We start from the raw sequence: 55,612 nt of genomic DNA, 5'->3' as shown, positions 1-55,612 counted from the left end.
AGCAGCGGCATTGAAAAAGTGAGCCAGGTGTTGATGCCGGCTCTGTTTATTCTGTTTATTCTCTTAATGATCCGCTCCGTTACGCTGCATGATGCAGCAAAAGGATTAAAATTCTTTTTTATGCCTGATTTTGGCGCGATGGATGCCAATACTATTTTATATGCGATGGGACAATCATTTTTCTCGTTAAGCGTCGGAGTGTCCGTAATGGTTACATACAGCGCATATTTAGAAAAAGAAGAAAATATTGTTCAATCCGCCGTATCGGTGACGGTATTAAATGTCCTTGTTGCTGTGATGGCGGGAGTGGCGATTTTTCCGGCGGTGTTTGCATTCGGCCTCAAGCCGGATCAAGGCCCGCAGCTTTTATTTAACGTGCTGCCGACCGTCTTTAATCAAATGCCGTTGGGCATCGTGTTTTTACTCGCCTTTTTGCTGCTGTTTTTATTTGCGACGCTGACATCGGCTTTTTCAATGCTTGAAATTTTAGTTGCTGTTTTGTCAAAAGGCGATTCGGCAAAACGGAAGCGGTATGCATGGATCGGGGGACTTGCTATATTTATTGTCGGGGTCCCTTCGGCGCTGTCGTACGGAATCTTGAGTGATGTTTCTATTTTTCACCGCAGTATTTTTGACGCTGCGGATTTTCTGGTCAGCAATGTCTTAATGCCGCTGGGCGCGCTTTTAATTGCCGTTTTCGTACCGTTGAAAATCCCGAAACAGATGCTGTTTGACGAACTGAAAAGCGGTTCCGGTATAAAACGAAAATGGTTTGCAGTCTGGCTCCTATTAATCCGTTATGTGGCTCCTGTAGCCATTATTATCGTTTTTCTGCACGTCCTTGGTATTTTTTAAACCAAAAGAAGCAGGCCCCCGTTCAAGACGGGGGCTTTTTTAATAAAGCGGCCATATTACGCGGTGCGCTTGCTCGAACCGTTTCTCCGCCTCCCGCCAATCAACGACATTCCACCATTGATCCACGTAAGCCGCTCGGTCGTTTTTATATTGTAAGTAATAAGCGTGTTCCCACACATCCAGCGGAAGCAAAGGAATGACGTCCCACTGGCTGTAGAGCTGATGCTTCTCAGCGGCCAAAATCTCCAGCCGCCCGGCGCGCGGCGCCCAGACTAGGATAGCCCAGCCGACTCCTTCGACTTTTTTCGCCGCTTGAGAAAATTGCTCTTTAAAAGCGGAATAGCTTCCGAATGACGCATCAATCATTTGAAAGAGCGCCCCCGTCGGCCGTCTTTTTCCGTTTGGATTCATCGAAAACCAGAAAATACTGTGCAAATAATGGCCCGCGCCGTGAAACGCCAATTGCCGCTCCCAATGCGCCACTAAGTCGTACTGTTTCGTCTGTCTCGCTTTTTTGAGCTCCAGTTCTGCTTTATTCAGACCGTCAACATAGCTCTGATGGTGTTTTGTATGGTGAAGTTTCATAATCTCTCTTGAAATATACGGTTCCAGTGCGGAATAACTGTAAGGCAGTTTAGGGAGGACATGCTTGCCGATCGGCACATAAGCTCTGCGCTCATCCGGCTCTTCGGGTTCAGTAATGTCCCGGTAAAGTGCCGATGCCTGTTCGTACCATTCCGCCTCCGTAAATCCATCATCCTGAAGGGTGTGAAAAATCCGGTCGATTTGTGCCGCGAAGCGATCGAACCGACCTTGCTGAATAACTTGTTCCTTCAAGGTTTCACACCAATTCAGCATCTCGGTTTGATAAGCGTGCCGTTTCATTTTTCTTCCTCCTTTTCACTCATTTTCATAAAAGTGCTGAGCGCAAGCAAAGAAAACACATACGGGTAGCTGTGATACCTGATGTAAAACTGCTTCGGCAGGCCGATTCCGGTCGGATAGCTGAAAGCGGCTCCTTCGTAATGCCGGTTTTCAATAAGAAAAGATATGCCTTTTGTGACGGCTTGATGATGAGTTTTTTCGTATTGCAGCAAAGCTTCGGCCGCCCAAGCCGTCTGTACAAGCGTCCCGTAAGAAAGCGGAACATAGGTTTTCTCTTCTGCGCTTTTACAGGATTCCCCCCAGCTTCCGTCCTCGTTTTGAATGGACTTCAGCCAGCGGATCGCTTTTTTCACGGCCGGGTGGTTTTGGCTCACGCCGCAAGCCTTCATCCCTGTCAGCGCTGCCCATGTGCCGTAAATATAGCAGACACCCCATCTGCCGTACCACGATCCGTCCTCTTCTTGATGGCGGATCAGCCATTGGACGGCCTTTTCAATCTGAGGGTGATCAGAAGAAAGCCCCGCTTCTCCTAAACAGTGCAGCACCCGTCCGGTTAAGTCGCTTGTTGAGGGATCGATGGCAGCTTCCTCAGCCGATTCCAGCGGCAGCAGGCGGACCAGCGGATGATTGACATTTTTCTCAAAAGCAGAGAAGCCGCCGTCACTGTTTTGCATGGACAAAAGCCAGCTCAGTCCGCGTTCCCATGAGGCGGGATAAAGTTTTCGCGGAATGGCTTTGAGTACTGCGGCTGTGTCATCACAATCAGGATTATTTGTATTGATGTTTGAAAAACCCCATCCTCCCGGTTCAGCATGCGGGTTGTGAACGGCCCAATCAGCGACTTTCTTCTGCTGCCGTTCACGCAGAAACCGGGCGGCGCTGGTTATCATCTGATCGTTATCTGAGATGCCGCTTTTCATAAGCGCATAGTTGAGAAGCGCCGTATCCCAAACGGTCGACGTTGAATTTTCCAGGTACGGTATATTGCCGCAAGACGTGAGCAAAGCTTTCGTGCCGGCAAGTGCTTTTCTGAGAACGGGGGAGTGGCGCGATACACCGAGAGCGAGCAGGCCGTACACCATAAAAATAGTGGCGCTCGCATAGCTGTATAATGTGCCGTCTTCTTCAATCCGGTCAAGCATATACGTTTTGGCCGTACGCAGACCGAGCTGGTGAAAAGCGGCAGGAATCTGCAAAAGCCGCTTCCAGTGCGCGAAAAGAGAAGAGAGGTCTCTGTTCTCATCCTGATCGGAACGAAGCCATGTAAACGGATTTTTAGTCATATGCCGATCTAAATGCGCGAGAGACGAAACATTGGGATTTTTCAGCGAAAATCTTTTGTTAAGCGTCACGGCCATCGGTACAAAATGAATACGGGCGTATGTACTGAACTGGTAAAAATGCAGCGGGAAGGTTGGGGGAATGACTAAGAAAGATAATGGCAGATGCAGCGCGGGCCATGGATAAAGGCCGTTTGCCGCAAGCATCCACTTTGTCATAAAGTGTACGTTGCGCAAGCCGCCATTTGAGATGATAAAGCGTTCGGCCTGAATCATATGCGCCTCAGAACGGCTATATAAACCGGAAGCCAGCAAGCCGGCATAGCCCTGTACAGTAGCGGTCACATTTCCTTTCCGGTCATCAGGATAGTTGGCAAAAGTTCCGTCCGGGCGCTGTTTAGCGCGAATGCCTTCTGCAAGCTCAGCGATCAGTTCTTTATCATTGTCTCCAAGAGAAGTGAGAAGGAGGATCAGAAAGGCGTTTGTCAAAATCGGTCCTTCAAAACAAAATGACCATGAGCCGTCCGCATTTTGCGTTTCTCTTAATAGGGAGATGGTTTTCTTTTGGCGGCTTCTGACATTTTCATGAATTGTGCTCACACTCGCTCAACTCCTTCAGAAGCATATATATTCATATGTAAAAGGCGGCATGACAAAAGAAAGAAACTGCTGACAGGCAGCAGTTTCTTGTTTGATTTAATCTTCCAGATTGATCCAGACGCTTTTCACTTCTGTATAATTATTCAGCGCGTAAGAGCCCATTTCCCGCCCGAGGCCGGATTGCTTATAGCCGCCGAAAGGAGATGCCGCATCGAAAACATTGTAGCAGTTGACCCAAACGGTGCCGGCTTGGAGACGGTCAGCAATGTAATGGGCGTTTTTCACATTCTCAGTCCAAAGTCCGGCTGCAAGGCCGTATTCCGAGCGGTTCGCCCGCTCAATGACTTCATCTACCGTATCATACGGAATGGCGGCTAAAACAGGGCCGAAAATTTCTTCTTTTGCGATGGTCATGCTGTCATCCACATCCGCAAATACAGTCGGGGAGACAAAATACCCTTCTTCAAACGGGCAGCTGCCGCCCGCGACAGCTTTGGCTCCTTCCGCTTTTCCTTTTTCAATATATGAAAGCACGCGCTCATGCTGTTCCTGACTGACGAGCGGGCCGATTTGTGTATCTTGGTGAAGGCCGGCGCCTTGCTGAAGCGATTTCGCATATGAAACCATTTCGCTGACGACCTCATCATATTTGTCTTTGTGAATGAAGACACGGGAGCCTGCGCAGCATACCTGCCCCTGATTAAACATGACCCCGTTTAAAGCGCCGGGAATGGCTTTCTTCAAATTGGCGTCAGGCAAAATGATGTTAGGTGACTTTCCGCCAAGCTCCAGTGTCACGCGTTTAATTTTTTTTGCGGCTTTTTCCATGATTTTTTTGCCGATTTCTGTAGAACCGGTAAAAGCGAGTTTATCGACATCGTCATGGTTGGTCAGCGCTTCCCCGGCCGTCTCGCCGAACCCTGGGACAATATTGATGACGCCGTCAGGGAAGCCCGCCTGATCTATTAACTCCGCTAAATAGAGGGCGGTCAGCGGTGTCTGTTCCGCCGGTTTCAAAACGATTGTGCAGCCTGTGGCAAGGGCGGCGCCCATTTTCCACATCGCCATAAGGAGCGGGAAGTTCCAAGGGATGATCTGCCCCACGACGCCGACAGGCTCATGGCGGGTGTAATTAAAATATGAGCCGGCGACCGGAATCGTTTGTCCGGTTATCTTTGTAGACCACCCGGCATAATAACGCATATGCTCAATTGCGAGCGGGATATCCCCATTTGTTGTTTCATTAATCGGTTTTCCGTTATCAAGTGTTTCAAGCTGCGCGAGTTCCGTTTTGTGCTCTTCCATTAAATCGGCAAGCTTATACATCAGCCTGCTTCTGGAAGCGGCCGGCATAGTGCGCCATTCGCCGTGATCAAAGGCTTTGCGTGCCGCTTTCACTGCACTGTCAATGTCTTCTGACTGTGCCTCGTAAAGCGTCATCAGCGTTTCTCCGGTTGCCGGATTCGGTGTGACAAATGTTGATCCTGAAGTGCTCGGAACAAATTTTCCGTCAATATAAAGTTTCTTCGTACCCTGTAAAAATGTTTCCAGCCTTTTTGTGATCTGCATCGTTAAAGAACTCATTCGTAACAAACCTCCCGAAATTTTTTTATGGTCTGTTTTGAGCATCTTGATGTCCGCGCGAAGTAAGCGCATACAGTCATTTTATAATAACACCTCCGGTAAAATCAATCGATAACCGTTATTGCAATTCACAAGAAAAAACGGCTACAATAAGCTTATCGATTAAGAAAAGGAGTTTTATAAATGATTCATAATAATTGGCAGACAAAAGAAAGCGTCAAAAAGGTCAAATGCGTACATACAGATGCGAAAAAATACATTGTCAAAAATGTGCTGACGCCGGGTAAAGAGTATGAAGTCAAAAATGAAACAGAAGAATTCATTTTTGTTGTAGACAATACAAACAAAGTCGGAGGCTTCTACAAAGAGTATTTTGAAGAAGTTTAAAGCTGAATGAATTCATTTTGCCTGAGCCATACTAAAAAAGACTACATATAAAAGGTGGCTGCAAAATGAAAAAAACAGAGCAAGACAAACAAAATAAAACATCAGATCAGCTTCAGCAAGTGCAACCTGAAGAAGGCACCGACACGACGATGGAACAAATTTCAGATACCTATAAAGAAGGAACGATTGAAGATACGGATCGTTGATGTTTTGTTGAAACCGCGGCATTGGAGAAGCCGCGGTTTTTTATGGTGAAAATAAAAAACTGACTTTTCGAAAAAAATACCGTTTTCTTGAAACCTTTTCTTCTGTTGAACCGTATTACTTCATAACAGCGGCACCTTTCGCGAAGGGCTTTTTTGATGAACGTTCTAAAAATGTAATCTGTTCGTAATGGTTTAAATGCCGTCTATGTCGTATTCTTATATAGGGATAAAGAACTTATTTTTTTATGATTGTAATAAAACAATAGTATAGAAGCAGAAAGTGGGGTTCTTCATTGGGAATTTTTTCTGTCAGCAGATCAACCGACACAAAAAAGCTGGAGGCTTTGCTCGTTGAGGGAGAACGGATCGAAACGATTTATAAACTGCGGGTTGACCAAATATGCTTTACGAATAAACGAGTGATTTTCTTTGATAATAAAATGTTCTCCAAAAAGAAAGTGCGCGTATTTCTTCCATATAAAACAATTGAAAGCTTCGCCATTCAAGAAGCGGGGATGTTTGATCCCGATACCGGGCTTGTATTAATGACAAGGGGAAAAACTTTCGAATTGGAATTTGCAAAAGAAACGGACTTGACTGAGGTTCAAGCCATCTTAACAAAATACTTATGCAGTTAAATATCACATAAAAGCCATCCGAATGCATGCGGATGGCCTTTTTATTATATAATGCTTGTTTTTCCGGAGTTCGAATCAATGAGATCCGGATCAGCAATAGAACTGATGGGGATATAAATCGGCGCCAAATCACCATTTTCTTCACCGAATCCGTAGTTGATCTTATTGGATAAAAAATAATCGATTTGCTGATACGGGCCGATCGTAATGGAAGAACCCCGGTCGACTGCATTTACTTTAAAGCCTCCTACATTTACCAAAACCGGCGAAAACATCATAATGGGCCTCCTTTTCCGGCAGGGATTTTATCGCATGCAGACTCAAAGGTAGATGGAGAATCAATTTGATCCCGATCATCCACTTTGCCGTTCGTGCCGATGAAGCCGCTTGCATCTCCGAAGTTCTGTCCGTATCCCTGATTCTTTTTATCAGAATTCTGCCATTCCGCCAGTAAATTTTGTCCGACATTCACCGCTGAAGCATTTTCAAAGGAATTAATTTTCAACATGAAAATATTAATATTGATATATGGAGTTGGTTGAACCACAGGCAAACCTCCTTTAATACAGGTGTATGCCGGCTGTTATGACCGTATGCTTAGACAGGGGGCGATAAAAATGGATTTCGATAAGATGAAGCAGTGGATGGAAATGGCGCAAAACATGTCCGGCGGCGACTTTTGGAAAAACGTTTTTGATGATGAACAACTGAAATCATTTCAAAACGGCCATTCTCATTTTCCCTTTCAACAGGGAGATGGGCAAATGAGAAGAAATGAGGATGCTTTTCCTCTTATAGATATTGTGGAAACCCATGATGAGCTCCAATTTTTACTGTATCTGCCCGGCTACCGGAAACAAGATGTTCAGCTGCTGTCCTACGGAGAATATATCGTCGTAAAAGGCACGAGAAAATCCTTTTTTAATGAACAGGATTTTAAACAGAAGACCGGAAAATACGGCGATTTTGAAAAAAAACTCGACCTTCCGCATTCCGCTCAGGGAACGAAGGGAATGCAGGCGGTATTCAAAGACGGGATTTTATATATATCGATTGCTAAACATCTGGGGGATGCAAGCCAGATCATTATCGAAGGCTGATCTTGTTTGCTGTGCCATCTATCAGATCTGAATCATCGATACTCATGATAGGGATGACGACAACAGTGCAATCACCGTTTTGTTCACCGTACCCTTCATTTCTTTTATTGGCTGCTGTGTTTCTCACCATAACGGAAGAGCCGGTGTTAAAAGTTGCTCCGCCGCTGATTCCGTTCATTTTTATATACTCAAAGTTGATAACGGATGGAAAAAACATCATGATTCGCCTCCTTTTTGTATATCATGTTTATATATTCGCAATGCGAGACGCATAGAACTTTCCAAGAGTGACGGGGAAAGAAGTGATTTTCTTTGAAAAAAATAATGAAAGAGATTTTCAAAAAAGTGTGTGAAGAAGAATTAGACCGGCTTAAGAAAGTGGAACAACAGCTTGATGAGCTTCAGGATAAGTGTCATTTTGAGCCGCAAACGGTGGAAGGGGAAAAAACATATGTCCATATTGAGCACGTCAAAGTGGACAAGGTTGAGTACAATATTGATTTTGAAAAGCTGAGTATAGAAGAGCTGAGCGGTATGCTGAATATCGGCGCCACTTACCATACACCGGCGCACAGGCTCAAACAAGCCTGCGCTGAAGAATTTCGGGACAACCGGCAAAATGATGCTGCGAAAGAAAAAAGACAGACAAAGCAGCAGACACCCAATGTCACCATCAGGGGGAGAAAGCATTGACCCCGTTGTTTCAGCCTCCTTTTTCGAGGGTATGTATTAACAGATGCAGCGAAGAATACAGACGAAAAAGGAGATGATGAATATGTCATTATCAAAAGTACAGCAGGACAGCCTTTATCATAAATTAATCGATTTAAAGGAAAGTCTTCAGGGAGAATCAAAAGAAAATCATTCAATGAGTGAAGACACAGGAGAACTGTCGAACGGAGTAGATAATCACTTAGCTGATCACGGAAGCATTTATTTGGACAGGGTCACGAATCAGACGCTGGACGGTGTCGATCAGAATCTTTTAGATGAGGTGAACGCCGCGCTTAAACGAATGGAAAAAGGAACATACGGGATTTGCGAGAAAACGGGAAAAGAAATTCCTTATGAAAGACTTGAAGCCGTGCCGTACGCCAGAATGACCGTCGAAGCGCAGCGAGAAACAGAAGGGGATGTGAAAACAGACGCTCCGTCATATGAAAGGGAATTTCACGAGCAGGTGAAAGACCTCTCAAATAAAGAAACCGTTGATCAAAAAAGCTCACAAACATACGAAATCCTGGATCGTGAGCAGGATTCACAATAATAGCAGCAGGTACATTCATATGTACCTGTTTTTTTATTCCATAAAAAATCTCAAAATCGAAATAAAATCATTGACTTTATATAAAAAAGAAAGTAACATACTATTTGTAAGTAAATATTAAAAGATTACCGGGAGGAATTTAGAATGTCTCAAGTATTATTTGTGAAATCAAGTGACCGTACGGCTGAAGAAGGCGTATCCGTAAAATTATACGAAGCGTTTCTGGCTGCTTATAAAGAAAACAATCCGAATGATGAAGTGATCGAACTTGATCTTCATAAAGAAAACCTTCCTTACCTCGGAAGAGATATGATTAACGGAACATTCAAAGCTTCAAAAGGAATTGAAATGACAGACGAAGAGAAAAAACAAGCGTCAACTGCTGACATTTACTTAAATCAATTTGTCAAAGCTGACAAAGTCGTGTTTGCATTCCCGCTTTGGAACTTCACAGTGCCTGCTGTGCTTCATACTTATGTTGATTACCTGTCTCGTGCAGGAGTTACTTTCACATACACGCCTGAAGGCCCTAAAGGTCTGATGGGAGATAAAAAAGTAGCGCTCTTAAACGCACGCGGCGGCGTATATTCTGAAGGACCGATGGCATCTCTTGAAATGTCATTAAACTTCATGAAAACCGTTCTCGGTTTCTGGGGTGTCCAAGATCTTCACACTGTTGTCGTTGAAGGCCATAATGCTGCACCGGATAACGCTCAAGCGATCATTGAAAAAGGACTGCAAGAAGCGAAAGATCTGGCTGCAAAATTCTAATTTTCATTAACTCTTGCGCCCATACAGGGTGTGAGAGTTTTTTCTATTATAGAAGAAACTGGCGGCAGCTTTCGATCTGATCTTATATTGATATATTGATATTTTGTCGAAAAAACAATTTTTATGTAGAATAAAGCATTTTTCACAAAGAAAAAAGGTTTTCTGTAAAAGAATTAACCCTCTTGCCAAAATACGACTGATGGTGTAGGATATAAGAGAAGCTACATTGTTCGTATTGTTAATTAAGTTTTAACCTTTAAGCTGTAATAGGGAGTTTTATATCGAAGCCGGAATGTCATGCCTCCATTGCAGAGGACGACAGGAAAGCTTCTGCAAACACCCACTTTGAGGAGTGGTGGTTTAAAACTTTCTTACTTGCGTACGGCATACGTAGCGAAAGCCATTTCCCTTGCGGAGATGGCTTTTTATTTTGAATTGCCATTGAGCAGCGTACTTTATCAGTATGATAAAATGAAAGAATCAAAGACAAAGTGAGGTTTTACAACATATGCTGGAGAAAGCCCAATCCCTTCTGGCGCATTATTTTGGCTACGACAGTCTTCGCGCGGGCCAAAAGCAGGCGATACAATCAGTTGCAGAGAAAAGAAAAAACACGGTCTGCATTATGCCGACAGGGGGCGGAAAATCAATCTGCTATCAGATTCCCGCACTGCTGTTTGAAGGAACCACAATCGTTATTTCCCCTCTTATTTCCTTAATGAAAGATCAAGTCGACGCGCTTGAAGAAGCGGGTATCGCGGCAGCTTATATTAACAGCACCCAGACAAGCCGTGACATTCATGAGCGCCTGACCGGTTTGAAACAAGGGGCTTACCGGCTCTTTTACATCACACCGGAGCGTTTGACTTCTTCTGAATTCATTCACATCCTGCAGAATATTACGGTTCCTCTTGTCGCCATTGACGAAGCTCACTGTATATCGCAATGGGGACATGATTTCAGGCCGAGTTACCGGAATATCGAAATCCTTTTTAATGAATTAAAAGAACCGCCCGTCATCATCGCATTAACGGCGACGGCTACGCCTGAGGTTCATGATGACATCTGCAAACAGCTTCATATTAAGAAAGAACAAACTGTATATACCGGTTTTGCCAGAGAGAATTTAACGTTTAAAGTAGTAAAGGGCGAAAACAAAGACCGGTTTATCGAGCGGTACCTGGAAAAAAATAAACACGAAGCCGGCATTATATATACAGCGACAAGAAAAGAAACCGACCGTTTATATGATAAATTAAAACGCAGCGGCATCAATGCCGGCCGTTATCACGGCGGATTGGCGGATGATGACAGAAAAGACCAGCAGGAGCGGTTTCTTAACGATCAGATACAAGTGATGGTAGCTACGTCCGCTTTCGGAATGGGAATCGATAAGAGCAACATCAGATTCGTTTTGCACGCGCAGATTCCGAAAGATATGGAGAGCTATTACCAAGAAGCCGGACGGGCCGGGCGCGATGGTCTTAACAGCGAGTGTGTGCTCTTGTTTTCGCCGCAGGATATTATGGTGCAGCGTTTTTTAATAGACCAATCGGCCGCCGGAGAAGAAAAACAAAAGCAGGATCTCAAAAAACTGAGACAGATGGTGGATTACTGTCATACGGAAGATTGCCTGCAGCGGTTTATTCTGAAGTATTTCGGCGAGAATGAGGCGGAAGCTTGCGGAGCATGCGGCAATTGCACTGATACAAGGACCGCCCATGACGTCACAAAAGAAGCGCAGATGGTATTGTCATGCATCATCAGAATGAATGAGCGCTTCGGAAAAACGATGGTGGCGCAGGTGCTTAGCGGGTCAAAAAATAAAAAAGTGCTGGAAAACGGCTTCAGCAGCCTGTCCACTTACGGCATTATGAAGCATCAATCCGCAGCGGAAATCAGTGATTTTATCGAATTCCTTATTTCAGATGAATATATCAGAATGGCGGACGGCACATTTCCGACGCTTATGGTCACCCAAAAAGGCAGGGATGTTTTGCTTGGAAAAAGCGCAGTCGCGAGAAAAGAAGCCTTACAGGCCGCCGCCGTTACCGAAAATGATGAATTATTTGAGCTTCTCCGGCGTCTCCGCAAAGAGATTGCAGCTGAACAGGGCGTGCCTCCATTTGTCGTGTTCTCAGATCAGACGTTAAAAGAAATGTCGGCGAAACTTCCGAAAACAGATCAGGATCTTCTTTCCGTAAAAGGGGTCGGGGAACAAAAAAGATTGAAATACGGAGCGGTTTTTTTAGAAGAAATCCGAAATTATGTAAGAGAAACAGAGTGAAAAAAAGTTTTTTTAGAAATTTGCACATTGTGTTTTTCATTCGCGCCGGAAAAATCAGAAGCTTGAAAACCCTTGCTGTATCAAGGTTTCAGCAAGACTTACCAAGCGAGAGAAATGTTTCATGTAAAGGAACTGTAATCTAATTCAAATCGTTTTGTTATTGAACTGACATTTTCATATGTTACGATATCACCTGTTAGCCGCCAATAAAAAGCTAACAAGGGAGGATTTACTTATGAAGAAGACGATTATGTCCTTTGTCGCAGTTGCAGCAATTTCAACAACTGCATTTGGAGCTCACGCTTCTGCTAAAGAAATCACGGTGCAAAAGGGTGACACGCTCTGGGGGATCTCGCAAAAAAACGGAGTGAACCTAAAGGACTTAAAAGAATGGAATCAGTTATCTTCTGATTTAATCATTGAAGGAGAGAAACTGACTATTTCTTCAGTAGAAACAACCACATCTGGGCAGTACACAGTGAAGCAGGGCGACAGCCTCTGGAAAATTGCTCAGAAATTCGGAACATCAGTCGGCAATCTGAAAAGCTTGAATAACTTGCAATCAGATATAATTTACGCAGGCACAACGTTAAATGTGAAAGGTCAGGCTCAGGCTGCACAGCCGGCTCAAGAAGCCAGCCATCCGCAAACTGAACAAAAACCAGCTGCCGAGACAGAACAGCCGAAACAAGAAGCTGTCAAAAACGAGCAGCCTAAACAAGAACCTGTTCAAGAACAACAACCTAAACAAGAAGCGAAGGCTGTCGAAGCAAAACAGCAGCCTGTTCAATCAAATACAAACCAACAAGAGCCTAAAAAGCAGCTGACAATGACTGCAACTGCTTACTCTGCTAACGACGGCGGCATTTCCGGTGTAACGGCAACCGGTGTTGACTTAAACAAAAACCCTGATGCAAAAGTCATCGCGGTAGACCCTAGTGTCATTCCGCTTGGCTCTAAGGTTTATGTTGAAGGTTACGGAGTGGCAACAGCAGCAGATACAGGCGGCGCAATTAAAGGAAATAAAATTGACGTATTTGTTGCAAAGAAAAGTGACGCTAACAACTGGGGCGTCAGAACAGTAAATGTTAAAGTATTAGACTAGTTTCATATAGAGATGAAGAACACAAGGCGAAATGCTTTGTGTTCTTTTTTTCTTCCCTTTTTTGACTGTATATAATCGTTATATGCGGAAAAAGAAAAAGCGTTTCTCTAATATAATAAGGAATGGATGTGAAAACGGAATCTGAAGGGGTGTATGAAACTGATGGAGCCGGAATTTATATGTTTATGGAATGCCTTCACAGAATCACCGGTGTTTCAAGCAGGTATATGCACTGCTTTCGCCATTGTGCTCGTTATCGGACTGTCTATGCCTGCTGTCAGGCTGTTTCAGGCGCTTGACAGAGGGAGAGGAAGGCCAGCCGTTATTGAAAAGGTGAGACGTACTGGCGTGATGAAGAATGGCAGGCACGAGCTTGTGCTTATTTTAAACGTAAAAAACCAAGACGGAACGCATGATAAACGTGAACTGACACACGCCGTATATAATGAAGAGATCAGCCATTTTTATGAAGGAGCTTCCGTATGGGTAACGGCAGCGGCTGGCGGACAAATTATGATCGCTTTGCGCACGCCGCGGCATAAGGCGTCAAAATAAAAAGACGGGGCGGTTTTCCCGTCTTTATGTATTAATGCCGATCGATCCATATCCGTCCGCCTTCTGAGCCGGCTTCTATCCTGCATGTTCCTCCGATCGGGAATGTCATCAAAGGGGAGGTGTGGCCGAAATCAGCATTTGCGATAACAGGCATGGATGACAGTTCTTCTTTTGTACGGATGACGGCACGCAGAGCCTCCTCAGACACATTTGAAGCATGCTGGAAACGTCCGATGACAATTCCCTTCACGGCTGAAAAAGCGGGAAGATGGATGAGTGACTGCAAATCCCGGTCAAACATATGAATGTCCGACATATGATCATCTTCTATAAACAGAATCACTTGTTCCATCTCCGGAAAGTATTCGGTGCCCTGCAGAAGATTCAGCGTGCATAGATTTCCTCCGATCAGTGTTCCTTCCGCATATCCGGGTTGAATAACGAGCGGTCCCGGATTCCGATAAAAACGTCTGTCCTCCTGGTTCAAATACCATTTATCATCACTCCACTCGGATGAAGGCTTTACCTCATACGGGCTGTCAGAAGCACAGCAGGCCAAGAAAGAGTTAATGGTATAGTCCAGCCCTTTTTTCATGGCAAATGAAGAAAAATGGGGACCGGAATATGTAATAAGGCCGGTTTTTTGATATATGGCATGGCCGAGAGCGGTAATATCTGAATAGCCGCAAAGGATTTTCGGATGCCGCTTGATGTTTTCATAATCAAGATAGCGGAGCAGCTGATTTGATTGGAACCCGCCGAGTGTCGTCAAAATCGCTTTGATGTCAGGGTCAGCGAAAGCCTCGTGCAGATCCCGTACACGCGATTCAATGGATGATGAATCAAATTCATTTATTTCTTTCGCATTCTCTGAAAAAGAGACACAAAAGCCCAGCTCCTCCAATTTTGTCTTCGCGGCATTTATATTTTCATCTGACATAACGGACATGCTTGTGGCCGGAGACACAATACGAATGCCGTCACCTTTTTTCAATTTTTCCGGATACAAAAAAAACCCTCCTTAAATGGTTTAATCTATTACACCATATTAACGAGGGTTTATCTATATTTTTTACAGGTCGACCCATTTAATGCCGCCTGATTGCGTATCATTGTCAATCCAAACATCAAAGTGATGCTTTTCATAAAAATGAACGAGTCTGTCGACATGATCCCAATCACGCTTAGCGATGTCGCCCGTCACTTTCGGGATATTCTGCTCTCTGGCGATATGTTTTAAAAATTTCATGCAGATCGAGCCGTAGCCGTGGTTCGGCGGGCCTTTAATGTCCCCGATATGAATGGCATTGTCATAATAAGAGGCGATCAGTGAAAAACAGCCTCTTCCCCGGTAGGCTGACTCACAATCAGTCAGCATAATCTTACATGTTTGGCCATCATCAATCGAGGAAACAATGATCCAATCGTCATTGTTCGATTGATCAATACCAAGCACTCGCGCGTCTTTTGATACATCTATCAGATTTTCCCGCATTCTGAAAATCTGAAATTCAAGTTTATGAAGCTCTTTTTCCAGCTCTTTCTGATCTCTTTCTTCTGCAGTAAACAAAATCATACTCCTTTCACAGCGTAAAAGTCTTAGTTAAACACAAGTATCCATTGTAGTAAATGATGTCTTGGTTTGTAAATGGGTTTTGCAAAAACTTTTTTAGAAAAGTCTGCCGTTTATATGTGGATTGACGTTTTTAAGGCGGTGCGGATAGGGAAAGGAACAGTGAGCAGCGGAAAAAGGAGGAATCTATAATGGCAATTGACTCACTCATCGGCAAATTGAAGTACGTAATGACGGAATCTCCTGATAAAATGCTTTCCTTATATGTAAATACGGATATGAGAAATCCGGATCAGCAGGGGGGAGAGTGGAAAATCGCCTTGAAAACCGGTTTTCGGAGATTAAAAGAGTATCTGTCTGCCAGTGATCCGGAAGAAAAAAAATCTCTCGTCCGCATCATGGAACGTGTCTATCAATATATCGAGGGGCTTGGTAAAGAGATGCCGCGAAGTCTTGTATTTTTTGCATCGGGAGAAGGCGGTATTTGGGAGACGATTCAATTGCAGGTGCCTGTCGAAACACGATTTTATTGGGAGGAAGCGGCTGTCCTTGATCAATTAGAACTTCTTCGTGAACAATTTCCGAGCACGGCTTTTATTCTCACCCAGCAGAATGAAGTGAAGATCATAGAAACCGTACTCGGAAAAATTGAAGGGGTGGAGCATTATCATTACGACGTCATCAATGAATCGTGGAAACCGCAGGATGTAAGCGGAAGCTCCTCCGCGTCGATGGACGAAGACGCTGCCAAAGCCCACGTCGAAGAAAACCAAAACAGGCTGTATAAACGATTGGCTTCAAACCTTGATCAAAAGGCCGCTTCACACCAATGGGAGCGTCTCGTAATCGCAGGGGACAAAGAAACAGCCGATATTCTCGATCAGCATATGAATAAACCGATAGATCGGATCATTCCAAAAAATCTGTTGAATGAAAACGAACATAAGGTGATAGAAGAACTGTTGAAGGAAGCATAATATGACGAAAGGCCGGGTCTCAAACACCCGGTCTTTTTAGGGCTTAAGTTTGTCTAATTTCTGACGAAGCGGGCGAAACCGTTGACATCAAAGCTGAATTCTCATACCATTTGGATAGTCAGTAAAATTGAGAGAGGTCATAAGATGAATCAGACAGAAAACAAACCTAAAAGTTATACCGGTATCGTGCTGACATTGACCGTTCTGATCAACGGGTTAATTGCGGTGCTGTTTTTTATGCCGAAATCGGGACAGGTCAGCATTGCCAATATTCATATTCTGCCGATGTTAAATGCCATTTTTAACAGCTTTACTTTTATCTTTTTGCTGGCAGCGCTCTTTATGATTAAGCAAAAAAATATTCAAGCGCATAAACGTTTTATTTTGGCGGCGTTTACGACGACTTTGCTGTTTTTGATCTGCTATGTCGTATACCACTCTGTGGCTGAAAATACTTTATTCGGCGGCCACGGTATCATTCGGGGGATTTATTTCTTTATTTTAATTACGCACATCTGTCTTTCCGCCGTTATCGTGCCGCTTGCGCTGTTTACGCTGATCAGAGGATTCAGCATGCAAGTGGAGCGCCACAAAAAAATCGCGAGATGGACGATGCCGCTCTGGCTGTATGTCAGTCTGACGGGTGTCATTGTATACTTAATGATCTCACCGTATTATTAAAAAAAGCCGTGCTCTGCGCGGCTTTTTTCTATTGATTGAAAAAGGCGCCTCATCAGGGCGCCTTTTACTCTTCAAGCGTTTCAAGTGTTGTTACATTTAAGGATTGTTCAACGGTTTTTGTTTTTGCTTTTACTTTTTCTGCGTACGTGTAATCACCATAGCAGTAGGGATAACGGAAATTGTCTTTGTTCCCTCCGCAAGTGTAAAGTTTCGGATTCTTTTTGACCTGCTGCTCGGAGTATTGTTTTGCCAGTTCCTCAGTATGCGATCCTCCATGTTCAGCCACAAAATCAATATAGCCGGCTCCCATGTTGTAGCTTTGTATAATCGTATCCAAGTCTACGCCTTTTTTCTTGCCTGTTTGGTACATGAGAGTGAATTGTTTGATTCCCTGTTTGATACTGGTTTGAGGGTTTTTAATCTCATTTCGCTTTAAACCCAGAGATTCTGAAGACTGCATGGGATCATTTCCTCTTCCTTTTGACTCCTGATATATCATGCCGAGTACAAGCGATGTATATTTGGTGAGTCCTTTTTCATCCAGTTCGTCTTCAACAAGCGGTTTGTAATCTGTCAGCCGTTCAAGGACGATCGGCTTGACATCAAACGGAAGACTTTTGAGCCATTCATTATTTGAAAATAGCAGAATGAGGAAGAAGGAAACCATGACAAAAACACATATCATCATAAGACCCGCGGCAGCGAAACAGCCTTTTTTCTTTTTCTCCACTGTGTTTCACCCTCAATTTCAGGAGCATTATGACTTTTTCATTATGACACAGATGAATGCGCGAAACCAAGCGGAAACCCGTATTTGAAACATAAATTTAAAATAACGGTTCTTTTGTCAGGCGCAGGATGTATCTGCATCAATTGACATTTGGTATAATTGGGCTACTTGAGAAAAGAAGGGTGAGGTATATGACTGAATTTCACGAATCCGGAAACAAAAATGACCCCGCTGTCGATTTAGATGAGGAAACTTTATTTTTGGTTGCCCAGACTTTTAAGGCGTTGTCTGATCCGACCAGAATCAGAATTCTCCATTTGCTGTCACAGGGTGAGCACGCGGTAAATGATATCGCAGAAAAGCTGAATTTGCTGCAGTCTACCGTTTCTCATCAGCTGCGTTTTCTTAAAAATCTGCGCCTCGTCAAATCACGCAGAGAAGGAACATCCATCTATTATTCTCCTGAGGATGAACATGTGTTAGATGTGCTTCAGCAAATGATTCACCATACGCGGCACGATTAAAAAACATCCCTGCTTTTTAGACAGGGATGTCAGCCGTACTGACTGTTATTGGTTTGGTCTCTGCTCGTTTTTAAAACATAAAAAGAGAAGCCGCTGTAATACACTGCGATGAAATAAAAGATACTGATGGTCAGCGGATCGGCGCCGACCGTTTGGCTGTATGCCTCCGGATGGGTAAAGTCCGCTGTGACCCGGTAAATTTCAATAACGCGATAAACAAATCTCGATAGGAATAACGTTAATAGAATAAGTTCAATCCACAGGTGAGTGCGAAAATACATTTTTCCGCGGCGTTCTTCAAATGAAATGTTCCGTTTAGCAAACAGGACCAGAAGCCAGCCGCAAAAAGTGCCGAATATAAGATGGCCGTATAAAGCCGGGTGTGTGATGCTGAAAAACGCCAGAGCTGCGGCCAGCAATGAAAACAAAATCATTCTTGTATAAAGCCAGCGGGGTTTCAAAGGCTGGAAGCCGACGGACCGTTTCACCTTTTTATACAAAAAAAAGGCAATCATTAAGACAGGGCAGATGCTTTGAAGTGTGATATGCATGGTGTGGAACTCTCCCTCCGTTGAGTAGTGTATGCTTATCCGGCTGGTTTTAGTAGTCTGATTTATTCGCAGGCTGAAAGCATCTTTTATCACATTATGCACGTTTCTTTTTTTTGCATAAGAGAAGCGCCCGCGCCTTTTTCAGGATTTAAACATAAAACTCTTGAAAAACTAACGGTATTAGTTATAATAAAACTAATGATATTAGTTTTAGGGGGATGTTGATGAGAATCTTACAATACGGAAGTGTTTGGCAGCTGACTTTTTTTCCAGCGCTTTTCCCGGTGAATTGTTATTTGGTTGAAGAAGAAGAAGGAGTAACCCTGATTGACGCCGGACTGCCTAACAGTCATAAAGGAATCAAACAAGCATTGCGGCAGCTTGGGAAGCCGCTGAATGACATATTACTCACCCACGCGCACGGGGATCACATCGGTTCGCTTGACTCATTAGCTGCGGAATTTCCGGATGCTTCCGTCTGTATTTCTGAGCGGGATTCTTTCTTGCTGAAAGGTGACACTTCATTATTTGAGCATGAAGCACAAACGCCGATAAAGGGGGGAGTGCCGAAAAATGTTCAGACCGAACCTGATCGCCTGCTGAAAGGCGGCGAGCGGATCGGATCTTTACTTGTCATTCCCGCTCCCGGTCATACGCCGGGAAGCCTCGCTTTTAAAGATATGAGAAATGATATGCTGATCGTCGGAGATGCCTTTCAAGTACGGGGCGGCCTTGCTGTTTCTGGGAAGCTGAAATGGAAATTTCCGTTTCCGGCTTTTGCTACGTGGAATAAAGAAGAAGCTGTAAAAACAGCAAGAACACTTATCGCTCATCAACCAAGCAGTCTGGCCGCCGGACATGGAAATGTTCTCTGCAATCCCGTTGAAATGATGGCTGAGGCTGTTGAGGAAGCCGAACGAAGCCTGCCGGGAGGCCGATCATAATGTCACCGAGAGTCGGAATGAGCCTTGACATGATATTGAGAGCTGCAGCAGGCATCGCTGACGAAAAAGGGCTGAACGAAGTGACGCTTGCGGCTGTTGCAAAGTCCTTAAACGTAAAACCGCCTTCCCTTTACAATTTTGTCAATGGCCTTCAAGGAATTAAAACAGAGCTGGCTGTCTCCGGTTTAACTATGTTATATGAAAAAATGGCGGCCTCTGCAGAAGGACTGACGGGCGAAACGGCTTTGCTTGCTCTCGCCGATGCCTATATCAATTTCGCCGAAGCCAATCCCGGATTATATGACGCAACATTTCAAAAGATAAAAGATGGCCGGATTGAGAATCTGTCAAGCCTGCTTGTAGAGCTTGTTGTCAGGCAGCTGACAGCTAACGGATATGCACAGTCTGACACTGCGATTCATGCTGCGAGAGGACTGAGGAGCCTTCTTCACGGATTTGCCGTGTTGAGAAAACAGAGTGCATTTGAATTAACCGAATCAATTAAGGAAAGCCGGAAGTTTGCAGTTGTTGCTTTTCTAAGAGGTTTGCAGGAGAGGGAACAATAATATTATTATGTAAACTAAATAAAAAGACGTATCATGTAAAAGGAGGGACAAATGGATTCATTACAACATATCATTTGTGAGCGGCGCACCTATTCACATATTTTTGATTCTCATGCACACACATACTGTCAAATGCTCTTTCCGCTCGAAGGACAGCTGGACCTGGAGACAGAAAGACGTAAAATCAGATTAAAACCTGATCAAATGTTGTATATTCCGCCTGGGCATGAACATCGGTTCCGTTCTTTGGAGCGAAATGAATGTCTCGTTCTCGACATACCGGCATATTTTTTCAAAGGTTCATTTGCCCCCGGCGTTCTGAATAAGCTTGATCCTTTTTGGACATCGATTCGGTTTCTGCTGACAGAAGAGACAAAGCAGCAATCGGCTCATTCATTGAGTCTGCTTGCAGAATATATTGCTGAAAAGATACAAGAAAACCGTACAAATGATTCAATTGCGTATATCCGCCGAAATCTCTCAAAGACTTTTACAATTAAAGAGCTTGCCGCAATGGAACATTACCACCCGGCGTATTATTCCGACTGGTTTAAAAAGCAGACGGGGAAAAGCCCGCAAGCTTATATTGCTGAGCTCCGTATGAAGAAAGCGGAACAAATGCTTATTGAAACAAAATGCCGGCTGACAGACATCAGTCAGGAGGTCGGCTTTCAAAATTTGTCTTCCTTTACCAGATGGTTTGTCAGACATAAGGGAATAACGCCGCGTGTCTTCCGAAACACCTTTCAATCTGATAAATAATCCTGAAAATCGGTTAAATAAACTGCTTCTTTTTTTGGTAACATGATTGTAAAAAAGGAGTTTTTGATATGGCAGTCATTGAAGATTTTATCAAGCTTGATCTCAGAATAGGAACGGTCGTAAAAGCGGAAGTATTTCCGGAAGCAAAGGTGCCGGCCATTAAGATGACAATAGATTTCGGCGAAGAGATCGGCATGAAACAATCAAGCGCCCAGATTACAAAACGGTACGAACCGGGTGATCTGACGGGCAGACAGGTGACAGCTATTGTCAACTTTCCGCCGCGGCGGATCGCCGGATTTAAGTCAGAAGTTCTCGTTCTCGGCGGCATCCCGGAAAAAGGAGACGTTGTCCTGCTTACGCCAGAGCAGACAGTACCGAACGGAACGAAAATCGGATAATAAAAAAAGACGTTTGCAGAAGCAAACGTCTTTTGCGTATTGAGGCGATACACCACACGCCACATTCGTGTGTGCCGCAAGGGCATGTGCATCGGCTTACACAATTCAGCTCATCGCTATATCAATATAGCATGGCGGGTGTAGAAATGCAAGAGATTTTTTAATATATGTTATATCTGGCTTTGTTTTGCCGATCCCAGATTCCTTCGTGTAAGGTTTTCTTTGAAATTTTATGATCTTGAATAAAGCAGTTCGACAAATGCAAGAGATTCATCTAATCTTATATCCTATGGTAAAATTTAGACGGAAAGAAGCAGAAAGGAGCCGTAAATGAAGGTATTTGAAGCAGCCTCGTTCATTTCAGCCGCAGAAAAGCGGGCAAAACAATACGATCAGATTAGAGAACAATTTATCAATCTCAGAAAAGCATTTCAGGGAATGGCTGATTTAGATGACAGTGAGTTTTCAGGCAAAGGCGCCGACAACATTAAAGCATTCTTTCAAGATCACGCCGGTGTCACAGACAGCTGGCTTAATCTGATCGATATGAAAATCGCGTTTCTTAACAGTATTTCTGGAAAAGTATCTGATGCCGGATTGGCCGATTCGTTTGTGGAAGAGTCATTTTTAGAACACGAGCTGACTCATGCGAAGAATACATCACAAGCCATCATGCAGGAGCAGCGCAATGAAATGAAAGGTATCCTTGATGAAATCAGCGATATCATTCATCTTGATGTTTTCTCGACAGAAGATGTCGATCAAAAGCTTGAGTCAGCAGATAAAAAAAGGAACGATACCATACATAAACTCGGAAAGCTTGATCACGATCTAACGAAAGAATACGCAGAAACCGAGGCAAATGAACATTTCATTCAGGCAGATTTTCAACAGCTCCAAAACGCTACGGGAAAAGGGAAAAACGCCACTCCGCTTCACTATAACGCCAAGGCATACCGAGAAAGCGACATCCATAAGAAAAAAGACGAGATTGCAAGACACTCAGACACATATTTAACGTTTAAAAAGGAAGAAGCGAAAGAGCGGGAAATCAAGGATCTGAAGAAAAAACTCGCCGACGGTGTGACCGATCCAGATGAATATTTAGAAATTGCGAAGAAGATCGGCTATGAAAACCTTGAACCTTCCCAGCAGCAATATGTCATTCAGCTTGAACAAGCAAAACAGCTGGAAGAAGCCGGAGAAGTGACTTGGGATATATTAAAAGGAGCCGGCGTTGGTTTATATGATGTCGGGAAAGACACGGTTAGCGGGTTATGGCAACTAATCACTAAACCTGATGAAGTTGTTGAAGGTATCATAGGGGCAGTTGCTCATCCAATTAACACGTATAATGCCATTTCAACAGCTATTGAGGAATCGTATCAAAAAGATATGGTAAATGGAGATGCGTATTCCAGATCAAGATGGGTGACATATGCGGTCGGTTCAGCAGCTGTGGCTGTCGTCGGAACGAAAGGCGCAGGAGCCGTTAACAAAGCTGATGCGGCGGGGAAAGTCATAAACAAGGCAGGGCAGGCAGGGAAGAAAATTAAGGACGTTAAACTTCCAGAACTCCTTCCTTATAACTCTAAATATGATCTTGCTCTGTCGGGTGACGTACCATACAATGTGGTTGACAGCCAAAACCTTAAAAATGAACTTTTGACCAATGCAAAGAAAATCCCGGATGGAACGAGAAAGCCGTTTACTGGTCAAGAAATAAACCTTCCTTGGTTAAATAAAGAAAAGTATGGTGCTGTTGAAATAGACGGCAAAGTAAAAGTTAAAGGACAAATTAGAGATGTAAGCCGTAGAGTCTATACCTTAAAGGACATTGATATTAATCAAAAAACTCCAAAAGGAAAAACCAACCTGGAATTAATGAAAGATGGTAAGTCTCCTTATGCTAAAGACGGAACACAGATTAACTTACATCACCTCATACAAGAAGAAAGTGGACCGTTGCTTGAGATACCTAATAGTTTACATACAAAGTATAGCGACGTAATACATGGCCTTAAAGGTAATGGAGAAAGCTTCCGGAATGATGTTTACCTGGAGAAACAGTACGATAACTTTAAGACAAGGTATTGGAAGTGGAGAGCAAAACAATATGAGAAAGAATAAGGGGTTATAAACCATGGATTTTTATTTAAAAGTAAAAGAATTCATAGCTGATAATGCAAAAGAAAAAGATTTTACGGGTGGGATTGGAGAAGATAAAATTTTAAAAATTGAGCAAGATCTTCAAGTCACGTTGCCAGATAGCTACAAATGGTTTCTTAGAAAATATGGTTCTGGCGGGGTTTATGGAATCGATTTATTAGGCTATGATTTTGGCGGTGCTTCAGTTGTAGAAACAACCAGGGAATATCATGAATATAGGGGATTGCCAAGTGGCTTAGTAGTCATAGAACATGTTGATTTTTTTGGGTATTGTTTAGATACCAATAAAATCAACAGTGAAGGAGAATGTCCAGTTGTTATTTGGAGTGAATTCGGTGGCTATAAAGAACTTAATTCTGCCCATTTTATAAAGTTCTTTTATGAAAGACTTCATGAGATGAAAGAAAACTGGGAAGAAGATGCAGACTGGGACGATTAATAAAAGAAAGCTCTCTATTAGAGAGCCTTTTTTAGATTTTCAATTTTTAACAGGCTTTATAATGAGCAAACAGGCATTACTCAAAATACTCGCCGCGCCTATCCAAAGCAGCCATTGTGTTGCGGTCAGCCATGAGGCAGTTAGGATAAAGAGTCCAATGGCAATTGATATATAATTGCCGGCTCGGTCCAGTTTATGTTTGCAATGAATTTTATATTTGGCATGAGAAATAAATTGATCAATTTTATCTTTCAGCTCATAGCATTTTTCCTTCATTTTATCCTCTGTTTCTTTTACTTTTCGATAAAGCATATTATTCATCGTCTGCACTCCCATATCGCCGTTTTGAAAATTCAGCCATGATTTTTTCTTCATAGTCATCTGAGATGAATTGTGCCTGATCTTCAACTTTCAAATGTGCTTTTTCTTCAAAACCATCCTGTTCTTCACCATCAAAACGATAAAGTTTTTGCAATAGCCTCCAGAATGTTTCAATTTCATCAGTTGTGAAGTCATGAAACATATCCGCTAAAAAATAGGTGGATTTTTCTGAACAGGAAATTAACGCTTTTTTTCCTTCAGGGGTAATCTCAATATTGATTGCACGTTTATCCAGTTTGCTTGGCACAGTGTGAACATATCCTTTTTTCGCGAGGCTTGAAATTAATTTGTTAGCGGTTTGTTTTGTTGTGCCCAGCTTTTTAGCGATATTCATAAGTGTGGTATCTTCCGTCGGTAAATGGGCAATAGCAATAAGAGTCATGTGCTGTCGGGAAGTCAACATTTCTAAGTATTCGTCCCCCCGAGCCTGCACTTTATTGACAACCGAAAATAATGATGCGTAACTTTGTTGCATAACATGCAGTTCCTTCATTAATAAATTAATATCCATAATATCTCCCATCTAAATTGTCACCATGTTGACAATTACAATATACAACGAAATGGGAAACAAGTCAACATGGTGACTAATGGGAGGGGTTACGGCTGTTTTCAAAAATGTCACAGGTAATCGGAATGTTTACAGAAGGGGTAATAAGTAAAAGAATGCGAAAAGGGCATTAATCCAAAGTGAGAAGGTGTTTGACATGCAGAAAGTGAACTGGTCAGAACAGTATGAATGGTTCAATAAACAAGATGAAAAAGACGGGCGTTTAATGGCGCTCCTTCGTCATGAGCTTACATATGAGGAAGTCATACGGTTATATATGAAAGGGTTTTATTTGAAATCAAAAGAAGGGGATGTTTCGTTACGTAAGAACGATATCCATCGTATGTTTGGGGTTGAAGAGAGGCAGGGCGGCGAATCTTGATGAACGGGAAGAGAAAAACCCTTCCCGCTTTTCATGGCAGCTGTTATTCTTTTTCCAGCATGGAAGTCAGCCATTCTCTTAATGCAGTTTTCTGTACATACCGCTTTCCGTTTCTCGTGATATGCGGAATGTCAGAGGTGTCGGGCACGATTTGTTTCGCTTCTTCCTTGGTAACTCCTAAATAATAACCGATATAGAAGTGCAGATCTTTTTCTTTAATGAGAATGTGGTCAGTGTGTTCATGAGGATCAGGTGATTTAAAGTTTTTCAATCCGTCTCCGATGAAATATCGTAATGATATCCATACAGCAAACCTCCAATAAACGTTATCACTTTTTATACGGTGAAGCCGGCCGAAAGGATTCAGCCTTCATCAAAACCGCTCGGCGTTTATTGCGGACGGTTTTAATTGCTGAGCTTTTCCACCTGCACCTTTCCGGAGAAGAAAACAGCGCCTCCGCCCATATCCGCCAGCCGATCGGGCGTGAGCGAATTGACGAGCTGTTTTTTATCATCCATATCGGCCCAAAGACCTTGGCTGACTGCAACGCCGGGAAGCACCTGTTCGCCGACCGAAGCTGTTAATTCACACTCGCCGCGGTGATTCCAAACTCTAACGGTTTCCCCGTCTTCTATGTTCCGGCGTACAGCATCTTCTGTATGAATAAAAAGCTTTGGCGCTTTTTCCAGTTTTACGTGTTTTTCATTATTCGAAAATGTCGAATTTAAAAAATTATGATTCGGTCCCGGGACAAATAAAAGCGGAAAATCGCCATCGCTCTCAAGAGGGATGTGTGTCGGCAGCGCCGGATAACCGTCTTGTTTCATCTTTTCCGAATATAATTCAATTTTTCCGCTCGGTGTCTTGAGCTGTCCCGGAAAAAGCGGTTTTTTCCGTTTGGCTTTCATGAAGGAATGGCGTGAGAGCGCTTCGTAATCAATATCCTCGATATACGGATTGTCGGGAAAGTCCAGCGCCTGTCTGATCAATTCTTCATCGGAATCCTGAAGCTCCTGCTCGGTAAATCCCATTGCTCCGGCAAGCAAACGGAACAATTCCGTATTCGATTTGCTGTCCCCGTAGGGTTCGATCACCGGTTTTTGCAGCTGAATAAAATGATGCCAGTAAGACGTGTAAAAATCCGTGTTTTCAAAAGCGGATGCAGCAGGGAGCACGATATCCGCATATTTGGCGGTTTCCGTTAAAAACAGATCGTGAACGACTGTAAATAAATCCTCCCGCATCAGGCCTTTTCTGACTTTATTCGCTTCCGGCGCAACCACTGCGGGATTCGTACCGTAAATAAACAGGGAGCGCACGGGCGGTTTTGTTTCTAAAAGAACGCTTCCGAGCCTGTTCATATTAAATGATCGCGGCTTCCTGCCGTAAAGCAGATCAGGCCGCTGGAGCGCTTGTCTGTTATAGTTTAATACCGCGCTGTTGTGCTTGATTGCGCCTCCTCCGGTGTTGAGCCACTGTCCTGTAACAGCCGGAAGGCAGGCAACGGTGCGGACGATCATTCCGCCATTGTCATGGTGCTGAATGCCGTTTCCGATCCTGATAAGGGAAGGGGAGGTTTCTCCGTACATTCTCGCAAGGCGTCTGATATCGTCGGCTTTAACGCCTGTAATAGCAGAAACCGTTTCCGGATCATAGTGTTTGACATGCGCTTTTAATTCGTCACTGCCTTCGGTGTATTCTGTGAGAAATGCTTCATCGTGAAGGTTTTCGTCGAATAAGACATGCATGATACCGAGGGCGAGTGCGGCATCTGTGCCGGGGCGAATGGGAATAAACCAATCGGCAAGCCGGCCGGTTTGGTTCTTATGTACATCGATAACGACAATTTTAGCCCCTTTTTTCCGGGCTTTTTGAGCAATCATGACTTGGTGCATATTCGTGCTGACGGCATTGATTCCCCAAAAAATAAAGAGCTTTGCATGTATGGTCTCCTCCGGATCAGTACCCGCTCCTTCACCCATTGTATAGTTATAGCCTTCAGATCCGGCTTTGCTGCAGATCGTCCGTTCGAGATGACTCGCTCCGAGACGATGGAAAAAACGGCGGTCCATTCCCTCTGCCGCCAGTTTTCCCATATTGCCGTAAAAGCTGTACGGAAGAATGCTTTCCGCTCCTTCTTCGGCAATAAGCTCTTTCCAGCGCGCACTGATCGTATTGATCGCTTCCTCCCAGGAAATAGGCGCAAACGCGGCTTCACCTTTTTTACCGATCCGTTTTAACGGAACGGTTACGCGCTTTTCATCATAAATGCGCTCAGCCATGTGTCTGACTTTGTTGCAAATATTCCCTGATGTGACCGGGTGATCGGGGTCTCCCTGAATGTTAACGATTTTTCCGTCTTTTTTTGTCACAAGCAAGCCGCATTGATCGGGACAGTCTAGTGAGCATACCGACTTAAAGACCCCGTTCGGCTGTTTTGCAGCAGAATTCATAGCCCATTTCTCCTCTTTGTTTATATTGTAAGCATTATAACATTTCAAAATCGAACGTCAATTCAGAAAAAAAGTGTTGACATCACGGAAAGACTTTTCTATGATGAGTTTATTCTTTTAAACAGCCTGACAATTTCATCATTTTATTTTCTATCCAGAGAGGTGGAGGGACTGGCCCTACGAAACCTCGGCAACATTTATTGTGCCAATTCCAGCAAGCGTATGCTTGAAAGATAGGAAAGAATGATCTATACATATTTGTGCGCTTCAAGTGCATAAAGACGGTATATGAATCTCTTTCCTTCTTTGGGGAAAGAGATTTTTTTATGAAAAAATTTATGTGAAAAGGATGTTTTGCACCATGACGGTTTTAATTACCGCACCATATCACGACGAGGGGCTGAAGGAGCTGACGGAGCTGTTCGGCCGGACTGTGCACCGGCCGTGGAAGAAGCACGGCCGGGCCTATCGGGAAGATGAATTAATCCGAATGATTCAAGAGACAAACGCGTCGGGGCTTATTACTGAACTTGATGAGGTGTCTGAGCGTGTTATTGACATATTGCCCGATTCCGCTTTTATCGGTGTCTGCAGAGGAATGCCGTCTAACGTGGATATTGCGGCGGCGACTAAAAGAAAAATCCCCGTTTTCTTTACACCGGCCCGCAATGCCCAGGCTGTTGCTGAAATGTTTATCGGAAATGTGATTTCATTTTTGCGTCATACGTATTCTTCCCATCAGTGGCTGAAGGACGGGAAGTGGAATGGTGATTATTTGCAGGCTTACGTCAAATTCAGAGGAAATGAGCTGACAGGGAAAACAGTCGGCCTTATCGGTTTCGGAGCTGTCGGACAGAGAATCGCCCGGCTATTGGCCGCCTTTGACTGCAAGGTGCTTTACTATGACCCATTTGTCCGTCATGAAAACCGGGAGTATGAAAAAACGACGATTGAACGGGTATTTTCTGAAAGTGATATTGTTTCCGTTCACTTGCCGCGCACAGAAGAAACCATCGGCCTTATCGGCGCCCGGCACTTTCAATTGATGAAACAGGAAGCTGTTTTTGTCAATACGTCAAGAGCGGCGGTTACAGACAGGGAAGAGCTGCTGCGGGTGCTGAAAGAACGGCGGATTAAGGGAGCGATCCTTGACGTGTTTTATCACGAACCGCCTGAATCTTCTGATTATGAATTGATCTCTTTGCCGAATGTGTTAGCGACTCCCCATTTAGCGGGCGCAACATTTGAAGTGGAAGATCATCATGTGAAGATTTTAAATGAAGCGCTTTTCAAATGGAAACAAGATCAAACCTGCTCAATACGTGAACTTTATAACAAAAGAGAACTTGAAACGGAAGGAGGAGGCTGTAATGGCTGAACAAAAAGGCTACCTTGTATTTGACATCGGGACGGGGAATGCGCGAGTCGCGGTCGTGACTGCCGGCGGCGAAGTGACCGCGCTTGAAAGGGAAGACATTGAATATGTGACGGATCCGCTTTATCCGGACGGACGATATTTCTCACCGGAAGGGTTATGGAAGCAAATCAGCGCTATGGCAAGGAAAGTTATTGGCAAAAGCCCTCATATTACATTAATCGGAATCACCTCAACAAGCCAGAGGCAGGGAATTGTTCTGATCAATAAAGATAAAAAGGCATTTCTCGGTCTGCCCAACATTGATAACAGAGGCCGTGAATGGGAAGACGGGATTGAGACAAAAGAAGAAGTGCATCAGCAAACCGGACGTCTTCCGAGCGCTTTATTTTCCGCCATGAAACTTGTCGGATTAAAAGCTAGACAGCCGTCTTTATGGAAAGAAGTGAAGTACATCACAAGCATCAGTGACTGGGTGACATTTGAGCTGAGCGGTATTTTAAGCTATGAACCGTCACAGGCTGCTGAAACACTGCTGTTTGACGTAAGGAAAAAGGCGTGGTCAGAGAAATTATGCAACATCTTCGGTGTGCCTTCTGCCATTCTTCCTTCACTCGTCCGATCTGGGACGGTTGTCGGAATGTTAACGTTTAAGAAAGCGGCGGTTCTCGGTCTATCTGAAAGAGTGCCTGTGATTGCAGGCGGGGGAGACACACAGCTTGCCATCAAAAGTGCAGATGCAAAGCCGGGAGATATCGTCATCGTATCCGGCACGACGACGCCGATTACAAAGATAACAGCGGAGACCGGAACCGAAAGTTTAGAGAATGCATGGCTGAATTGCCATACAGAAGAAGGTCAATGGCTTCTTGAAACGAATCCGGGTGTAACAGGACTCAATTATCAAAAATTAAAATCCATTTTTTATCCGAATGAATCCTACGGCGTTATGGAACGGGAAATCGCAAGTCTGCAGAAACATGATCATGCTTGTATTTCTGCGTTAGGCTCCTATTTATCGCCTGAGAAAAACGCACTGGCAAAAGGCGGATTTATTTTTGACGCTCCGCTGTCCCAAAACTTAAGCAGAGCCCATTTTGTCAAAGCCGCACTGCTGGAAATCGCTTTTTCAATCAAATGGAACTATGAGGCGTTAACAGAGGTGTCTTCCTTTTCACAAGATGATGTGAAGGTGTGCGGCGGCGGTTTCCAAAGTGATGCTTTGACGCAGTTTCTTGCTAACCTTCTCCAAAAGAAAATCTATAAGAGAGAGGGGTTCAGCCAGGCATCCGCAATGGGAGCGGCGATGATTTGCAACGAAGCTCTCGGTGTGACAGCAGAGCTTTCGAGCCGCACAAAGGTAATTGAGCCGGAAGCGGATCAGACGGATCTCTTCCTATATGAAGAATGGAAATATACGCAAAAATTATTTACTCATTTTCAGCCGGCGGTGAAAGCCTGACTTGGGGATGAGATGACAACATGAAAGATTGCTGAGGAGGAACAAAAATGCTTAATAAAATAGGAATTCCGAAACAGCTCGCATGGGGATTTTTGGGAGTCGTGCTGTTTATGATGGGGGACGGCCTTGAACAAGGCTGGCTCAGCCCGTTTTTAGTTGAAAACGGCTTGACGGTACAGCAATCAGCATCCCTGTTTACGGTTTACGGTATTTCTCTCGCTGTGGCGTCTTGGTTTTCAGGGGTCTGCCTCGAAGCCTTCGGCGCAAAGCGGACGATGTTTATGGGGCTGTTGTTTTACGTTATCGGAACAGCCGCGTTTATCGCATACGGATTTGAAAATCTTAATTTGTCGGTGATGTATGTCACGTATTTTATTAAAGGGCTGGGTTATCCGCTGTTTGCCTATTCTTTTTTGACATGGGTGATTTACCGGTCGCCGAAAAACAGGCTCAGTACGGCGGTCGGCTGGTTCTGGATTGCATATTGCTGCGGGATGTTTGTATTCGGTGCTTGGTATTCAAGCTGGGCCATCAAATCCTTCGGCTATTTGAATACACTGTGGAGTTCAATTTTCTGGGTCTGCCTCGGCGCGTTTTTTGCTTTGATTTTAAATAGGGACCGCTTTGAAAAGAAAAAGGCAGATAAGCGGGAAAAGGCGCAGGAATTAATGAAGGGAATCACCATCCTTGCTGAAAATCCGCGCGTGCTCTCTGGGGGGATCATTCGGATCATTAACAGCATTGGTACATACGGATTTCCGGTATTTCTTCCGATGCATATGGCGCAGCACGGCATTTCTACAAATGTATGGCTTCAAATTTGGGGAACGATCTTTCTCGGAAATATCGTCTTTAACTTAATCTTCGGCGCAGTCGGCGATGCATTCGGCTGGAAGAAGACTGTCATGTGGTTCGGGGGAGTGGGCTGCGGCATTTTTACTCTTTTATTATATTATGCTCCTGTTGTATCACATGGGAACTTGCTTTTCGTCAGCATTGTCGGTTTTATATGGGGAGGGCTCCTCGCCGGATTCGTTCCGATCGGGGCTATCGTGCCGACGGCGGCCGGCAGCGATAAAGGTGCTGCCATGTCTGTGTTAAATCTGGCTGCGGGCCTGTCGGCATTTGTCGGCCCCGCGCTTGCCTGGGCGTTCATCGGGCTTGTCGGCGCACAAGGCGTTGTATGGATTTTCGCAGCGCTCTATTTCGTAAGTGCAATCTTGACAAATCAAATCAAAATACCTGAAGAGAAAACGGCAAAACACAATAAAGCATTGCCTGAATACGCTTCTTAACAGCACCGCCCCGAAAATTCGGGGCGTTTTTTTACAGCTGCTGAAGAAACCCGGCAAAGCGCTGAATTTGTTCACGTAACGATTGTTTGTTTTCGTGAAATTGTTTGAAACGATGTCCGTTTGCTCCGGACGGATGCGGGAAGCCTTCCAGAATGACCGCATGACCCATTCTGCCGTTCTTCTTCAGCATGCGGCAGGCTGATTCTGCTGCTTTGCCGAGAGGGATAAGCAGAATGTCCTTTTTCATCATTTCTATTTCATCCGGAAAACATGTCAGCGCGTAACGGCTGAGAAGAGCTGACCTGCTGATTGCCGGCCGATGTCCCGTATAGTTTTTCTGTTTATAAAAAACAGGGTGTTTGATAACGGACGTTGTATGAAGAAGCTCCCGTTTTGAATCAAATAACCGGGATGAATCCTCAACGTGAAGCGCGGCCGGCAGACCGCATTCATTAAGCATTTCGATGATGTTCTGCCTCATTGAACCGGAAAGTCCGGCCGCTTTTTTTGTTTCATAGGCTATCGTTTCAAGAGTTTCGCCATCTTTTAAAAGCTGTGCCGCTTTTTTGTAAGCCAGCTGCATTTGAAAAAAACCGGGTGTGATTCCGGAAATGGCAACGACTGCATAAGGGTTAATATATTCATTATGAGGCGAATAATACAAATCCAGATCTCCGTCCTTAGCTAAATGGAAAGCCGGAGTCAGCAAATCCGATTTTGTAAACCCTACCGAAGAAGATAGTGCTTTAAGCTGCTGCAAAAAATGCGCAAGCCGCTCACGATCGCAAATCATGTTATGCCTCCTTGAATCCGTCGGTTTCTCTTAGTGTCATCAAAAACGTCGGATGACATGCAGGCTCATACATCACTTTTACCGGCGTTCCAGAGCATCTTCAGGACGTGAGGCGTTCCTTTAACTTCGGCCGCCGTCGTTTGCACGGCTGTTTTTTTAGTGAGAAAATCTTCTTTCAGCTCTTTCTGCTTTTGCGATAACAGATCGGTTTCTGTTTTGATTTCATCAACGGCCGTCTGCATGGACGCTGTCGCGGCGTTAATCTTCTTTATATCAGGCGCTGTGTTTCTTTTAAAATGCACGGCGGATACGGCTGCATAAATTAATGCGGCAGCCGCAACGGCAGCACTGATATACAAAATGATGATCATCTGCTTTTCACTCCTTTTTTTCAGTTGATACCCTTTACGGATCGTGTTGAATCATTTTATTTGCTAATTGTTTTTTTTCTGCTTATAATGTGAAATCGTACATAAGGACATTCAGAAAGGGTGAAAGACGTGGAAAGTTTACAAAACAAAACGGCTCTTATCACGGGTGCGGGCAGAGGAATCGGCCGCGCCGCCGCTATCGCTTTAGCCAAAGAAGGAGTCAATATCGGTTTAATCGGCCGCACAGAAGCAAATGTCGAAAAGGTTGCGGAAGAAGTGAAAGCCCTTGGTGTAAAGGCATCATTCGCTGCTGCCGATGTAAAAAACCAAAAAGAGGTAGAGCAAGCCGTCTCCTCTATTAAAGAAGAACTCGGTGAGATTGACATCTTGATTAATAATGCCGGAATCAGCAAATTCGGCGGATTTTTGGATCTTACGCCTGAAGAGTGGGAAGACATCATTCAAGTGAATGTAATGGGTGTATACCACGTGACACGCGCCGTTCTACCTGAAATGATTGAGAGAAAATCAGGAGATATCATTAATATTTCTTCTACGGCGGGCCAAAGAGGCGCCGCGGCGACAAGTGCGTACAGCGCTTCTAAATTTGCCGTTCTCGGTCTGACTGAATCTCTCATGCAGGAAGTCAGAAAACACAATATCCGTGTCAGCGCAATGACTCCGAGCACGGTTGCCAGCGACATGTCTATTGAATTAAATCTGACAGACGGCAATCCGGAAAAAGTCATGCAACCTGAGGATCTTGCAGAATATATGGTTGCTCAATTGAAATTACATCCGCGCATTTTCATCAAAACTGCCGGTTTGTGGTCAACTAATCCTTAAACAAAAGGGGACCTGTCTTCATGACGGGTCTTTTTTATTCCATTCGAAACGGTCCATCGGCTCTTCTGATTATCTTTTGAAGGGGATGTTAATAGATCAAAAGATTCATCTTCTGAATTTCCGTGAACGGGGGAGTACCAGCGAAGCTGTCACAACCCGAAATAAGGAAATATCAAGATTAAAATAAGTTATAATTGGGGTAGCGTCAGAAAAATGCGGATTTACAACGTTAAGCAAATAAAGTTCCCAAAAGACGCTATATAGGGAAGGTCTCTCATCAATCCAGGGACATCTTTATTTTTAATTCAAAAATGAAGGCGCTTTATAAATTTGATATATCAGGAGTGGCAAAATGAAAAACAACTTAGAATATATCTCTCAATTGATTTATGACGCATACAATATCCCTCTTTTTATTTCCAATGAAAAATGTCATTCCCTAACTAGCAGTGGCGAACAGCTGAAACATCCTCTTTTTGATTCAGTAGAAACATCTATAAACAGGCTCATTCAACCAGACGATCAATATAACGTTCCTTTGATTAGAATAACAAACTATTTAGAAATATTTATCGTATTCCATCTATCTTCCATAGAAACAGTAATAATCGGACCTTTCACTTCCTTTGAAATGACCGAAAACAGCGTAAATGGTATTATGCATGACTATCATATTCCCTCTAGTTATCAGCAAGAGTTATACCATTATTACAGTCAATTAGAGCTGTTAAACCAAAAACAAATTGTATCGCTTTGCTCGCTCACGTATTTTTTAATCTGCCAAGAGCCTCTTGAAGAAGAATTAGTGAGATCCCAATTAATGAATTTTGACGAAATTGAACCGGCTCATACTGAGCAACTAATACGGCATCATCGTCTTGAGGCTTCTTTTCATATGGATCACCGAATTGAACAGAAAATATGGCAATATGTAAGTGAAGGGAAGAAAGAAAAGCTGTTGCAGCATTTGGAAAGCATTAAAATGGAGGGCATGAGTCAACTTTCGAAAAAAAGCCACCTTCGTAACATTAAAAATCAAGTAATTATTTATATTGCACTTGGTACGAGAGCAGCTATTGAAGGCGGTCTTTATCCTGAAATTGCCTATACAATGAGCCATATTAGCATTCAAAAAGTAGAAGAAACTTTCGACTTACAAAAAATTTTATTAATTGGTGATGACTTATTATTTTCATTAGTTGACCGTATGAATGAAAACAGGGAAAACACGCATTCTAAAGCTGTGAATGTTTGTAAAAACTATATATTCAATCATATTTTTGAGCAAATTTCGATAAAGGATTTAGCAGACCTAGTCCATTTAAATCCTGTTTACTTGTCTCAGCTCTTTAAAAAAGAAACAAACAAACCCCTTGGAAAATATATTCAAGAAGAAAAAATAAAAGAGGCACAAAAATTACTTATCCAAACTGACTATTCTGTAGCCGACATTTGTATGCTGCTTCACTTTAATAACCAAAGCCACTTTTCAAGCATATTTAAAGACTATACTGGCATAACACCAAATCAATACCGAAAAAATCCACTCATTCATTAATTTATTCTTCACGAAAAACACTGCTAATCCATTACGTATTAGCAGTTTTTTCTTATTAGACATATTTAATTGTTCAACAGATTCAATTAACATTTTCCTACATAGATTGCAATATGTATAATCTACTTCATTTATGGCATTAAGCGTTAATAATGACACCGCCATCTACATTTAATGTTTGCCCAGTAATATGTCTAGAATCATCACTCGCTAAAAACAGTACGGCAGGTGCAATATCTTCATATGGCGTGCCAAATCGTCTTAACGAAGTTTGCTTAAAGCCTAAGTATAATGGGTCACGCTGACCTTCAGGCAAATGGTTGATGTACGCTTGTATAGCATCTGTAATTGCTCCTGGATTTACTACATTTACATTAATATTGTCAGGACCCCATTCACGAGCAGCTACTCTAGAAAGACCGCGAATCGCTTCTTTGATCGCTGCATAAGCTGCATAGCCCTCCTGTCCTTCAATACCACTTCCAGAGCCAAAGTTAATGATTTTACCACCATTTTCTTTAAGGTATGGATAGCACAGTTTCATAAAATCCCATGTTGTAACGAGACCAGTCTGGTAACTTCTATCAAGTGTCTCTCTTGTATGATCCAAAAATGAATGAGGTGGCTCAATCGCCATCGCTAAATTTACTAAAATATCTACGGTTTGATATTGTACAACCGTATCCGAAATAAATTCTGTTGACTGCTTAATATCAGTAGCATCAAATGCTTTTGCAAATACATCTGCACCTATGCTTTTACATAATTCAGCTGTTTCGTTAAGCCCTTCTGCATTGATATCACATAATGCTAGTTTAGCACCTTCTTCTGCGAAGCGAAGTGCAATATATTTACCTAATCCGCCGCCAGCTCCTGTAATAACGGCTACTTTCCCAACTAATTTTTCCATTCTATCTTCTCCTTCTTTGCTAACAAATACTTTAAAATCGATTAAGCAGCATGTTAGTCAATAACAAAGATTTATAATACGGTTTCATTTTAAGCAGCTTTCTTTGTGTGAAATATGCATTTTTAAAGATTTTTATAAGAATTTATAGGATATTTGTTTTTTATTATTTCAAAATCTTTAATTTATTTTACCCAGGTTACGTAAGAAATAACCTATATAGGTCAGTAGGTACCATACAGCTTTAAAAGCTGTGTATGTGTAGACAGTCACGGTCAAGGGAAGTAGCTTTTGCCAAGATTAAAAGCTATCAATTCACAAAAACCAGCACCTGGATAAACGCTTGAAAAGGAATTAGGTAGTTGAAATGCAGTTGAATCTAGAATACGAATACGTTTGAAAACAGAAGTATAGGGAGAAGAAAACGATACAGATGAAGCTAATTTTTGGTTTAGTAGTTTGGCTATATCTGTTGCAAAAAATGAACAGCTTCCTGATTAAATCGTTGATTCAGTCCCTCAGGACTGATAAGCACATCAGTTGATGCTTCTAAACAGCTAGATAGCTGAGTTAAAGAAGTCGTAGCAACTTTTTGGCTCATCCACACACATAAAGCGATTAAATCCTTTGCTTGGTACTTACTCAATTGCTGAACAAACCCAACATCCCTAGCAAGATTCTGTAAGGCGTTTGGAGATAAAAACCTTTGAATTTCTTGAGCAAATAATTGTAATTCATCAGATATAGAAATAGACATACAAAAACGCCATCCTTTCCTATGATTCTACGAAAAGAATAGCGTATTTGTTAAGTGGCAATAAAGTTGTTTAATTCTTATTGGACTAACGCGCAGTTTAGTGCAAAAATCAAAGGTAAGGGAGGATTTTCACCTTTACCTTATTTTAACTTTAGCTCTAGTATAGGGTATGGACGTCCAGAAGAATCTGTTTCCGTTTCACTTACTATAAAAAAGCCATTATTAATATAGAATTTAGTTGCACTCTTATTGTCTTTATTTACATCAACTGTTGTAATATCAAAGTCTTTAATTAAAGAATTAATAATAGCTTTACCGTATCCTTTACCTATTTTATTAGGTTTTAAGAATAACATTTCTAAGTGTTGTTTATTTATAGCAGAAAAGCCAATTAAATCTTCTTTCTCATACCATAACTGGATATTAAGATGTGGGAAATATGAGGGTATTTCTTTTTTAAACTCTTCTCTATCGGTATCTCTTAAAAAATGATGAGTAGCTAAAATCGACTCTTCCCATATATTCAAAATTGTATCATAATCTTTCTGATTTGCTTTTCTATATATCATTAATATCTCTCCTTTAGTTTTAAATTATCAACTCCTTCCCAATAAGTATTTTATGATTTTCATGTTATATAACCACGAACTTAAAATGTTCATTAATAAAACCTCCAAATAAACATTTCGATAATTTGATTATAATATCAAATCTTTATTATTACTTTACAGTATTTTTTCATTTTAGGGGGTATTTTGTTTTTTAACTTGATAGTGATGTGGTACTACCCCTGAACGGAAGAATGAAATATCGGCACAAACATGTTATAGTTATACTAAATAAACTATGTACCAAATGTTCATTTATTCAATTTTTCCCTCTATCCATAAAAACAACAAGATACAAATAAAACTGATACAGCATATAAAAAGGGAAAAGGGCATCTATAGAGAATATTTAGTACATGGAATTATTTGTTAGAGGAAAGGGTGTGCACATATTGAAAGAAGAAAAAAGAAGTTCAACCGGTTTTTTAGTGAAACAAAGAGCTTTTTTAAAGCTTTACATGATTACAATGACAGAGCAGGAACGGCTTTACGGACTGAAGCTTCTCGAGGTGCTGCGTTCGGAATTTAAACCCATCGGTTTTAAGCCGAATCATACCGAGGTGTACCGTTCACTTCACGAACTATTGGATGACGGGATTTTAAAGCAAGTAAAAGTGAAAAAAGAGGGAGCCAAACTCCAGGAAGTCGTTCTCTATCAATTTAAAGACTATGAAGCTGCGAAGCTTTACAAAAAACAGCTGAAGACAGAGCTTGACCGCTGCAAAAAGCTGATAGAAAAAGCCATTTCAGATAACTTTTAAATCCGGCCGGAACGCACCCGGCCTCCCGGGCTCAAAAGGTTTGTAAGGTATGTTCTGTGATTCATTATACATAATAGCAGGCTCGGAACAATACATATCAATAAAACCTTCAAACTTGACATCGACTCTTGAAGTGGTAACATAAAAAACGTGTGAAAAATACGAACAAAATACGAACAAGGGAGATGTTACCGATCTTAGATCAAAAGAAAGTTGCTTTTATCGGAGCAGGATCAATGGCTGAAGGAATGATATCAGGCATGGTCCGCGCAAAAAAAATTCCCAACCAAAACATCTGCGTGACAAACCGCCGCAATACAGAGCGACTCGCTGAATTGGAACATCAATACGGTATTCAGGGCATTGCTTTTGACAGCATGAAAACCGAAGACATTGATGTCTTTATTTTAGCCATGAAACCGAAGGATGCTGAAATCGCTCTGGCTGCGCTGAAACGGCGTATTCAACCTCATCAAATCATCCTGTCTGTTCTGGCAGGCATAACAACCTCATTTATACAACAATCATTACATGATAATCAGCCGGTTGTAAGAGTGATGCCGAACACATCCAGCATGATCGGCGAATCGGCAACAGCTGCGGCTTTCGGAGACCATGTCTCTTACGGTTCAGCAAAAACCGCGGTATCCCTTTTGGAATGCCTCGGGGAAGTGTACGTGATCAAGGAAGATCAGATGGACATTTTCACCGGCATCGCAGGCAGCGGACCGGCGTACTTTTATTATTTAATGGAGTTTATTGAAAAAGCAGGTGAAGAAGCCGGCTTAGACAAACGGCTGTCCCGCAAAATCGGTGCGCAAACGTTATTGGGCGCCGCTAAAATGCTGATGGAAACGGGTGAAAAACCGGATGTGCTTCGGGAAAACATCACCTCTCCAAACGGCACGACGGAAGCCGGCCTCGATGCGCTCAGGTCAGAAGGCGGCGGAGAAGCCATTGCCAAAGCCATTAAACACGCGACCGAACGTTCTATTGAGATCAGCAAAACAATTGAAAAAACGGCAGCACTATAATCGTTAAAAAACAGGAGTGATACAGTGACGTCTCGGACGAAGATCAAAAGAGTCGCCGTGAAAATCGGCAGCAGCTCACTGACGAGCCTGCACGGGGAAATCAGCAGAAGAAAGCTGGAAGCATTGGTGGATCAAATCGCACAGCTGAAAGACAGCGGCTATGAAGTGATTTTAGTATCTTCCGGCGCAGTGGCGGCAGGTTATCGGAAGCTCGGATTTATTCAGAAACCGGAAAGCCTCCCTGAAAAACAGGCTTCTGCTTCCATCGGGCAGGGATTATTAATGGAGGCTTATTCAAAGCTGTTTTTAGCGCACGGTTATGTCGCATCACAAATTTTAATTACAAGAAGCGACTTTTCCGATGAATACCGCTACCATAATGTGCGCAATACGATGAACGTCCTTTTGGAACGGGGCATTATTCCGATTATTAATGAAAATGACACGGTCACAGTCAACCGGCTGAGATTCGGAGATAACGATACACTCGCAGCGAAGGTGGCAGGTTTAATTGATGCCGACATGCTTGTGATTTTATCAGACATTGACGGTTTATATGATGATAATCCGCGCAGCAACCCGAAAGCGAAAAGAATCAGACATGTAAGTGACATCACTCCGGAAATAGAAGCAAGCGCGGGAGATGCCGGGAGTGAAATGGGAACCGGCGGAATGCGTTCGAAACTGGATGCTTTTAAAATTGTGATGGCCTCCGGTATTAAAGGCTTTCTCGGGCAGGCTAACATTCCGGACATTCTGCTTCAAGCGGTAGATGAGGCGGCTGAAGGAACTTATTTTGAAGCGGAAGGAACCCTGCCGTTAAACCACAAAGAACAATGGCTTGCATTTAATTCCGGCCCCGAAGGCGAAATTGTGATGGAAAAAGAAAGCAGCCGCGATGTCGCGAACGGAAATATGGAGCTGTCACCGCAGGACATCGAGCAGATTAAGGGCAGATTCAGCAGCGGAGCGGTTGTCAGGCTGCTTGATCAGCAGGGAGAAGAGCTCGGACTCGGCATCGTCAACTATTCCTCAGCCCAGCTGAAGACTTTTAAAGAAACGCCGCCCAAACAGACCGATCAATCAGTCATTGATCCGGAAGCGTTTGTCTGCCACGTTGAACTATCCATTCCGATCGGCTGAGAAAGATCTATAAAAATATGAAAAAGCCCGAGGCTTCGTTTTGAAGCTCGGGTTTGTTTTTTATTGATATTGTTCAAGTTTGGAGAAAAATTGAATGACAAAATGATAGAAATCATTTGCAGACGGAGCAAGTTCCCTTCCTTTTGGTTTAATAATGCCTACAGTGCGCTTCACTTGAGGAAATTCAATCGGAATTTTGACCGTGAACCGGGGTGTGGTTTCTGCAAAGGTGCTTTCAGGTAATAAAGTAACTCCCATCCCCGCGGAGACTAATCCTTTAATGGCATCTAAATCCTCGCCTTCCGTCGATACAAGCGGCGCAAAGCCGGCCTGTCTGCAAGCGTCAATCGCCATGTTACGGAGAATAAACCCTTCAGGAAATAAAACAAATTGGTCGCCGCGCAGATCAATTAAATGAATATTTTTCTGTTTGGCAAGCGGATGATGAAGCGGAACAAGCGCGTAAATCTTTTCTGTGAATAAGATATTGCCTGTTATGTCGGGGAATTCCGTCGGAACGGGGCCGAGCAGCGCAGCATCTATATCCCTGTTTCTTACGGCTTCAATTAAAAACTTATAAGAACCTTGGCGGAGCAAAAACTCAACGTTCGGGTATTCCTCTTTAAATGCCGAAATCACCGTCGGCAAAAGCTGGCTTGCAAGGCTCGTCGGAAATCCTATTTTGACGGTTCCGCGATTCGGATCAAGATATTCATCAATTTGTTCCTTCGCGTAATCAATTGCTTTCATCGCCGTTTTAACATGTTCTAAAAATTGTTTGCCGATCGGCGTTAATTTAATATTTCTGCCTTCCCGTTCAAATAAAGTGACTTTCAGCTCTTCTTCAAGATTTGCAATCTGCCGGCTGATGGCGGATTGTGCGACATGCAGATGATCAGCCGCTTCTGACACATGTTCCCGTTCTGCTACCTCCATAAAATACCGAAGCTGGCGTAATTCCATTGCGTTCACACCTATCTATCTCATTTTGAGATGTATTTGATCTAAATTATATATTGTTTATATTGTTTTGAAAACTTACAATTAATTTAAAGTTGTCAGATTTTATGACCGATAATTAACGGAAACTGATCGGGGGAGAGGAATTATGACTTACAATCAAATGCCGAAAGCACAAGGTCTCTACCGTCCGGAATTTGAGCACGATGCATGCGGAATCGGCTTGTATGCCCATTTAAAAGGGAAACCTTCACATGACATTGTCAAAAAAGGACTGCAGATGCTTTGCCAGCTGGATCACAGAGGAGGACAGGGCAGTGATCCGAATACGGGTGACGGCGCCGGCCTGATGGTTCAGATCCCTGATGCTTTTTTTAAGAAAGAGTGCGGAGAAATGAGACTGCCGGAAAAAGGCCGTTACGGGGTAGGAATGGTCTTTTTCTCGCAAAATGAAGAGGAAAGAAAAAAGATCGAAAAACAGGTGAATGCATTCATTGAGCAGGAAGGACAGATCGTTCTCGGCTGGAGAACCGTCCCTGTAAATGTCGGAAAAATCGGAACAGTGGCACAAGGCACTTGCCCATATGTGCGTCAAGTATTCATCGGCGCCGCAAACGATTTGAAAGACAGCCTTGCTTTTGAACGCAAACTGTATGTCATCCGGAAGCAGGCGGAAAATTGGGGCGTTCAAGAACAGCTTGATTTTTACTTCGCAAGCCTGTCAAGCCAGACTATTGTTTATAAAGGTTTGTTAACGCCTGAGCAGGTTGACGCTTTTTATTTGGATTTGCAGGATGAAACCTTCGTATCTGCATTTTCACTCGTGCATTCAAGGTTCAGCACAAATACCTTTCCTACTTGGGAACGTGCCCATCCGAACCGCTATCTGATTCATAACGGAGAAATCAATACGCTCCGGGGCAATATCAATTGGATGAGAGCGAGGGAGCAGCAGTTCGTTTCAGAAAGCTTCGGAGACGATCTTCACAAAGTGCTGCCGATTCTAAATGCTGAGGGCAGTGACTCATCCATTCTTGATAATGCGTTTGAATTTTTCGTGATGGCAGGGCGGAAACCGGCACATACGGCAATGATGCTGATTCCGGAACCATGGACGGAAAACACTCACATGTCTAAAGCGAAACGGGCTTTTTATGAATATCACAGCTCTTTAATGGAGCCGTGGGACGGGCCGACCGCCATTTCGTTTACGGACGGAAAACAGATCGGCGCCATCCTTGACCGTAACGGCCTGCGTCCGGCACGTTACTATGTGACAAAAGATGACCATATTATTTTCTCATCTGAGGTCGGCGTTATTGAAGTAGAGCAGGAGAACATTCTTCATAAAAAACGTCTGGAGCCCGGAAAAATGCTGCTCATTGACTTAGAAGAAGGCCGGATTATTTCAGATGAAGAAGTGAAAACAGAAATTGCCAATGAATTCCCTTATCAAAAATGGCTTGAAGAAGAATTGGTTCAAGTGAATCCTGACCCGGAAATCCGGGAAGAGGAACAATTCGATGATCTTCTCGTCCGTCAAAAAGCGTTTGGCTATACGTATGAAGATATTCAGAAGTATTTAATTCCTGTTATTAAAGAAGGCAAGGACCCGCTCGGCTCTATGGGAAATGATTCGCCGCTCGCCGTTTTATCCGATCGCGCCCAATCACTGTTTCATTACTTTAAACAGCTGTTCGCGCAAGTCACAAACCCGCCGATTGATGCGATCCGCGAGCAGCTTGTGACCTCTACGGTGACCTGGCTTGGAGCTGAAGGCGATCTGCTGCATCCGAGTGAAAGAAATGCACGCCGCATAAAATTGTATACTCCTGTATTATCAAACGAACAGTTTTATGCGCTGAAAACACTTGTGCATCCTGACATTAAGAGCCAGAACATCCGCACGCTGTTTTCCGATGACCTAGAAAAAGGCCTGAAGGATTTGTTTCAGCAGGCGGAAAAAGCGATCAAGGAAGGCGTATCTCTGTTAATTTTATCTGACAGGGCAATGAGTAAGGAATTGACGCCGATTCCGCCGCTTTTGGCCGTCAGTGCGCTGCATCAGCATTTGATCCGTCAAGGCCTGCGAACAAAAGCAAGCATTATCGTTGAATCCGGGGAAGCGCGTGAAGTTCATCACTTTGCGGCTCTCATCGGGTATGGTGCAGATGCTGTCAATCCGTATTTGACTTACGCTACGTATAAGCAGGAAATCGATGAAGGCCGGCTTGATATTCCGTATGAAGAAGCTGTCAGCAAATACGGAAAGAGCGTAACAGAAGGCGTCGTGAAAGTGATGTCAAAAATGGGGATTTCAACTGTGCAAAGTTACAGGGGCGCCCAAATTTTTGAAGCGGTCGGCATCGGTGAAGACGTTATTGCTAAATACTTTACCGGTACTGCATCTCAGCTTGGCGGAATCGATATCGAGACGATTGCGCAAGAAGCGAAACAGCGCCATCAAGCGGCGTACAAGGATGATTACAGCCAAACCCTTGATCCGGGAAGTGAATTCCAATGGCGGAACGGAGGAGAGCACCACGCTTTCAACCCGAAAACCATCCATACGCTGCAATGGGCCTGCCGCAAAAATGATTACAGCCTGTTTAAGCAGTATTCTCATGCAGCGGATGAAGAACGAATCGGATTTTTACGCAATCTGTTCGCCTTCAAAGAAGACCGCAAGCCTTTAAAATTAGAGGAAGTTGAATCAGCTGCTTCCATCGTGAAACGTTTTAAAACAGGAGCGATGTCATTCGGTTCATTAAGCAAGGAAGCCCATGAGGCTTTAGCGATAGCGATGAACAGGCTTGGCGGAAAAAGCAACAGCGGAGAAGGCGGCGAGGACCCGAAACGTTTCGTTCCGGATGAAAATGGCGACGACAGAAGAAGTGCGATTAAACAGATTGCTTCCGGCCGTTTCGGCGTAAAGAGCCATTATCTCGTCAATGCGGATGAATTGCAGATCAAAATGGCGCAAGGGGCGAAGCCGGGAGAAGGCGGTCAGCTTCCGGGCAACAAGGTATATCCTTGGGTCGCGGATGTCCGCGGTTCTACACCAGGTGTAGGGCTGATCTCACCGCCTCCTCACCATGATATTTATTCAATTGAAGATTTGGCGCAGCTGATTCATGATTTGAAAAATGCTAATCGAAGCGCGCGAATCAGCGTCAAGCTCGTGTCAAAAGCCGGCGTCGGCACGATTGCGGCCGGTGTGGCAAAAGGCACTGCGGATGTCATCGTCATCAGCGGCTACGACGGCGGAACGGGCGCGTCGCCGAAAACAAGTATTAAACATACGGGTCTTCCGTGGGAGCTTGGTCTTGCAGAAGCTCACCAAACGCTGATGCTGAACGGTTTACGGGATCGCGTGGTATTGGAAACGGACGGTAAGCTGATGACAGGCCGGGATGTCGTAATGGCCGCCTTGCTCGGTGCGGAGGAATTCGGCTTTGCTACAGCGCCGCTTGTCGTTCTCGGCTGCGTCATGATGCGCGCCTGCCATTTAGATACATGTCCTGTTGGTGTCGCGACGCAAAACCCGGAGCTTCGCAAAAAATTCATGGGCGATCCTGACCATATCGTAAATTACATGCTGTTTGTCGCAGAAGAAGTGCGTGAATATATGGCGCAGTTAGGCTTTAAGACGCTTGATGAAATGATCGGACGCACGGACGTTCTTCATGTCAGTGAACGTGCAAAAGCGCATTGGAAAGCGGGCCAGCTTGATTTATCCACACTGCTGTATCAGCCTGAAGGCGTCCGCACTTTCCGTACGGCGCAAAACCATAAAATCGACCAGTCGCTTGATATGACGGTTATTCTTCCGGCGGTGCAGGCTGCAATTGAAGCCGGACAGGAAGCGGAAGCTGAAATCAAGATCAATAATACAAATCGCGTAGCCGGAACCGTGACGGGAAGTGAAATTTCTAAACGCTACGGAGCGGAAGGCCTGCCGGATGATACGATCAGACTTCATTTTACCGGATCAGCCGGACAGAGTTTCGGAGCATTTGTCCCTAAGGGGATGACGCTTCATTTGAACGGGGATTCAAATGACTACGTAGGCAAAGGGCTTTCAGGCGGAAAAATCATCGTGAAAGCGCCTGATGCCTTCAATTGTGAAACACACGATAACGTTATTATCGGGAACGTCGCATTTTACGGAGCAACAAGCGGGGAAGCGTACATTAACGGGCGCGCAGGTGAACGTTTTGCAGTCCGTAACAGCGGAGTCAATGTCGTTGTAGAAGGTATCGGAGACCACGGCTGTGAATACATGACAGGCGGCCGGGTTGTTGTCCTCGGCGAAGTCGGCAAAAACTTCGGGGCGGGAATGTCAGGCGGTATCGCATACGTCCTGAGTGATGATGCCAAAGCATTTAAACGCAAATGCAACATGGAAATGATTTCATTTGAAAAGCTGACGGATGAGGCGGAGATCAAAGAAGTGCAAGAAATGGTCAAACGGCATGCGGCGCTGACAAACAGCAAAAAAGCCGCAGATCTCCTGGACAATTGGGAAAAAGCCGCAGAAACCTTTATCAAAGTCATTCCGAAAAACTATAAACAAATGCTCCTCAGCATCGAAGAACAAAAAGCGGCGGGTTTATCAGAAGAAGACGCAATTATGTATGCTTTTGAAGCCAATACAAAGGTTCACCAAACGTCTGCCAAAGACCATAAACAAGCGGTAGTACAGTAAGAAAGGGGAGAGGAACATGGGGAAACCAACTGGATTCATGGAAGAAAAACGAGAAAAACCGGCTGAGCGGGACCCTCTCACTCGCTTAAAGGATTGGAAAGAGTATTCGGCTCCGTTTTCAGATGAAGCGTCAAAGCGGCAGGGGGCGCGGTGTATGGATTGCGGCACACCGTTTTGCCAAATCGGCGCTGATATCAACGGTTTTACCTCCGGATGCCCGATTTATAATCTGATACCGGAGTGGAATGACCTCGTCTATCGGGGGCGCTGGAAAGAAGCCTTGGAGCGCCTTCTGAAAACGAATAACTTTCCTGAATTCACAGGGCGGGTCTGTCCCGCTCCTTGTGAAGGATCTTGTACGCTGGCTATTTCAGATCCGGCTGTTTCAATTAAAAACATCGAGCGGACGATCATTGACAAAGGTTTTGAGAACGGATGGATTCAGCCGAGAATTCCAGCGAAACGCACAGGTAAAAAAGTCGCTGTCGTCGGTTCAGGCCCGGCAGGTCTGGCAAGCGCTGATCAGCTGAACCAAGCCGGTCATTCCGTAACGGTCTATGAGCGTGCTGACAGAGCCGGCGGTCTGCTGATGTACGGCATTCCGAGCATGAAGCTTGAGAAAAGTGTCGTCGAACGCCGTATTAAACTTTTGACGCAGGAAGGTATAGATTTTGTAACAAATACCGAAATCGGCGTTGACATAACGGCAGATGAGCTGAAAGATCAATTTGATGCCGTCATTTTGTGCACAGGCGCCCAAAAGCAGCGCAATCTGCTGATTGAAGGCCGGGAAGCAAAAGGCGTCCATTATGCGATGGACTATTTAACACTGGCGACGAAAAGCTATTTAGATTCCAACTTCAAAGACAAACAATATATAGACGCTAAAGGGAAAGACGTCATCGTAATCGGCGGAGGAGACACAGGAGCTGACTGCGTGGCAACCGCGCTGCGCCAAAAAGCGCGCAGCGTGCACCAGTTCGGGAAACATCCTAAACTTCCGCAAACGCGCACGAACGACAATATGTGGCCTGAACAGCCGCACGTCTTTACCCTTGAATACGCCTATGAAGAAGCGCAGGCAAAGTTCGGCAAAGACCCGAGAGAATATTCAATTCAGACGACAAAAATGGTGGCCGATAAGCAGGGCCGCTTACAAGAGATTCACACCATTCAAATGGAAAAAGTCAGAAACGAATTCGGAAAGTATGAATTTCATGAACTGCCCGGAACAGAAAAAGTCTGGCCTGCTCAGCTGGTGTTCATCGCCATCGGTTTTGAAGGGACGGAACAGCCATTATTGAAACAGTTCGGTGTCGATTCGGCAAATCATAAAATTCAGGCGGCATATGGGGATTATAAAACGAATGTTGACGGTGTTTTCGCCGCAGGGGATGCGAGAAGGGGCCAAAGCCTGATTGTATGGGCGATTAATGAAGGCCGGGAAGCAGCGCGCGAAGTCGACAGTTATTTAATGGGGAGCACTGTTTTACCGTAAATAAAGGGGTTTATTTATAAAACCGGCTGGGATCAGCCGGTTTTTCGTATTGAAATGAAACCTCCTTCTTCCTTTATTGGTCATATAAGGGTAACGTGGAAGATAACATATGGAATTTTGTTTTACAGAGTGGAGAGATTGTTTTCTTCCGCAGACTGAGACGATTTGCAAGCCTTGAGCAGTCGATCACGGTGCTGCTGACGGGCTCTGTGTGTCTGCAGTCGATTTGGGGGCAGATTTTAATTGATGAAGAAAAACATATTGAATTTCAAGCGGAAACGCTTATAAACAAATAAGGAACGGACGCGTCCGCTCCTCTTTTTTAGACATCCAAACGAAAGCCGATATTGCCGAACTGCCGTCCTTCCCGCATTCTGTTAAAAGCGGCAGCTGCTTCACTGAGAGGGTACATGCGGTCGATAATGGGACGGATGCCGCAGCGGTTTACCAATTCCAGCATATCCGCAAATTCCTCATTGCTTCCCATTGATGTACCGAGAATATGAATCTGCGGAAAAAACAGCGAGCGAATAGGAAATCCGAGCTGATCGCCTGAACTGGCGCCGAATGTTACGATCCGGCCATTCGGTTTCATAATGTCAAGATAGTGTTGAAATAAGGCGGGGCCTACACCGTCAAGTATGATATCTGCTTTTTCGCCATTCAGCGCCTCATTCCAGTCACCGTAGCTGTCAATCGCCCGGTCTGCACCGTATGACAGTGCGGTTTGTTTTTTGTTTTCACTGCGGGAGGTGACGCTGACTGTCGCTCCGATAGCTTTTGCCATTAATAAGGCGTATGTTGCCACGCCGCTTCCGATGCCCGGAAGGATAAGATGTTCGCCTTTTTTTAATTGTCCTTTTGTAAATAAGGCGCGATAAGCGGTTAATGCTGATAACGGCAGCACGCCCGCTTCCTCCCAAGTCAGGTGTTCGGGTTTTAAAACGGCATTTTCCTCAGGAACGATGACATAAGGTGAAAATGTTCCGTCGCTCGGACCGCCTAAAATGTCAGGGACGGCCGGTACGTCCTCAACAGTCTTCCAATTCAGCACCGGGTTGATGATGACTTCTGCATGCAGTAAATGAGACCGGACGCCGTGTCCTATTTCGGTTACGATTCCCGCGCCGTCTGAACCGAGAGTAAATTCATGGTTTCCGGTTTCGTGGTTTTTCATTAAAAACAAATCACGATGGTTTAATCCGGCTGTTTTCAGCTTTATTTTTACTTCGCCGTTTCCCGGCCTTTTGTCAGGTGCCTGCCTGAAATCAAAGCCATTTTCGTGTATGATAAGGGCATTCATCATTCTTCTCTCCTTTATGATTGATGAGAAAGATTTTACAGGCTGTATCAGCTGCAGTAAATAAATGAAAATTGATAGCCGGCTATCAATAAAAATCATAGCAAGAAGGTGCCCTTACATGGAAAGCGGAGACTTAAAGATTTTTCAGGCTGTCGCCCGCAAAGGAAGTATTTCAAAGGCGGCAGAAAGCCTGCATTATGTTCAATCAAATGTGACAAACAGGATTCAGCAGCTGGAACGGCAATTGCAAACACAGCTTTTTTACCGCACAAATCGGGGGATGACGCTGACGCCTGCAGGTGAAAACTTATTGAAAGACGCAGACAGAATCCTTCAATTGCTGCATGAGGCGCAAAAAACGGCGCAAGAGGCAGGCGATCCGAACGGCCCGCTTCGAATCGGTTCTCTTGAAACGGCGGCAGCCGTCCATCTCCCTCAATTTTTCACAGAGTATTGCAGCCGCTACCCGAAAGTACAGCTGTCTCTGTCAACCGGTGATACACATACCTTAGTGCAGCACATCTTACACTATGAGCTGGACGGCGCTTTTGTTTATGGTCCGGTCGAATACGAAGATCTTGAGCAAGTCGCTGTATTTCAAGAAGAATTGGTCTTGGCTTCAAATAAGCGGGAAGGCAGTTTGCAAGACTTGTTGCGAGAGCCGATTCTGTATTTTGCCGCGGGCTGTTCGCACCGCCGCAAAATAAAAAACATACTGAAAGAAGAAGCAGTACCCGCACATAAAATCATTGAATTCGGTACGTTGGAAGCCATTATTGGGGCGGTGCAGGCGGGGATGGGGGTTTCCTTTCTGCCTGCATCAGCCGTCCGTTATTTTCAAAACAGGAAAAATCTTTTTCTTCATGAGCTTCCTGAACAGTTTCGGGATATGAATATATCATTCATCTACCAGAGTGATTTATTTTTGACATCGGCGTTTGAAGAACTGCTGAATGGATTAAAAGCATTACCGAACGGAAGATGAGAAAACAGGACAGCTGTGTACGCCAATTTTTTCGTTCCGGTTTTCTCAAAAGAAAGCGGGTATCCGGGCTGAGCTTGATCAGCGCGATGAAAAACTCGGCTATAAAATCAGAGAAGCACAAATGAAAAAAATACCGTATATTGCTGTTGTGGGAGATCGAGAGTGCTGCCATCAATCTGTACATGTACGGCAATACGGGCGGGAAAACACATTTGAAGAGAATGTGAGTGATTTTATTTCCCGGATCATAAGAGAGGCAAAACAAAAAATAGAGATTCAAGAAAAACAATATTGACATATCGTAAAATCACGATATAATAAAGCGTATGAAACCTATTGATGTTTTTAAAGCGTTGTCTAATGAGTCACGGCTTGAGATTTTGCAATGGCTGAAAGAGCCGGACCGTCACTTCGCCCCGCATGATGGCATTGATATGAATGAGATCGGAGTGTGTGTCAGCCAGATCACCGATAAGCTTCAGATGACACAGTCAACGGCGTCTCAATATCTTTCCATCCTTCAGCGGGCGGGCCTTATCCAAACAAAACGGATTGGCAAATACACCTATTATAAAAGAGATGAAGACGCGATAAAGGCGATGGCCGATTATTTTCAGCGCGAAATGTAGGGCTGAATCCTTTAGAAGAGGGATTCAGTTTCTTTTTCCCGACTACACATCGACATATTGCGATTTGTTTCTGTTTGTTCAACTCTTTATATCGATATATCACAATATATCTTTATATAAATCATCAATGAAGGAGTGTGTCAGGTGCAAAATACCTGGAAGATTTACATTTTGGCAATTATCAGTTTTTTAGTGGGGACGTCTGAATATGTGATATCAGGGATGCTTGATAAAATTGCAGGTTCCTTGGGAGTTACTGTGGCAGCGGCAGGGCAGCTGATTACGATTTTTTCGCTTGTTTATGCAATCGGAACGCCTGTCATAATGGCCCTTACAGCAAAACTGGACAGAAGGAAGCTCATGATCTATGCTCTGGGGCTGTTTGTTATCGGGAATATCATTTCTTTCCTTGTGCAGGGATTCGGCTTATTTGCGGGAGCGCGGGTGATCATGGCGCTTGGAGCAGGAACTGTGGTGGTCACCGCGCTTACGATCGCAGCAAAAATCGCTCCCCCGGGAAAACAGGCAAGTTCTCTCGCAACCGTCATTATGGGGTTTACGGCGGCGCTCATTATCGGTGTTCCGATCGGAAGAACCGTGTCTGAAGCTTTTGGCTGGAAGGTGGTTTTCGCCGGAATTGCGGCAATCGGAATCATTGCCATGCTTATTATACGTTTCGCGTTGCCTGAGATAAAAGGAGATAAACCGGTGCCGCTCATTCAGCAATTTTCTCTTTTGAAGAAACGAAAGGTGGCTGCCGGGCTGGCCATTACGTTTTTTTGGCTCGGAGGCTATTCGGTTGCGTATACGTACCTTTCTCCGTATTTACTGAACGTCACTCATATCGGCAGCGGAATACTGAGTACATTGCTGCTTATTTTCGGTGTTGCAAGTCTTGCCGGTTCTAAAGCAGGCGGTTTCAGCGCAGACAAATGGGGGGCGCGTATGACATTAACCGGCGGAATGGCGCTTCATGCTATCATGCTCATGTTATTGCCGTTTGTCACACATTCTGCTTTCGGAGCGGCGGCAGTGCTTATTTTTTGGTCCTTCGCCGCCTGGTCATCTGGGCCTGCTCAGCAGTATCATTTGGCAACGATGGAGCCTGAATCATCGGGTGTATTACTTGGCCTCAACCAGTCTGTGATGCAGCTGGCTATGGCGGCCGGAGCGGGCATCGGGGGCATTGTTGTCACCCATCTGTCTCTTGCGTCTGTTACATGGATCGGAGCAGCGGGTGTTGTCATCGCGATGTGCGGCGTGCTTTCACTTGCGTCGTTAACATCTGAAAAAACCTCATCTGAATACAGTGCAGAATAAACAAAAGCCTCGTTTCTCAGCTTGAGAAACGAGGCTTTTCACCTTGTCATTTTTCGCATTTTTTCAAGTTTACGCCGATTGCGGCTCCGTTTCGGCTTGAGTCGGCAACTCCGGTGAAGGTGCCGTTTTCACGGTCAATCAGGATGCTTTGCACATTCCCGATATCAACCGGGCTGCTGCCGAATTTATGCCCCATTTCGTTCAGTTTTGTGCGGGCTTCTTCCGGCACTCCTTTTTCATATCGATAGGATGTCATGCTGTTTGTGTAAATTCTCGGCTCTTCGACCGCCGCTTTCAGATCCATGCCGTACTCAACTTTGTTCAGGATCGTTTGCAGGACGGAAGAAATAATCGTTGCTCCGCCGGGGGAGCCGACAGTCAGGACAGGTTCGTTATTTTTAAATAAAATAGTCGGAGTCATGCTGCTGAGCGGACGTTTATTCGGCTGCACTTCATTTGCGCCGCCAGGCACCGCATCGAAGTCTGTTAACTCATTATTCAACACAACGCCGTATCCGGGAACCATAATGCCGGAACCGAACAGCTGTTCAATTGTTGTCGTATAAGATACGACATTGCCGAAGCGATCAGTTACAGTGAAGTGAGTCGTTTGGCCTTCTTGTTTGTCAGTCGGCTGCTCCACTTGTTTATAGTTTGCAGAACCTTCCTGATAGGCCCAAGGGTCGCCGGCTTTCGGTTTTTTATTGACTTTATCAATATCTATCAGCTGTCTGCGGGCATTGATATAATCTGGATTCAAGAGGCCTTTGAGAGGGATGTTGACGAATTCTGGGTCCCCGGCAAATGCGGCGCGGTCAGCATAAGCCAAATGCATCGTTTCTGCGAGAAGCTGATATTTTTGCCAAGAACGGATATCATATTGAGAAAGCTTAAAATCATCCAAGAGGTTCAGCATTTGCAACAGGAAAACACCGCCCGAGCTTGGAGGAGGAGCAGTTGCGATATGATAGCCCTGGTAATCTCCCCAGATCGGTTCGTCAATCGTCACATTGAAGTTTTTAATGTCTTTTTCTGTCATTGAGCCGCCGAATTCCTGCACTGTTTCCGCAAGCTTTTTGGAGAATGCTCCGTCATAGAATGCTTTTGTGCCTTTGTACTTAATAGCTGTAAATGTTTTGGCTAAGTCTTTTTGGATGAGTGTGTCTCCTTCTTTCAGAGGTTCTCCGTCCGGAAGAAACACGTCTTTTGCAGCAGTGTGTGATAACTTGTCTTTATAATCTGAGATGGCATCAGCTAAAACCGAATCGATCGGAAAGCCTTTTGAGGCAAGTTTAATGGAAGGGGTGATGAGTTGTTTCATGGAGCGTGTGCCCCATTTGTCGAGCGCTTTTTCTAGTCCTTTTAATGTTCCCGGAACACCGACTGCAGTCCCTTTCGTAACGCGTTCGGAGAAAGGAATGGCTTTGCCGTTTTCGTCAAGGAACATATCCGGTGTTGCGCCTGCCGGTGCGCGTTCCCGGCTGTCGATAATGGTGGTGTCTTTCGTCTTCGCATCATAAACCATCATAAATCCGCCGCCGCCGATTCCCGACATCATAGGTTCAGTTACGTTTAATGCGAATTGAATGGCAACCGCGGCGTCAATTGCATTGCCGCCTTTTTTCAGCACGTCTGCACCGATTTGCGAAGCGAGAGGATGGGCGGTGGCAACCATGCCGTCTTTGCCGACATCTACCTGTTTGTAGTCGTCATAGGAAAACGGGTGTTTCTTAGCCTGAGCATGATAAGGGATGCTTCCGGCCGCGAGCAACGTACTGAGCAGAACGATAAAACAGAGATTCATAAACTTTTTCTTTTTCATAGTCTGCCTCCTTTGTTTTCCGCTTACAATTATAGAGTAAGTAAAATGTGCTGTTTTCACAAGTGACAAACGGAATAGTCCGGTGCGTAAAAAGCCGGAGTTTCTGTGTGAATGTAATCAGTCGCAAATAGGCTAAATGGGAAACCGGACTGAAAAAGCTGTGAAACAAGCATAAAGACAAAAAATAAGCTACAATAAACAAAACAGAATTCACTCACATGACATATGAAAGGAACGTGAGCCATGTATTTAACGATCAAAGAGACAGCTGAGTTTACCAGTCTTCCTGAAGAATATGTGCACAATCTTGTTTTGACGAATAAAATAAGGGCCGTCCATGACGGACAGCAATATTTAATCAACAAGGAACAATTTCAAACCCATCTCGAACAGCTGGAAAAATATAAGGAAATGATTCAAGAGTTTTTAAATGAGCCGCTTCCTGAAGACATTGATGTAAAAGATGAAGATTAGGACACAATTTCATATTGTGTCTTTTTTTTGCATTTTTTTCGGTTGCTCACAAAAAAACGGATGCTCAGATTTCCTTTTAAGGACGTTGTTTTCATTTTTTAATGCCTTGGGTCTCTATTTGTTTAAAAGCTTGTCACCGGTCTGAAAATGATGTTTTTGAGGAATTTATTGAAACTGCGTATCTGATTCACCTTATGTAACACTATGTATATTATGTTACATAAGACCCTTTATCCTTTATCATTCAACGGGTTTCGGCTACAATAGTAACATAATGCTCAATATGTTACTTTACCAATTATAAGGGGTTTTTTGATGCATATCGTACAGCCGATCCGAAGTTTGGAGAAGATCCAGGAAGTCAAACAGTATTTAATGAAGAAAAGTGATCGTGATTATTTTTTATTTATTTTTGGCATGAACAGCGCACTGCGGATTTCTGATGTTCTGCCGCTTCGCGTGAGGGATGTCAGGAACAAAGACCATGTGTGGGCAACCGAAAGCAAAACGAGAAAGAAAAGAAAAATTCTGATACTGGAGTCTTTAAAGGCCGACATATACGCTTATACAAAAGACATGAAAGAGGATGACTATTTGTTTAAATCGAAACGGACGAATAAGCCCATATCCCGGATTCAGGCATACAGAATATTAAAGGAAGCGGCTGCCGCTTGCGGGTTGGAGGAAATCGGAACGCACACGCTTAGAAAGACGTTCGGGTATCATTTTTATCAGAGGACAAAAGACATTGCTGAACTGCAGAGGATTTTAAATCATTCTTCTCCGTCGATTACAATGCGTTATATCGGAATAGATGAAGATACGACGAGAGCCGCCTATAAAGTGTTCGGAGGGCTGTAGACTTGAAAAAAACAGCCGCCAGCGTTACTATAATAGAAGCAGGCTCTAGTAGCACAGCGGATAGTGCAGCAGTTTCCTAAACTGCAGGTCGGGAGTTCGAATCTCTCCTAGAGCGTTTCCAGCATAAGATAGGTGCAGATTAATAATGTCGGCAAAACAAAAACCCCCTTGTTATACAAGGGGGTTTTGAGTTGAATATTTTGTGAAAACCTGGTGGAAATGATGTGAAAAAAGCCCGCTGTAAGCAAGCGGGCTTTTTCTTATATGACAGCATCAAATTGATTGACTTTCCAAACGTTGTTTTCTTTTACGAATGTTACATTGCGTTTTGCTGACGGAGAACCGTCAAGAGTCGGTACAGTGAAGCGGTATGTTTGGACGCTTCCTTTTTTAGAAAGAAGGGTCATTTTTGCTTTTTTCCAATTCAGGAGGTTATCTCCGTCGCCGACCGGAACAGCCAATTTGCCGTCTTTTACAGTGAAGTGGTAATCTTTGAGCCCTTTGTCAATCGCTTGCTTTGTAAAAGCGGGTGTCAGAT

Annotated in this window: 59 protein-coding genes, 1 tRNA gene, 1 other RNA gene, 2 pseudogenes and 1 riboswitch (2 of these 64 cut by a window edge); of the genes and pseudogenes, 40 read left to right on the top strand and 23 right to left on the bottom strand. The window is 44.0% G+C overall.

Annotated elements, in window-relative coordinates; translation table 11 throughout:
• A protein-coding gene (locus ACKTRM_RS09695) for a sodium-dependent transporter (protein WP_012117747.1) crosses the window boundary here: on the top strand, positions 1-855 show its 3' portion. 483 nt of this gene lie to the left of the window's left edge; the window shows 855 of its 1,338 coding nt (coding positions 484-1,338); its start codon lies off the left edge, out of view; it ends in the stop codon at positions 853-855.
• A 39-nt stretch (positions 856-894) separates the two neighbouring features.
• Here the strand turns inward: ACKTRM_RS09695 and ACKTRM_RS09690 are convergent, their stop codons facing one another.
• The 3 genes from ACKTRM_RS09690 to ACKTRM_RS09680 all read right to left on the bottom strand — a co-directional run bounded on the left by ACKTRM_RS09690 (position 895) and on the right by ACKTRM_RS09680 (position 5,204).
• A complete protein-coding gene (locus ACKTRM_RS09690; protein WP_012117746.1) occupies positions 895-1,740 on the bottom strand; it encodes a superoxide dismutase in 846 nt (281 codons plus the stop codon).
• On the bottom strand, positions 1,737-3,620 hold the full coding sequence (locus tag ACKTRM_RS09685) for a terpene cyclase/mutase family protein (RefSeq protein WP_012117745.1): 1,884 nt from the start codon (positions 3,618-3,620) through the stop codon (positions 1,737-1,739). Before ACKTRM_RS09685 ends, ACKTRM_RS09690 begins: the two co-directional genes overlap by 4 nt.
• Before the next feature lie 96 nt (positions 3,621-3,716).
• Positions 3,717-5,204, bottom strand: coding sequence for an aldehyde dehydrogenase family protein (locus tag ACKTRM_RS09680; protein ID WP_012117744.1), 1,488 nt, complete (start codon positions 5,202-5,204; stop codon positions 3,717-3,719).
• A gap of 183 nt (positions 5,205-5,387) precedes the next feature.
• Between ACKTRM_RS09680 and ACKTRM_RS09675 the strand changes: the two genes are divergently transcribed.
• The 3 genes from ACKTRM_RS09675 to ACKTRM_RS09665 all read left to right on the top strand — a co-directional run bounded on the left by ACKTRM_RS09675 (position 5,388) and on the right by ACKTRM_RS09665 (position 6,435).
• Positions 5,388-5,591 carry a DUF6501 family protein gene (locus ACKTRM_RS09675; RefSeq protein ID WP_007407979.1) on the top strand — a complete coding sequence of 68 codons (204 nt, stop codon included), beginning with the start codon at positions 5,388-5,390 and terminating at the stop codon, positions 5,589-5,591.
• A 65-nt stretch (positions 5,592-5,656) separates the two neighbouring features.
• The gene (locus ACKTRM_RS09670) at positions 5,657-5,797 is read left to right on the top strand and encodes a DUF4025 domain-containing protein (RefSeq protein WP_003153781.1); all 141 of its coding nucleotides are present in this window, start codon (positions 5,657-5,659) and stop codon (positions 5,795-5,797) included.
• Positions 5,798-6,090: 293 nt separating this feature from the next.
• Entirely contained in the window at positions 6,091-6,435 is a 345-nt protein-coding gene (locus tag ACKTRM_RS09665) for a PH domain-containing protein (protein WP_003153783.1), read from the top strand.
• Positions 6,436-6,479: 44 nt separating this feature from the next.
• Here the strand turns inward: ACKTRM_RS09665 and ACKTRM_RS09660 are convergent, their stop codons facing one another.
• Positions 6,480-6,713: a hypothetical protein gene (locus ACKTRM_RS09660; protein ID WP_003153785.1), complete on the bottom strand. Its 234-nt coding sequence runs from the start codon at positions 6,711-6,713 to the stop codon at positions 6,480-6,482.
• Positions 6,710-6,982 carry a hypothetical protein gene (locus tag ACKTRM_RS09655; RefSeq protein ID WP_003153786.1) on the bottom strand — a complete coding sequence of 91 codons (273 nt, stop codon included), beginning with the start codon at positions 6,980-6,982 and terminating at the stop codon, positions 6,710-6,712. Before ACKTRM_RS09655 ends, ACKTRM_RS09660 begins: the two co-directional genes overlap by 4 nt.
• Before the next feature lie 70 nt (positions 6,983-7,052).
• On the opposite strand from ACKTRM_RS09655, the gene ACKTRM_RS09650 reads away from it, so the two are divergent.
• Positions 7,053-7,535 carry an Hsp20/alpha crystallin family protein gene (locus ACKTRM_RS09650; RefSeq protein WP_003153787.1) on the top strand — a complete coding sequence of 161 codons (483 nt, stop codon included), beginning with the start codon at positions 7,053-7,055 and terminating at the stop codon, positions 7,533-7,535.
• Here the strand turns inward: ACKTRM_RS09650 and ACKTRM_RS09645 are convergent.
• Entirely contained in the window at positions 7,522-7,755 is a 234-nt protein-coding gene (locus tag ACKTRM_RS09645) for a hypothetical protein (protein ID WP_012117743.1), read from the bottom strand. The two genes, ACKTRM_RS09650 and ACKTRM_RS09645, sit on opposite strands and share 14 nt — an antisense overlap.
• Positions 7,756-7,847: 92 nt before the next feature.
• Here ACKTRM_RS09645 and gerPC point away from each other — a divergent pair, with 92 nt between their 5' ends.
• The 7 genes from gerPC (at position 7,848) to ACKTRM_RS09610 (ending at position 13,520) form a co-directional block, all read left to right on the top strand.
• A complete protein-coding gene (gene gerPC / locus ACKTRM_RS09640; RefSeq protein WP_007611958.1) occupies positions 7,848-8,228 on the top strand; it encodes a spore germination protein GerPC in 381 nt (126 codons plus the stop codon).
• Positions 8,229-8,310: 82 nt separating this feature from the next.
• Positions 8,311-8,802, top strand: a complete 492-nt coding sequence (locus ACKTRM_RS09635; RefSeq protein ID WP_023356956.1) for a TraR/DksA family transcriptional regulator — start codon at positions 8,311-8,313, stop codon at positions 8,800-8,802.
• 144 nt (positions 8,803-8,946) lie between these two features.
• Positions 8,947-9,573: an FMN-dependent NADH-azoreductase gene (locus ACKTRM_RS09630; protein WP_003153791.1), complete on the top strand. Its 627-nt coding sequence runs from the start codon at positions 8,947-8,949 to the stop codon at positions 9,571-9,573.
• Positions 9,574-9,788: 215 nt separating this feature from the next.
• A non-coding RNA gene (ssrS, locus tag ACKTRM_RS09625) (6S RNA) lies at positions 9,789-9,974 on the top strand.
• Positions 9,975-10,081: 107 nt separating this feature from the next.
• Entirely contained in the window at positions 10,082-11,860 is a 1,779-nt protein-coding gene (gene recQ, locus ACKTRM_RS09620) for a DNA helicase RecQ (protein WP_012117741.1), read from the top strand.
• A gap of 235 nt (positions 11,861-12,095) precedes the next feature.
• Positions 12,096-12,965: a 3D domain-containing protein gene (locus ACKTRM_RS09615; protein ID WP_012117740.1), complete on the top strand. Its 870-nt coding sequence runs from the start codon at positions 12,096-12,098 to the stop codon at positions 12,963-12,965.
• A gap of 162 nt (positions 12,966-13,127) precedes the next feature.
• Entirely contained in the window at positions 13,128-13,520 is a 393-nt protein-coding gene (locus ACKTRM_RS09610) for a hypothetical protein (RefSeq protein ID WP_012117739.1), read from the top strand.
• Between the two features lie 31 nt (positions 13,521-13,551).
• On the opposite strand, the gene ACKTRM_RS09605 is transcribed toward ACKTRM_RS09610, so the two are convergent.
• Complete coding sequence (locus ACKTRM_RS09605) at positions 13,552-14,529, bottom strand: S66 family peptidase (protein WP_012117738.1); 978 nt, start codon at positions 14,527-14,529, stop codon at positions 13,552-13,554.
• 63 nt (positions 14,530-14,592) lie between these two features.
• The gene (locus ACKTRM_RS09600; protein ID WP_014418107.1) at positions 14,593-15,096 is read right to left on the bottom strand and encodes an N-acetyltransferase; all 504 of its coding nucleotides are present in this window, start codon (positions 15,094-15,096) and stop codon (positions 14,593-14,595) included.
• Between the two features lie 188 nt (positions 15,097-15,284).
• Between ACKTRM_RS09600 and ACKTRM_RS09595 the strand changes: the two genes are divergently transcribed.
• On the top strand, positions 15,285-16,070 hold the full coding sequence (locus tag ACKTRM_RS09595) for a VLRF1 family aeRF1-type release factor (RefSeq protein WP_012117737.1): 786 nt from the start codon (positions 15,285-15,287) through the stop codon (positions 16,068-16,070).
• Between the two features lie 144 nt (positions 16,071-16,214).
• The gene (locus tag ACKTRM_RS09590; protein ID WP_007407990.1) at positions 16,215-16,751 is read left to right on the top strand and encodes a DUF420 domain-containing protein; all 537 of its coding nucleotides are present in this window, start codon (positions 16,215-16,217) and stop codon (positions 16,749-16,751) included.
• A 64-nt stretch (positions 16,752-16,815) separates the two neighbouring features.
• Here the strand turns inward: ACKTRM_RS09590 and ACKTRM_RS09585 are convergent, their stop codons facing one another.
• Complete coding sequence (locus ACKTRM_RS09585) at positions 16,816-17,481, bottom strand: lysozyme family protein (RefSeq protein WP_003153802.1); 666 nt, start codon at positions 17,479-17,481, stop codon at positions 16,816-16,818.
• 191 nt (positions 17,482-17,672) lie between these two features.
• Between ACKTRM_RS09585 and czrA the strand changes: the two genes are divergently transcribed.
• Entirely contained in the window at positions 17,673-18,005 is a 333-nt protein-coding gene (czrA, locus tag ACKTRM_RS09580; protein ID WP_012117736.1) for a Zn(II)-responsive metalloregulatory transcriptional repressor CzrA, read from the top strand.
• Between the two features lie 29 nt (positions 18,006-18,034).
• Here the strand turns inward: czrA and ACKTRM_RS09575 are convergent, their stop codons facing one another.
• Positions 18,035-18,556 carry a hypothetical protein gene (locus ACKTRM_RS09575; protein ID WP_007407994.1) on the bottom strand — a complete coding sequence of 174 codons (522 nt, stop codon included), beginning with the start codon at positions 18,554-18,556 and terminating at the stop codon, positions 18,035-18,037.
• Between the two features lie 224 nt (positions 18,557-18,780).
• Between ACKTRM_RS09575 and ACKTRM_RS09570 the strand changes: the two genes are divergently transcribed.
• The 6 genes from ACKTRM_RS09570 to ACKTRM_RS09545 all read left to right on the top strand — a co-directional run bounded on the left by ACKTRM_RS09570 (position 18,781) and on the right by ACKTRM_RS09545 (position 23,837).
• A complete protein-coding gene (locus ACKTRM_RS09570; protein WP_012117735.1) occupies positions 18,781-19,500 on the top strand; it encodes an MBL fold metallo-hydrolase in 720 nt (239 codons plus the stop codon).
• Positions 19,500-20,066 carry a TetR/AcrR family transcriptional regulator gene (locus ACKTRM_RS09565; protein ID WP_012117734.1) on the top strand — a complete coding sequence of 189 codons (567 nt, stop codon included), beginning with the start codon at positions 19,500-19,502 and terminating at the stop codon, positions 20,064-20,066. The genes ACKTRM_RS09570 and ACKTRM_RS09565 overlap by 1 nt, the downstream gene beginning before the upstream one ends.
• A 51-nt stretch (positions 20,067-20,117) precedes the next feature.
• A complete protein-coding gene (locus tag ACKTRM_RS09560) occupies positions 20,118-20,828 on the top strand; it encodes an AraC family transcriptional regulator (RefSeq protein ID WP_007407997.1) in 711 nt (236 codons plus the stop codon).
• Between the two features lie 68 nt (positions 20,829-20,896).
• A complete protein-coding gene (csaA, locus tag ACKTRM_RS09555) occupies positions 20,897-21,229 on the top strand; it encodes a chaperone CsaA (protein WP_007611940.1) in 333 nt (110 codons plus the stop codon).
• Positions 21,230-21,559: 330 nt separating this feature from the next.
• Complete coding sequence (locus tag ACKTRM_RS09550; RefSeq protein WP_012117733.1) at positions 21,560-23,359, top strand: T7SS effector LXG polymorphic toxin; 1,800 nt, start codon at positions 21,560-21,562, stop codon at positions 23,357-23,359.
• A 13-nt stretch (positions 23,360-23,372) separates the two neighbouring features.
• Positions 23,373-23,837 (top strand): SMI1/KNR4 family protein, encoded by a 465-nt coding sequence (locus ACKTRM_RS09545; RefSeq protein WP_012117732.1) that lies wholly within the window; start codon positions 23,373-23,375, stop codon positions 23,835-23,837.
• Between the two features lie 39 nt (positions 23,838-23,876).
• Here ACKTRM_RS09545 and ACKTRM_RS09540 read toward each other — a convergent pair whose 3' ends face one another.
• Both ACKTRM_RS09540 and ACKTRM_RS09535 read right to left on the bottom strand, forming a co-directional pair.
• Positions 23,877-24,158, bottom strand: a complete 282-nt coding sequence (locus ACKTRM_RS09540; RefSeq protein WP_012117731.1) for a hypothetical protein — start codon at positions 24,156-24,158, stop codon at positions 23,877-23,879.
• A complete protein-coding gene (locus ACKTRM_RS09535) occupies positions 24,151-24,729 on the bottom strand; it encodes a MarR family winged helix-turn-helix transcriptional regulator (RefSeq protein ID WP_041482255.1) in 579 nt (192 codons plus the stop codon). The genes ACKTRM_RS09540 and ACKTRM_RS09535 overlap by 8 nt, the downstream gene beginning before the upstream one ends.
• 196 nt (positions 24,730-24,925) lie before the next feature.
• Between ACKTRM_RS09535 and ACKTRM_RS09530 the strand changes: the two genes are divergently transcribed.
• A complete protein-coding gene (locus tag ACKTRM_RS09530) occupies positions 24,926-25,150 on the top strand; it encodes a hypothetical protein (RefSeq protein WP_012117729.1) in 225 nt (74 codons plus the stop codon).
• Positions 25,151-25,193: 43 nt separating this feature from the next.
• Here the strand turns inward: ACKTRM_RS09530 and ACKTRM_RS09525 are convergent, their stop codons facing one another.
• Both ACKTRM_RS09525 and ACKTRM_RS09520 read right to left on the bottom strand, forming a co-directional pair.
• Positions 25,194-25,421, bottom strand: coding sequence for a hypothetical protein (locus ACKTRM_RS09525; protein WP_012117728.1), 228 nt, complete (start codon positions 25,419-25,421; stop codon positions 25,194-25,196).
• Positions 25,422-25,555: 134 nt separating this feature from the next.
• Entirely contained in the window at positions 25,556-27,604 is a 2,049-nt protein-coding gene (locus tag ACKTRM_RS09520; RefSeq protein WP_012117727.1) for a molybdopterin oxidoreductase family protein, read from the bottom strand.
• Between the two features lie 147 nt (positions 27,605-27,751).
• A riboswitch (SAM riboswitch) is annotated at positions 27,752-27,844 on the top strand.
• Between the two features lie 121 nt (positions 27,845-27,965).
• Between ACKTRM_RS09520 and ACKTRM_RS09515 the strand changes: the two genes are divergently transcribed.
• From ACKTRM_RS09515 to ACKTRM_RS09505, 3 genes are read left to right on the top strand one after another with little or no spacing between them, the layout of a single operon-like run.
• The gene (locus tag ACKTRM_RS09515) at positions 27,966-28,982 is read left to right on the top strand and encodes a 2-hydroxyacid dehydrogenase (RefSeq protein ID WP_012117726.1); all 1,017 of its coding nucleotides are present in this window, start codon (positions 27,966-27,968) and stop codon (positions 28,980-28,982) included.
• Positions 28,975-30,441 carry an FGGY-family carbohydrate kinase gene (locus tag ACKTRM_RS09510; RefSeq protein ID WP_012117725.1) on the top strand — a complete coding sequence of 489 codons (1,467 nt, stop codon included), beginning with the start codon at positions 28,975-28,977 and terminating at the stop codon, positions 30,439-30,441. Before ACKTRM_RS09515 ends, ACKTRM_RS09510 begins: the two co-directional genes overlap by 8 nt.
• Positions 30,442-30,488: 47 nt before the next feature.
• Positions 30,489-31,736, top strand: a complete 1,248-nt coding sequence (locus tag ACKTRM_RS09505; protein WP_023356946.1) for an RbtT/DalT/CsbX family MFS transporter — start codon at positions 30,489-30,491, stop codon at positions 31,734-31,736.
• Between the two features lie 31 nt (positions 31,737-31,767).
• Here the strand turns inward: ACKTRM_RS09505 and ACKTRM_RS09500 are convergent, their stop codons facing one another.
• Together ACKTRM_RS09500 and ACKTRM_RS09495 are read right to left on the bottom strand one after the other, a co-directional pair.
• Positions 31,768-32,529, bottom strand: a complete 762-nt coding sequence (locus ACKTRM_RS09500) for a hypothetical protein (protein WP_012117723.1) — start codon at positions 32,527-32,529, stop codon at positions 31,768-31,770.
• A 65-nt stretch (positions 32,530-32,594) separates the two neighbouring features.
• Positions 32,595-32,900 carry a hypothetical protein gene (locus ACKTRM_RS09495; RefSeq protein WP_012117722.1) on the bottom strand — a complete coding sequence of 102 codons (306 nt, stop codon included), beginning with the start codon at positions 32,898-32,900 and terminating at the stop codon, positions 32,595-32,597.
• Between the two features lie 129 nt (positions 32,901-33,029).
• On the opposite strand from ACKTRM_RS09495, the gene ACKTRM_RS09490 reads away from it, so the two are divergent.
• A complete protein-coding gene (locus ACKTRM_RS09490; protein WP_007407344.1) occupies positions 33,030-33,746 on the top strand; it encodes a 3-ketoacyl-ACP reductase in 717 nt (238 codons plus the stop codon).
• A 352-nt stretch (positions 33,747-34,098) separates the two neighbouring features.
• Positions 34,099-35,304 (top strand): helix-turn-helix transcriptional regulator, encoded by a 1,206-nt coding sequence (locus ACKTRM_RS09485; RefSeq protein ID WP_012117720.1) that lies wholly within the window; start codon positions 34,099-34,101, stop codon positions 35,302-35,304.
• A gap of 139 nt (positions 35,305-35,443) precedes the next feature.
• Here ACKTRM_RS09485 and ACKTRM_RS09480 read toward each other — a convergent pair whose 3' ends face one another.
• From ACKTRM_RS09480 to ACKTRM_RS09470, 3 genes and pseudogenes are all read right to left on the bottom strand, one after another.
• Positions 35,444-36,214: an SDR family NAD(P)-dependent oxidoreductase gene (locus ACKTRM_RS09480; protein WP_440898454.1), complete on the bottom strand. Its 771-nt coding sequence runs from the start codon at positions 36,212-36,214 to the stop codon at positions 35,444-35,446.
• Positions 36,215-36,528: 314 nt separating this feature from the next.
• Positions 36,529-36,968, bottom strand: a pseudogene (locus ACKTRM_RS09475) (IS4 family transposase); the annotation flags it as partial.
• Positions 36,969-37,108: 140 nt separating this feature from the next.
• Positions 37,109-37,537: a GNAT family N-acetyltransferase gene (locus ACKTRM_RS09470; RefSeq protein ID WP_440898453.1), complete on the bottom strand. Its 429-nt coding sequence runs from the start codon at positions 37,535-37,537 to the stop codon at positions 37,109-37,111.
• 431 nt (positions 37,538-37,968) lie between these two features.
• Here ACKTRM_RS09470 and rtp point away from each other — a divergent pair, with 431 nt between their 5' ends.
• The 3 genes from rtp to proB all read left to right on the top strand — a co-directional run bounded on the left by rtp (position 37,969) and on the right by proB (position 40,514).
• Positions 37,969-38,337 (top strand): replication termination protein, encoded by a 369-nt coding sequence (rtp, locus tag ACKTRM_RS09465; protein WP_003153833.1) that lies wholly within the window; start codon positions 37,969-37,971, stop codon positions 38,335-38,337.
• A gap of 185 nt (positions 38,338-38,522) precedes the next feature.
• On the top strand, positions 38,523-39,371 hold the full coding sequence (gene proC, locus ACKTRM_RS09460; RefSeq protein ID WP_007407345.1) for a pyrroline-5-carboxylate reductase: 849 nt from the start codon (positions 38,523-38,525) through the stop codon (positions 39,369-39,371).
• Positions 39,372-39,395: 24 nt separating this feature from the next.
• Positions 39,396-40,514 carry a glutamate 5-kinase gene (gene proB / locus ACKTRM_RS09455; protein ID WP_012117715.1) on the top strand — a complete coding sequence of 373 codons (1,119 nt, stop codon included), beginning with the start codon at positions 39,396-39,398 and terminating at the stop codon, positions 40,512-40,514.
• Between the two features lie 60 nt (positions 40,515-40,574).
• Here the strand turns inward: proB and ACKTRM_RS09450 are convergent, their stop codons facing one another.
• Positions 40,575-41,477: a LysR family transcriptional regulator gene (locus ACKTRM_RS09450; RefSeq protein ID WP_003153836.1), complete on the bottom strand. Its 903-nt coding sequence runs from the start codon at positions 41,475-41,477 to the stop codon at positions 40,575-40,577.
• A gap of 145 nt (positions 41,478-41,622) precedes the next feature.
• On the opposite strand from ACKTRM_RS09450, the gene gltB reads away from it, so the two are divergent.
• The 3 genes from gltB to ACKTRM_RS09435 all read left to right on the top strand — a co-directional run bounded on the left by gltB (position 41,623) and on the right by ACKTRM_RS09435 (position 47,976).
• Positions 41,623-46,182, top strand: a complete 4,560-nt coding sequence (gene gltB, locus ACKTRM_RS09445; protein WP_012117714.1) for a glutamate synthase large subunit — start codon at positions 41,623-41,625, stop codon at positions 46,180-46,182.
• A 16-nt stretch (positions 46,183-46,198) separates the two neighbouring features.
• On the top strand, positions 46,199-47,680 hold the full coding sequence (gene gltD, locus ACKTRM_RS09440; protein WP_012117713.1) for a glutamate synthase small subunit: 1,482 nt from the start codon (positions 46,199-46,201) through the stop codon (positions 47,678-47,680).
• A gap of 95 nt (positions 47,681-47,775) precedes the next feature.
• Entirely contained in the window at positions 47,776-47,976 is a 201-nt protein-coding gene (locus ACKTRM_RS09435; protein WP_012117712.1) for a hypothetical protein, read from the top strand.
• Positions 47,977-48,002: 26 nt separating this feature from the next.
• On the opposite strand, the gene ACKTRM_RS09430 is transcribed toward ACKTRM_RS09435, so the two are convergent.
• On the bottom strand, positions 48,003-48,983 hold the full coding sequence (locus ACKTRM_RS09430; RefSeq protein WP_041482196.1) for a zinc-binding dehydrogenase: 981 nt from the start codon (positions 48,981-48,983) through the stop codon (positions 48,003-48,005).
• A gap of 118 nt (positions 48,984-49,101) precedes the next feature.
• Here ACKTRM_RS09430 and ACKTRM_RS09425 point away from each other — a divergent pair, with 118 nt between their 5' ends.
• From ACKTRM_RS09425 to ACKTRM_RS09410, 4 genes and pseudogenes are all read left to right on the top strand, one after another.
• The gene (locus ACKTRM_RS09425) at positions 49,102-49,968 is read left to right on the top strand and encodes a LysR family transcriptional regulator (RefSeq protein WP_012117710.1); all 867 of its coding nucleotides are present in this window, start codon (positions 49,102-49,104) and stop codon (positions 49,966-49,968) included.
• A 49-nt stretch (positions 49,969-50,017) separates the two neighbouring features.
• Positions 50,018-50,263, top strand: a pseudogene (locus tag ACKTRM_RS09420) (His/Gly/Thr/Pro-type tRNA ligase C-terminal domain-containing protein); the annotation flags it as partial.
• Positions 50,264-50,294: 31 nt separating this feature from the next.
• Positions 50,295-50,597 carry an ArsR/SmtB family transcription factor gene (locus ACKTRM_RS09415; protein ID WP_003153841.1) on the top strand — a complete coding sequence of 101 codons (303 nt, stop codon included), beginning with the start codon at positions 50,295-50,297 and terminating at the stop codon, positions 50,595-50,597.
• A gap of 144 nt (positions 50,598-50,741) precedes the next feature.
• Positions 50,742-51,917 (top strand): MFS transporter, encoded by a 1,176-nt coding sequence (locus ACKTRM_RS09410; RefSeq protein WP_012117708.1) that lies wholly within the window; start codon positions 50,742-50,744, stop codon positions 51,915-51,917.
• Positions 51,918-51,963: 46 nt separating this feature from the next.
• Here the strand turns inward: ACKTRM_RS09410 and ggt are convergent, their stop codons facing one another.
• A complete protein-coding gene (ggt, locus tag ACKTRM_RS09405) occupies positions 51,964-53,739 on the bottom strand; it encodes a gamma-glutamyltransferase (RefSeq protein WP_012117707.1) in 1,776 nt (591 codons plus the stop codon).
• A gap of 243 nt (positions 53,740-53,982) precedes the next feature.
• Here ggt and ACKTRM_RS09400 point away from each other — a divergent pair, with 243 nt between their 5' ends.
• The 3 genes from ACKTRM_RS09400 to ACKTRM_RS09390 all read left to right on the top strand — a co-directional run bounded on the left by ACKTRM_RS09400 (position 53,983) and on the right by ACKTRM_RS09390 (position 55,189).
• A complete protein-coding gene (locus ACKTRM_RS09400; protein ID WP_003153848.1) occupies positions 53,983-54,213 on the top strand; it encodes an excisionase family DNA-binding protein in 231 nt (76 codons plus the stop codon).
• Between the two features lie 315 nt (positions 54,214-54,528).
• Positions 54,529-55,074, top strand: coding sequence for a site-specific integrase (locus tag ACKTRM_RS09395; RefSeq protein WP_003153850.1), 546 nt, complete (start codon positions 54,529-54,531; stop codon positions 55,072-55,074).
• A gap of 42 nt (positions 55,075-55,116) precedes the next feature.
• Positions 55,117-55,189 (top strand) — tRNA-Arg (locus ACKTRM_RS09390).
• A gap of 145 nt (positions 55,190-55,334) precedes the next feature.
• Here ACKTRM_RS09390 and ACKTRM_RS09385 read toward each other — a convergent pair.
• Positions 55,335-55,612, bottom strand: the 3' portion of a protein-coding gene (locus tag ACKTRM_RS09385; RefSeq protein ID WP_012117706.1) for an IseA DL-endopeptidase inhibitor family protein. The gene runs 265 nt beyond the window's last position; 278 of the gene's 543 nt are visible here — the last part of the coding sequence; the start codon falls outside the window, past its right edge; the stop codon is at positions 55,335-55,337.

Origin of the sequence: Bacillus sp. D7-8, from assembly GCF_052055895.1 — a bacterium.
Taxonomy (GTDB): domain Bacteria; phylum Bacillota; class Bacilli; order Bacillales; family Bacillaceae; genus Bacillus; species Bacillus velezensis.
Note: the sequence above shows the minus strand (reverse complement) of the source record. Positions and strands in the feature narration are given on the sequence as shown.

Excerpts from the sequence above, each read along its gene's own strand:
- ACKTRM_RS09690 (WP_012117746.1), bottom strand. The coding sequence starts at position 1,740 with ATGAAACGGCACGCTTATCAAACCGAGATGCTGAATTGGTGTGAAACC.
- ACKTRM_RS09680 (WP_012117744.1), bottom strand. The coding sequence starts at position 5,204 with ATGAGTTCTTTAACGATGCAGATCACAAAAAGGCTGGAAACATTTTTA.
- ACKTRM_RS09675 (WP_007407979.1), top strand. The coding sequence starts at position 5,388 with ATGATTCATAATAATTGGCAGACAAAAGAAAGCGTCAAAAAGGTCAAA.
- ACKTRM_RS09670 (WP_003153781.1), top strand. The coding sequence starts at position 5,657 with ATGAAAAAAACAGAGCAAGACAAACAAAATAAAACATCAGATCAGCTT.
- ACKTRM_RS09660 (WP_003153785.1), bottom strand. The coding sequence starts at position 6,713 with ATGATGTTTTCGCCGGTTTTGGTAAATGTAGGAGGCTTTAAAGTAAAT.
- ACKTRM_RS09650 (WP_003153787.1), top strand. The coding sequence starts at position 7,053 with ATGGATTTCGATAAGATGAAGCAGTGGATGGAAATGGCGCAAAACATG.
- ACKTRM_RS09645 (WP_012117743.1), bottom strand. The coding sequence starts at position 7,755 with ATGATGTTTTTTCCATCCGTTATCAACTTTGAGTATATAAAAATGAAC.
- ACKTRM_RS09635 (WP_023356956.1), top strand. The coding sequence starts at position 8,311 with ATGTCATTATCAAAAGTACAGCAGGACAGCCTTTATCATAAATTAATC.
- ACKTRM_RS09630 (WP_003153791.1), top strand. The coding sequence starts at position 8,947 with ATGTCTCAAGTATTATTTGTGAAATCAAGTGACCGTACGGCTGAAGAA.
- recQ (WP_012117741.1), top strand. The coding sequence starts at position 10,082 with ATGCTGGAGAAAGCCCAATCCCTTCTGGCGCATTATTTTGGCTACGAC.
- ACKTRM_RS09615 (WP_012117740.1), top strand. The coding sequence starts at position 12,096 with ATGAAGAAGACGATTATGTCCTTTGTCGCAGTTGCAGCAATTTCAACA.
- ACKTRM_RS09610 (WP_012117739.1), top strand. The coding sequence starts at position 13,128 with ATGGAGCCGGAATTTATATGTTTATGGAATGCCTTCACAGAATCACCG.
- ACKTRM_RS09600 (WP_014418107.1), bottom strand. The coding sequence starts at position 15,096 with ATGATTTTGTTTACTGCAGAAGAAAGAGATCAGAAAGAGCTGGAAAAA.
- ACKTRM_RS09595 (WP_012117737.1), top strand. The coding sequence starts at position 15,285 with ATGGCAATTGACTCACTCATCGGCAAATTGAAGTACGTAATGACGGAA.
- ACKTRM_RS09590 (WP_007407990.1), top strand. The coding sequence starts at position 16,215 with ATGAATCAGACAGAAAACAAACCTAAAAGTTATACCGGTATCGTGCTG.
- czrA (WP_012117736.1), top strand. The coding sequence starts at position 17,673 with ATGACTGAATTTCACGAATCCGGAAACAAAAATGACCCCGCTGTCGAT.
- ACKTRM_RS09575 (WP_007407994.1), bottom strand. The coding sequence starts at position 18,556 with ATGCATATCACACTTCAAAGCATCTGCCCTGTCTTAATGATTGCCTTT.
- ACKTRM_RS09570 (WP_012117735.1), top strand. The coding sequence starts at position 18,781 with ATGAGAATCTTACAATACGGAAGTGTTTGGCAGCTGACTTTTTTTCCA.
- ACKTRM_RS09565 (WP_012117734.1), top strand. The coding sequence starts at position 19,500 with ATGTCACCGAGAGTCGGAATGAGCCTTGACATGATATTGAGAGCTGCA.
- ACKTRM_RS09560 (WP_007407997.1), top strand. The coding sequence starts at position 20,118 with ATGGATTCATTACAACATATCATTTGTGAGCGGCGCACCTATTCACAT.
- csaA (WP_007611940.1), top strand. The coding sequence starts at position 20,897 with ATGGCAGTCATTGAAGATTTTATCAAGCTTGATCTCAGAATAGGAACG.
- ACKTRM_RS09550 (WP_012117733.1), top strand. The coding sequence starts at position 21,560 with ATGAAGGTATTTGAAGCAGCCTCGTTCATTTCAGCCGCAGAAAAGCGG.
- ACKTRM_RS09545 (WP_012117732.1), top strand. The coding sequence starts at position 23,373 with ATGGATTTTTATTTAAAAGTAAAAGAATTCATAGCTGATAATGCAAAA.
- ACKTRM_RS09540 (WP_012117731.1), bottom strand. The coding sequence starts at position 24,158 with ATGAATAATATGCTTTATCGAAAAGTAAAAGAAACAGAGGATAAAATG.
- ACKTRM_RS09535 (WP_041482255.1), bottom strand. The coding sequence starts at position 24,729 with ATGGATATTAATTTATTAATGAAGGAACTGCATGTTATGCAACAAAGT.
- ACKTRM_RS09530 (WP_012117729.1), top strand. The coding sequence starts at position 24,926 with ATGCAGAAAGTGAACTGGTCAGAACAGTATGAATGGTTCAATAAACAA.
- ACKTRM_RS09520 (WP_012117727.1), bottom strand. The coding sequence starts at position 27,604 with ATGAATTCTGCTGCAAAACAGCCGAACGGGGTCTTTAAGTCGGTATGC.
- ACKTRM_RS09515 (WP_012117726.1), top strand. The coding sequence starts at position 27,966 with ATGACGGTTTTAATTACCGCACCATATCACGACGAGGGGCTGAAGGAG.
- ACKTRM_RS09510 (WP_012117725.1), top strand. The coding sequence starts at position 28,975 with ATGGCTGAACAAAAAGGCTACCTTGTATTTGACATCGGGACGGGGAAT.
- ACKTRM_RS09505 (WP_023356946.1), top strand. The coding sequence starts at position 30,489 with ATGCTTAATAAAATAGGAATTCCGAAACAGCTCGCATGGGGATTTTTG.
- ACKTRM_RS09500 (WP_012117723.1), bottom strand. The coding sequence starts at position 32,529 with ATGATTTGCGATCGTGAGCGGCTTGCGCATTTTTTGCAGCAGCTTAAA.
- ACKTRM_RS09495 (WP_012117722.1), bottom strand. The coding sequence starts at position 32,900 with ATGATCATCATTTTGTATATCAGTGCTGCCGTTGCGGCTGCCGCATTA.
- ACKTRM_RS09485 (WP_012117720.1), top strand. The coding sequence starts at position 34,099 with ATGAAAAACAACTTAGAATATATCTCTCAATTGATTTATGACGCATAC.
- ACKTRM_RS09480 (WP_440898454.1), bottom strand. The coding sequence starts at position 36,214 with ATGGAAAAATTAGTTGGGAAAGTAGCCGTTATTACAGGAGCTGGCGGC.
- ACKTRM_RS09470 (WP_440898453.1), bottom strand. The coding sequence starts at position 37,537 with ATGATATATAGAAAAGCAAATCAGAAAGATTATGATACAATTTTGAAT.
- proC (WP_007407345.1), top strand. The coding sequence starts at position 38,523 with ATGTTACCGATCTTAGATCAAAAGAAAGTTGCTTTTATCGGAGCAGGA.
- ACKTRM_RS09450 (WP_003153836.1), bottom strand. The coding sequence starts at position 41,477 with ATGGAATTACGCCAGCTTCGGTATTTTATGGAGGTAGCAGAACGGGAA.
- gltB (WP_012117714.1), top strand. The coding sequence starts at position 41,623 with ATGACTTACAATCAAATGCCGAAAGCACAAGGTCTCTACCGTCCGGAA.
- gltD (WP_012117713.1), top strand. The coding sequence starts at position 46,199 with ATGGGGAAACCAACTGGATTCATGGAAGAAAAACGAGAAAAACCGGCT.
- ACKTRM_RS09430 (WP_041482196.1), bottom strand. The coding sequence starts at position 48,983 with ATGAATGCCCTTATCATACACGAAAATGGCTTTGATTTCAGGCAGGCA.
- ACKTRM_RS09425 (WP_012117710.1), top strand. The coding sequence starts at position 49,102 with ATGGAAAGCGGAGACTTAAAGATTTTTCAGGCTGTCGCCCGCAAAGGA.
- ACKTRM_RS09415 (WP_003153841.1), top strand. The coding sequence starts at position 50,295 with ATGAAACCTATTGATGTTTTTAAAGCGTTGTCTAATGAGTCACGGCTT.
- ggt (WP_012117707.1), bottom strand. The coding sequence starts at position 53,739 with ATGAAAAAGAAAAAGTTTATGAATCTCTGTTTTATCGTTCTGCTCAGT.
- ACKTRM_RS09400 (WP_003153848.1), top strand. The coding sequence starts at position 53,983 with ATGTATTTAACGATCAAAGAGACAGCTGAGTTTACCAGTCTTCCTGAA.
- ACKTRM_RS09395 (WP_003153850.1), top strand. The coding sequence starts at position 54,529 with ATGCATATCGTACAGCCGATCCGAAGTTTGGAGAAGATCCAGGAAGTC.